Source organism: Devosia sp. (genome assembly GCF_028290625.1).
Lineage (GTDB): Bacteria > Pseudomonadota > Alphaproteobacteria > Rhizobiales > Devosiaceae > Devosia.
The window spans coordinates 112,147-169,817 of sequence record NZ_JAQGJM010000008.1 but is presented as its reverse complement, the minus strand read 5'-3'; the positions used below and the strand labels follow the sequence as shown (position 1 = coordinate 169,817).

Sequence of the window (57,671 nt, the reverse complement as noted above, 5' to 3'; positions counted from 1 at the left end):
CCCGAACAACGCCAAATCCTGCTTCGGCCGAATGCCCGCGCCCAGGCAGTGGAACACCCCGCCGGTCGCCATGTCGTCATTGGAAAACACCACCACGTCGAGGTCGCGCTTTTGCGTCAGGATTTGCGCCAGCATACCGCGGCCGGCGCCGATCGAACTCGGCCCGTCGAAACGGCAAGTTTCCAGCAGCTCCACCTTGGCCTCCGCAAGGGCAGCGACCAGCCCGTCATAGCGCAGCTTAGCGCGGTGGTCGCTCGTCCAATCGTGGCCCACATAGCCGAACCGACGATAGCCCCGGCCCAACAAGTATTGCCCCGTATCGAACCCCGCCTGCCGATGCGAAAGGCCCACGGCCAAGTCGATGGGCTGGCTGTCGATTTCCATCACCTCGGCGATGCGCACGCCGCTGCCCACCAGCATTGCACGCGCGATGTCGGTATGGTCCAGCCCCGCGATCACCATTGCCTCGGGCTTCCAGGCCAGCAGCGAGGCGATGAGTTCCTGCTCAGTCGCGAGATCATAATCGCTGACTGCGATGACGGCCTGAAAGCCGGTGCCCTGCAGCGCCGAACGAATACCGCCCAGCACTTCGGGGAAGACGATATTGGTCAGCGACGGCACGATGACGCCGACCAGCTTGGAGCCCGACGACGCCAACCCGCCCGCCAGCCGGTTGGGCACGTAGCCCGTCTCACGCACGGCTGCCATCACCCGCTCGCGCGTGTCCGCGCCGATCGGCCCATGATTGCGCAGGATGCGCGACACGGTGATTTCGCTGACCTGCGCCAGCAGCGCCACGTCGGCCAGCGTCACTCCCCGTTGTCGTCCCGACAGCCGTTTGGCACCCATGGGTTCAGTCTATCCTCGGCAAAATTGTTGACTTGGCGGGCTGAGCATGGTCATGATCGCCATCCAATGACAGCGCTAACATAATCGCCAAACCGATCGGCCGCAATCGCTTATCGGCTCCCGATCGCCACAAAGGACAACGGGCAATGACCACCACTATCGCCGTGATCGGCCTCGGCTCGATGGGTCTGGGCATGGCCAAATCGCTGCTCCGCGCCGGCCATACCGTCAGCGGCTATGATCCCTCGACACAAGCCGTAGCGGCCCTGTCCGTCGAAGGCGGCCGCGCCGCAACCCATCCCGCCGACGCCGCCAGCGATGCCAGCATCGCTGTGGTCGTCGTCGTCAACGCCGCCCAAACCGAAACCGTGCTGTTCGGCGACAACGGCATCGTCGCCGCCATGGCGTCTGGCAGCGTCATCATCTCCTGCGCCACCATGGCGCCTGCCGCCGCCAAGGCCTTCGGCGCCCGCTGCGCTGAGCACGGCCTACTCTATCTCGATGCCCCGATGAGCGGCGGCGCCGCGCGCGCCAATACCGGCGAACTTACATTCATGGCCTCCGGCACGCCCGAGGCTTTCGCCGCCGCGCGCCCCGCCCTCGATATCATGGCCGGCAAGGTCTATGAACTTGGCGACGAGGCCGGCATCGGTGCCTCCTTCAAGATCGTCAACCAACTGCTGGCCGGCGTGCATATCGCCGCCGCCTGCGAAGCCATCACCTTTGCCAGCAAGCTGGGGCTGGATATCGCCAAGGTCTATGAAGTGATCACCGCCTCGGCCGGCAATTCCTGGATGTTCGAAAACCGCGTGCCGCACATTTTGGATGGCGATTACGCGCCCAAAAGCGCGGTCAATATCTTCACCAAGGACCTTGGCATCGTCAGCGATATCGGCCGCGCCGAAACCTTCCCGCTGCCCATCGCCACCTCGGCGCTGCAATTGTTCCTCGCGACCGCCGCCGCCGGCATGGGGCGCGACGACGACGCCTCCCCGGCCCGCCTCATTGCCCAGATCACCGGCGTGGACTTGCCCGCCGCCAAAACCAACTGACTATCGGAGATCTTCATGACCAAGCGCATCGTCTTCACCGGCGGCAGCGGCAAAGCCGGCCGCCATGTCGTGCCCTACCTGCTCGACAAGGGCCACAAGGTACTCAATCTCGATCTGGTGCCGCTCAACCAGCCTGGCGTCAACACCGTCGTCACCGACCTCACCGATAGCGGCCAGACCTTCAACGCGCTCTCGATGCATTTCGATTTCGATGGCTTCACCACCGGCAATGGCCCGGCCCCCATCGACGCCGTGGTGCATTTCGCCGCCGTGCCGCGCGTGCTGCTGCGGCCCGATAACACCACCTTCACCGCCAATGTGAACTCGACCTACAACGTCATCGAAGCGGCTGTGAAGCTGGGCATCAAGAAGGTCATCATCGCTTCCAGTGAAACCACCTACGGCGTCTGCTTTGCCGAGGGCGACAAGGATTTTCACAGTTTTCCGCTCGAGGAAGACTATGACAGCGATCCGATGGACTCCTACGGCCTGAGCAAGGTCGTCAACGAAAAGACCGCCCGCGCCTTCGCCATGCGGAGCGGTATCGACATCTATGCGCTGCGCATCGGCAACGTCATCGAGCCGCACGAATACTCCATGTTCCCCGGCTTCCTCGCCAACCCCGCATCGCGCAAGCGCAATGCGTGGAGCTATATCGATGCCCGCGACCTCGGCCAGATTGTTGACCTCTGCATTGCCAAGGATGGCCTCGGCTATCAGGTATTCAACGCCGTCAACGACGAGATCACCACCAACGAAACGACCGCCGAGGCACTGCGGAAATATGCCCCGAACTCTCCGGTGACCCGGGCAATGGGCGAGCGCGAAGCGCCGATCTCCAACAAGAAAATCCGCGACGTGCTGGGCTTTAGGGAGCAGCACAACTGGCATAAATACGTCGGCTGATCGCAGCTTGCCGGCTGGACGGTCAGTGCATATAATAGCACCATGCTTGACCATTCGTCCGACCCCTATCTGCCGTCCGCCGTCCCCATGGATGCGCTGAGCGAGGTCCTGCAGGACTTTCGCCTCAGCGGCGTCAGCTATGGGCGCTGTGAGTTGCAGCATCCCTGGGGCATTGGCTTTGCCGAACAGCCGCTGCTGCGGTTCCACTTCGTCAGCAAGGGTCCATGCTGGATTCATACTGAAGAATATGGCTGGCAGGAGCTGAACGACGGCGATCTGGTACTGCTGCCGCAGGGTAATGCCCATCGCCTGGCCAGCGCCCCCGATGTCGCCGGCGATACGCTCAAGAGCTGCCAGGTGACGCGCTTCGGCGGCAATGTGTGCGAGATGGTGCAGGATGGCACCGGGGCGACCAGTACGCTGTTCGTCGGCTCGATGGCGCTGGGCGCCCGCGCATTGCATCCCTTGATCAGCCTGATGCCGTCGATCATCAAAAGCCGCGACATAGCCGCCAACGACCCCATGGTCGGCCCCCTCCTCGCCGCGATGACCGCCGAGGCCGCGCAGCCCCGCATGGGTGGTGCCACCATCCTGTCGCGCATGGCCGATCTGTTGACCGCGCGGCTGATCCGCTGCTGGGTCGATTGCACCAGTTCTTCGACCACCGGCTGGCTGGCTGCCATCCGCGACGTGCATGTGGGCCGCGCGCTCGCTGCCATGCACCGGGACCCCGGCAATAACTGGACGGTGGAGAGCCTAGCCGGCGTCGCCGGGCAGTCGCGTTCGGTCTTTGCCGAGCGCTTCAGCGCGCTGCTGGGCGAAGGCGCCGCCCATTACCTGACACGCTGGCGCATGCAACTGGCCCAGGAATGGCTCGGCCAGAGCGGCACGGCGGTCGCCGAAGTCGCCGCCCGGCTGGGCTATGAGTCCGAAGCCTCGTTCGCCCGCGCCTTCAAGCGCACCACCGGCGCCTCGCCCGGCGCGGTCCGGCGGGAACCTTCCGGACAAACGGTCATAGAATTCGGACTTTAGGATACATATCGTCCGGTGCGGCTCGTTTATGAAAGCCCTCCAAACTTTGGAGGCTCTTCAATGACTGACACGACATTACCGCTGGGCGGCGCCGCCTCTGCCGGCGACCGGTGGAGCACCAGCACCAAGCTCGCCGTCGTCTCCATGGCGGTCGCCACTTTCGCGCTGGTTTCGGCCGAGTTCCTGCCTGCCGGCCTGCTCACCCCGATGGCGGCTGACCTCGGCATCAGCGAAGGCACCGCCGGACAAGTGGTCACCGCCACCGCCAGCGTCGGTGCGGTCGCCGCGCTGTTCGCCAATGTCGCCATCGGCAAGCTGAACCGCAAGACCGTGCTGGTCGGCCTCAGCGCCCTCGCAATCATTTCCAATATCGTCGCCGCCATGGCGACCGACTTCTGGATACTGCTCCTTGGACGGGCTGGCCTCGGCATTGCGTTGAGCGGGTTCTGGTCACTCTCCGCCGCCGTCGTCGCCCGGCTAGTCGGCGTCAACGCACTCGGCCGCGGCATGTCCATCATCTTCGTCGGCGTATCGCTCGCCACTATCGCCGCCCCCTCGATCGGCGCCGTGGTCAGCGACTGGTTCGGCTGGCGCACCGCCATGGCGGCCACCGCGGGCGCGGCGGCCATCGCCATGCTGCTGCAACTGGTCAGCCTGCCCAGCCTGCCCGCCGGCAAAGGCACGACCCTCGGCGAAATCTTCCGCCTGATGAGCCGGCGCGGCGTCCAGCTCGGCATGCTCGCCGTGCTGCTGCTGGTCACTGGCCATTTCGCCGGCTTCGTCTATGTCCGCGCTTTCCTCGAGCAGGTCACCCAGCTTCCCGCTACATCGGTGGCTTGGGCGCTGCTGGGCTATGGCGTCGCCAGTGTCATCGGCAATGTCGTCGGCGGTCGCATGGCGGATACCAATGTCCGCGTTGGCCTCATCGTCACCGGCGTAACCCTGGCAGTCGCCACCCTGGCCCTGCTGCTCTGGGGCATGCATAGCGGCACCGCCTTCGGCTTCGTGGCCCTGTGGGGCTTCGCCTTCGGCACCGCGCCGATCGTGCTGCAAACCAACCTGTCGCGCGCCGCGCTCGATGCGCTCGAAGCCTCCGGCAGCTTGATGGTTGTCTGCTTCCAGGTCTCCATCGCGGTGGGCGCCTTTGTGGGCGGCGCTATCGTGGACGGCTACGGCGTCGTCGGCACGCTGGCCTTTGCCGCAGTCCTCGCCGCATCGACCATGGTTCTGGCCCTGCTCCAGCCCCGCAAATAACCAAAATGCCGGCAGCGTCACCGCTGCCGGCAATCTTGCTTCAGGCGGCCAACTTCAGCACCTGCGCCTCATTGTTGCGCAACCGCGCCAGATGCAGCTCCACGAAATTGTCTGGCACCGCTGCCTTGACACTCGGCCGCTCCGCCAGCGCCTGGCGCCACACCTGCAACTTGGGGAACCCGTCGAACAGCCCCGTATGCACCACCGTCTCCAGCGCATCGAGCTGGCGGAAGGCCGGCGCAAACACCGTATCCACATAGCTCAACTGCTCGCCCGCGAAGAACGGCCCGGTCACCGTATCCTCCAGCCGCTTGAACTTGGCCAGCACGCCCTGCCGCGCCGCATCCAGCTCGGTGACATCCTTGGCGCTGTTGAACTTGAAAATATCGCCCAGCAATTGCGAGCCATACTCCATCCACGACCGGTGCTGCGCCCGCTCCAGCGGATCCGCCGGATGCAACTTCACGCCCGCAGCGGTCTCTTCGAGATATTCCAGGATAACCGCGCTTTCGAACACGATAGCCGGCTCATGCCCGTCGCGCTCGACCTTGAGCACCGGCACCTTGCCCAGCGGCGACAGCGCCAGGAACCAATCGGGCTTGTTGGCCAGGTCAATATAGGTCACGTCGAAATCGACGCCCTTCTCTTTGAGAGCGATAACGGCGCGCTGCACGAACGGACAGGTCGGAAAGCTGATGAGAGTAAGTTTAGCCATGATAGCCCTTTGGGGACGAAGAGGGAGAGGAGGGCCGCAAGGCTAACAGTTCCGCCGCCCCGCCGGGAGGCATAGCCATGCGTTATTCGGTGCCTTTACGTAACCAACTTCCATTTCAGTACCACTTGGCAAAACGAATCTGCGCTCTCCCGCAGACGTCGCATGCACAACCGCCCCTTGCTTGTTCGCGCCACTCAGCCAGAATGCACGCGTGAACCAGCCCGACCTGTCCATACTCATCATCGACGACAATCGCATCCGTGCGTCGATCATCGAGGAAGGCCTGCGCGAGGCCGGCTATAACCGCGTTGCAGTGGTGGTGGACATCGACGCCGTCGCCCGCGTGGTGGAACAGGTGGCGCCTGATGTCGTTATGATCGACCTCGAAAATCCCAACCGCGACCGGCTGGAGCACTTCTTCTCCCTGTCGCGCGCGCTCGAACGCCCGATCGCGATGTTCGTCGATCGCTCCGATACCTCGTCCATCGAGGCGGCGGTCGCCGCGGGCGTTTCGGCCTATATCGTGGATGGCCTGCGCAAGGAGCGCGTCAAGCCGATCCTCGATATGGCGATCAGCCGCTTCAACGCCTTCTCGGCCCTCAAGCGCGAATTGCAGCAAGCCCGCAGCGAGCTGGAAGACCGCAAGGTGATCGAACAGGCCAAGGGCATCCTGATGCGCTCGCGCAATATCAGCGAGGCCGAGGCCCATGCCCTGCTGCGCAAGACGGCGATGAACCAGAACAAGCGCATGGCCGATATCGCCCAAAGCCTGATCACCGCCGCGGGCCTGCTGGAGCCATGAGATGAGCCAAACCATCATCGCCGCCGGCTTCATGCCGCTGACCGATAGCATGCTGCTGGTGGTCGCGGAGCAACAGGGGTTTGCCGCAGCCGAAGGCCTGTCGCTGCGGCTCGTGCGCGAAACCTCATGGGCCAATATCCGCGATCGTGTCGGCGTCGGCCATTTCGATGTCGCCCACATGCTGGCGCCCATGCCGATCGCCGCCAATCTCGGCCTGTCGCCGCTGCCAGTGCCCTTCATCGCCGCGATGGCGCTCGGCCATGGCGGCAACGCGGTCACGGTCAGCCTCGACCTCTGGGCGCAGATGATCGCCCACGGCGCCACCGACGATCTCGATCCCGCCACCACCGGCCTGGCCCTCGCCGCCGCCGTCCACGCCTCCCCCCGCCGCCTGCGCTTCGGCGTGGTGCATCAGGATTCCTCCCACAATCACGAACTGCGCTACTGGCTCGCCGCCAGCGGCGTCGTGCCCGATCGCGACGTCGAAATCGTCGTCCTGCCGCCACCTTTGCTGCCCGATGCGCTGGCCTCTGGCGCCATCGATGGCTACTGCGTCGGCGAGCCATGGGGCGGCGTCGCCGTCCGCGCCGGCCATGGCCGCATCGTCACCACCAAGTCGCGCATCTGGCGCTCCAGCCCCGATAAAGTCCTCGGCATGCGCGCCGCCTGGGCCGATGCCAACCCGGATACCCTCGCCGCGCTGATCCGCGCCCTGCACAACGCCGCCCTCTGGTGCAGCGCCCCCGCCAACCTGCCCGAAGCCGCGCGGATCATGGCGCAGCCGCAATTCCTCGACCAACCAGCCGACCTGGTCGGCGGTGCCCTCACCGGCCATCTCGCCATCGGTGCTGGTGCCACCCGCCAGGTCGAGCGCTTCTACGTGCCGTACGCCGGCGCCGCCAACTTCCCCTGGAAAAGCCATGCCGTCTGGTTCTACGCGCAGATGGTCCGCTGGGGCCAGGTGCAAGCCAGCCCACAAAACCTGGCGCTGGCCGCCGCATCGTTCCGCCCCGACCTCTATCGCGCTGCCCTCGCGCCGCTGGGCGTTCCAATGCCCCCGGACGACTACAAGATCGACGGCCTGATCACCAAACCCCTGGAACTGGCCACCCCCGCCGGCCCCCTGCTACAATTCCCCGACGGCTTCTTCGACGGCACCCGTTTCGACTGGTCCGCACCGCTCTAAACAACACCCGCGGCATAGCCGCCACCCACCGGGTCATCCCCGCGCAGGCGGGGACCTCCGTTCCTTCGCCAGCCATCCAAAACAGAGGTTCCCGCCTGCGCGGGAATGACCCGGATGATGGGTGGTTAAAATATAATCATATCGCCACACCGCTCAAATAATAACCAATATGCCGCCCATTTGTGCGCCCCTCTATCAATCCAGCACCGCGCCAAATCCCCTAACCCACTGATAATACTAACCCTCCCCAACTGGCACGCCCCTTGCAATATCCAGGTCGAAGCGAGCAATCGCATCGGTTTGGCGTCCAATGACGGGCGCCGCAGATAGGCAAGGCTGCCAACAGGATTCCCCCGGCTCGTCCGGGGGGTTGTCCCGTTGGCGGCCTTTTCGTTTTGGCTCACGCAAAAGGGGACGACAATGTATCAATCCAGCATCGACCAGTTCGCCGACACCGCCGCCGCAAAAGTCCGTGCTATTCGCGATAATCCAGTTGGTTTCATGATCGGCTCGGCCATGGCCGGCGCCTATGTGGGCCTCGCCATCATCCTGATTTTCAGCCTCGGCCAATTGGTCGATGCCTCGATCCGCCCGCTGGTGATGGGTGCCAGCTTCGGCATCGCCCTATCGTTGGTGATTTTCGCCGGCGCCGAACTGTTCACCGGCCACACCATGATCATGACCATCGGCGTCCTCCGCGGCACGGTGCCGATGTCGGGCCTCGGCCGTTCCTGGGTGATGACTTGGGCCGGCAACCTGATCGGCTCGGTCCTCGTGGCCGCCCTCTTCATCATGGGCGGCGGCGGCCAAATCCTCAAAACCGGCGCCGACATGATTTTCACCGTCGCCGCCGCCAAGATGCACGCCGCCCCGCTCGAACTGATCGCCCGCGGCATTCTCTGCAACTGGCTGGTGTGCCTCGCCATCTGGAGCGCCGCCCGCGCCAAGGATGATGCCGGTAAGGCCATCATGATTTTCTGGTGCCTGTTTGCCTTCATCGCCAGCGGCTACGAGCACTCCGTCGCCAATATGACGGTCTTCGCCATCGCCCTGCTGGCGCCCCATCCCGATACCGTCACCCTGGGCGGCGCGATCTACAATCTGGGCTACGTCACCCTGGGCAATGTGATTGCCGGCGTGGTGTTCATGGGCGGCGCCTATTTTCTGGCCAATGGCAAGCAGGCACGCCTCTCCGCCACCGTCCCCGCCACCACCGTTCCCGCGGAGTAATCCAGCATGGACAGCGATTTCAGCCCCGAACAGCGCCGTTATCTCGCAGGCCTCGTCGCGGGCATGAACGCGGCCCGCTCGGCCGGAGGTGGCTCTGCCGCCCCGGCCGAACCGGTCGGCCCCGATGCGCCCCACCTCAAGGCCATGGCGCGCACCGAGGCCGAGGGCCGCACGCTGGTCGATCAGGAAATCTTCAAGCGCGACGAACACCCCCACGATGCCTATGCCCGCATGAAGACGCAGGCCGAAAGCGGCCAATACCCCAAGCCGCAGGACAATTTCCGCTGGCGCTTCCACGGCCTGTTCTATGTGGCGCCCAATCAGAATTCCTATATGTGCCGCCTGCGCCTGCCCAATGGCATTTTGAACCATTGGCAATTGGCGGGCTTGGCCATGCTCGCCACCACCCATGGCGGCGGCTATTCCCACATCACCACCCGTGCCAATTTTCAGATCCGCGAAATCCCCGCCGAAAAGGCCGTCAGCCTGATCGAGGCGATCCAGGATCTGGGCCTCCACACCAAAGGCTCGGGCGCCGACAACATCCGCAATGTCACCGGCACCCCCACCGCCGGCATCGACCCGCAGGAATTGCTCGATACCCGCCCCTATGCCCGCGAGTGGCACTATCACGTGCTCAACAATCGCACGCTGCATGGCCTGCCGCGCAAGTTCAACGTCGCCTTCGACGGCGCCGGCAAGATAGCGGCGCTGGAAGACACCAATGATATCGGCTTCCAGGCCGTGGAAGTGGTCGAGGGCGGCGGGGTCGAGCCCGGCGTCTGGTTCCGCCTGGCCCTTGGCGGCATTACCGGCCACCAGGATTTCGCCCGCCCCACCGGCGTCTATCTCAGGCCGGCCGACGCCACCCGCGTTGCCGACGCCATCGTGCGCGTCTTCATCGACCACGGCGACCGCACCGACCGCACCAAGGCCCGCCTCAAATACCTGCTGGACGCCTGGGGCTTTGAAAAATTCCTCGCCGCCGTCGAGGAAACGCTGGGCACCCCGCTGACCCGCATCGCCGATGATCTGGTTAAGGATCGCGCACAGCCCGACCGCCTCGCCCATATCGGCGCGCATGCGCAGAAGCAGGCCGGCCTCAACTGGATCGGCGTCGTGCTGCCGAGCGGCAAGCTGACCGCCATCCAGATGCGCGGCCTCGCCGAAATCGCGGCGCAATTCGGCGACGGCGATATTCGCCTCACCGTCTGGCAGAACCTGCTGCTGTCAGGTGTCCCCGATGCCCGCGTCGCCGACGCCGTCGCCGCCATCGAGACCCTCGGCCTCGCCACCACCGCCACCCCGATCCGCGCCGGCCTCGTCTCCTGCACCGGCAATACCGGCTGCAAGTTCGCCGCCTCCGACACCAAGGGCGCCGCCGAGCTGATCGCCACCCAGGTCGAGGCGCGCCTCACCATGGACCAGCCGGTCAATATCCACCTCACCGGCTGCCACCATTCCTGTGCCCAGCACTATATCGGCGATATCGGCCTGGTCGCCTGCAAGATCACTCCCGGCGAAGACCAGGAGCCCGTCGAGGGCTTCCACATCTACGTCGGCGGCGGCAGTGGCGCCGATGCCAAGATCGGCCGCGAAATCTTCCGCGACATTCCCAGCGAGGACTGCCCCAGCGCCGTCGAAAGCCTGCTCGGCGCCTATCTCAGACACCGCGATCACGACGCCGAAAGCTTCTTCGCCTTTGCCAATCGCCACGATGTCGCCACCCTCAAAACTCTCGCCAGCGAGCCTGCCTGATGAGCATCCACGTCGCCGCCCCCATCGAGATCATCCCCGCCAATGCGCCGTTCAGCGAACAGCAGCGCAAATGGCTCAACGGCTTCTTCTTCGAGACGCTGCTGAAATCCCAGCCTCCGATCGCCGAAGTATCGGCCCCCAAGGAAGACACCAGCACGCCCTGGAAGGACCCGTCCCTGCCCATCGACGACCGCATGGCCATGGCCGCCGTGCGCCCGCTCAAGCAGCGCATGATGGCCGCCATGGCCCAGCAGGATTGCGGCCAATGCGGCTATAGCTGCGCCAACTATGCCAGTGCCATCACCGAACAGGCCGAACCGCGCCTCAATCTCTGCGTTCCCGGCGGCAAGGCCACCGCCCGCATGCTCAAGACCCTCGTCGAAGAAATGGGCGGCGGCGTGCTCGATCCCGAAGAGGTCAAGCCCGCCAAGCCAGAAACCACCAGCCTGCCCGGCCGCTCCCGCACCCATCCCGTCGCCGCCCGCCTGCTCTCGCGCCGCCGCCTCAATGGCGAAGGCTCGGAAAAGACCACCATGCATGTCGAAATCGACCTGTCCGCCTCTGCGCTCGATTACGAAGCCGGCGACAGCCTCGGCGTTTTCGCCAAAAATCCGCCCGAACTGGCCGACGCCATTCTCGCCGCGCTCGATATCCCCGCCGACTTTCCTATCGCTGACCGCAGCCTTCGCGACGTGCTGATCGAGGACACCTCGCTGGGCCTCGCCCCAGACTCGCTGTTCACCTTCATTTCCTACCTGACCGGCGGCGAGCGCCGCAAGAAAGCCCAGGCCCTGTCGCGCGGCGAAGACCCCGACGGCGATATCGCCACACTCGACGTCCTCGCCGCCCTGCAAAAGTTCCCCGGCATCCACCCCGATCCCGAAGCGCTGATCGAAGTGCTCGAACCAATGCAGCCACGCCTCTACTCGATCTCCTCATCCCCCAAGACGGTGCCCGGCCAAGTCACCCTCACCGTGGACGTCGTCCGCTACGACATCGCCGACCGCACCCGCCACGGGTGCGCCTCCACCTTCCTCGGCCACCGCGCCGATACCGGCGAAGATGTTTTGGTCTATGTGCAAAAGGCGCATAACTTCGCCCTGCCTGCCGATCCCGCCACTCCCATCATCATGGTCGGCCCCGGCACCGGCATCGCCCCCTTCCGTGCCTTCCTTGAGGAGCGTCAGGCGGTCGCTGCGCCGGGCAAAGCCTGGCTGTTTTACGGCCACCAGCGCGAAGCCACCGATTTCTTCTATTCCGACGAACTGGAAGCGATGAAGAAATCCAGCATGCTGGCAAATTTGTCCCTCGCCTGGTCCCGCGACGGCGCCCAGAAAACCTACGTCCAGCACAAGATGATCGAAGCCGGTGCCGAGCTGTACCAATGGTTAACCGAAGGTGCACACTTCTACATCTGCGGCGACGCCAAGCGCATGGCCAAAGACGTCGAATCCTCCCTGGTCTCCATCGTCGCAACGCATGGCAGCTTGGGCGAGGAACAAGCTAAAGCCTTCGTCGCCAACCTCAAGAAAACGCAGCGTTATCAAAGCGATGTCTATTGACTAGCCGAGTCACCAGCGTGTCGCTATCCTCCTCGGCGGAGGATAGCTCACATGAAAAAGATCGCATTCATCGGCACCGGCGGCACCATTGCCTCACTCGGCAAGACCCCGCTCGACATCCTCGACTACGGCGCCAATAACATGCTGATCCCGGGCGGCGACATCCTCGCCCGCATCCCCGAATTGGCCTCAATCGCCCACGTCTTCGCCGTCCCCTTCCCCTCCGTCCCCAGCCCCAGCATCTATTTTCCCCAATGGCAGGCGCTGGCAGCGCTGTGCAGCACGCTGGTCGCCGAGCATCCAGACCTGGCCGGCGTCGTCATCGGGCATGGCACGGCGACGCTGGAGGAGACCGCCTATGTGCTTGGTCTGACTATCAAAATCGACATTCCCGTCGTCCTCGTCGGCTCGCAACGCCCCCTCAGCGCGCTAGGCAGCGACGCCCATATGAACCTGCTCAACGCCGTCCGCGTCGCCGCCTCGCCGGACTCGCTCGGCCGCGGCGTGCTGGTCGTGCTCAACGACGAAATCCACGCCGCCCGCGAGGTGACAAAGACCGCCACCGTCCGCCTGCAAACCTTCCGCGCCCCCGATTTCGGCATGCTCGGCTATGTCGATGGCGAATTCGTCGCCTATTATCGCCGAACCGAGCGAACCATCGCACCCAATACCGAATTCGACCTGACGGCCCTCGCTGCCCTGCCCCGTGTCGACATCAGCTACTCCTATGCTGGCGCCGACGGGGCCGACATCGACGCCTTCGCCGCCGCCGGCGCCCAAGGCATCATCTCCGCCGGTTTCGCCCCCGGCATGTCGACCCCGGCCCAGGCCGACGCCATGGCCCGCGCCCATGCGGCCGGCGTCATCATCATGCAATCAAGCCGCGCCGGCAGCGGCGTCGTTCATCGCAGCACGCGACTGCGCGAACTGGGTTTCCTGACCACGGACAATCTCAACCCGCAAAAAGCGCGGCTGCTGCTGGCTTTAGCGCTGACCAAAACCCGCGATCCCGAAGAAATCGCCCGCATCTTCCGCACCTATTGAGCCTTCGCCCTAGCGGTGGATCGGCTCCTTGCGGTGCCAGTTGTCTAGCTTGCGCGCGCCGGTATGCGGACGCATCGCCCATTCGATGCCATTGCCGATGACCTTCTGCACCATCGGATTGTGGTAGATCGGGAACGTCTCGTGGCCGGGCGAGAAGTAGAAGATGCGCCCTAGCCCACGATAGAAGGTCAGGCCCGAGCGGAACACTTCGCCGCCCTTGTACCAGCTCATGAAAATGATCTCGTCGGCCGCCGGAATATCGAAGGGCTCGCCATACATTTCCGACTGCGGAATCTCGAAGAACGGCGGGATGCCGTCGGCGATCGGATGGGCCGGATTGGTCACCCACACGCGCTCCAGATCGCCCTCGGGCAGCTCGCGCCATGCCAGGTTGCAATTGGTGCCCATCATGCGGCGGAACATCTTGGAGTGGTGGCCGGAGTGGAGGACCACGAGGCCCATGCCCGCCAGCACGCGCTGCTGCACGCGGTCGATATATTTGTCCTCGACCTCGTCATGGGCGACATGGCCCCACCAGGTCAGAACGTCGGTACGGTCCAGCAATTCCTGGGTCAGCCCCTGCTCTTCGTCGTCGATAGTGCGGCGCTCGATGGTGAAGTCGCGATCGGTCAGCCCGGCGGCCAGCGCGCCGTCCATCCCATCGGGATAGATCTTGGCGACCGGCGCGTCGTTCTTTTCGTGGCGGCCTTCGTTCCACATGGTCAGGCGAATAGTCACGGGGAGTCTCCGTAGATGATAGCGGGATCAGGCCGCGATGACGTTGTTGGACTGATCGAACAGGTGAAAGGCTGCGTGGTTCATGGCGAGCTGCACGACTTCGCCGGGCTTCATGGCAAGATCGCCCTGGGCGCGGACCAGAAGCGTGTCTTCGCCGTTGCGCACATTGAGATAGGTCTCGGCGCCGAGCCGCTCGACGATGGCGATGCTGGCCTGCATATCGGCCTCGCCGGCGCTCGCGACCGGGCGGATATCTTCCGGGCGAATGCCCAGAGTGACCTGCTGCCCGACAACTCCGGCCAGTGAGCGACCATCCATGCTTACCATCCAGCCGGCATTGGCTTTGAAATGCTGCGTCGACGCATTGCCGACGATGTGGCCTGCAACCAGATTCATGCGCGGTGAGCCGATGAAGCCGGCCACGAATGTGTTGACGGGGTTATTGTAGAGCTCGATGGGCGTATCCCACTGCTCCACCCGGCCCTTGTTGAGCACGACGATGCGCGTGGCCATGGTCATGGCCTCGACCTGATCGTGGGTCACGTAGACGATGGTGGGGCGCAGTTCCTGATGCAGCTTCTGCAATTCGGCGCGCATCTGCACGCGCAGGGCGGCATCGAGATTGGACAGCGGCTCGTCGAACAGGATCACGCGCGGCCGCTTGATGATGGCGCGGCCGATGGCGACGCGCTGGCGCTGGCCGCCGGACAGTTCCGCCGGGCGCCGATTCAGCAGATCCGAGAGCTGCAGCAATTCCGAAACGCGGCCGACTTCCCTGGCGATTTCCGCCTTGGGCACTTTCTTGAGATCGAGCGAGAAGCCGATATTCTGCGCCACCGTCATATGCGGATAGAGCGCATAGGACTGGAACACCATGGCGATGCCGCGCTGGTCGGGCGGCACGTCGTTGATACGCTGGCCGTTGAGGACCAAATCGCCGCCGTCGATGGATTCGAGCCCCGCGATCATGCGCAGCAGGGTCGACTTGCCGCAGCCGCTGGGACCGACGAAGACGGAGAACTCGCCATCCTCGACCTCGATATCTACGCCTTGGATAACGCCGACCGCACCAAAGCTTTTGCGCACGCCGGACAGTTGAATCATGGGAGTGGTCATCACTTTAGCCTTTGACGCCGCCGGAGAAGGTTTGAACCAGGTACCGCCGCGCGAAGCTGAACGCGATGACGGCGGGGATGAGATAGATGGTGGCAATGGCTGCCAGGAGGCCATAGTCGATCTCGTTGACCCGCAGGAACGCGCGGAACAGGCCGATCGGCAGAGTCTGCAATTCAGGCGAGGACAACAGAATCAGCGGCAGCAGGAAATCGCCCCAGGCTGACATGAAGGCGAACAGCCCGGCCGCCGCCAGCCCCGGCAAAGCCAGCGGGATCAGCACGCGGTGGATGCGCTGCACCAGCGTGGCGCCATCGAGAATGGCAGCTTCCTCGTAGTCCTTGGGCACGCCGTCGAAGAACACCTTCATGATCCATAGCGCCAGCGGCAACTGCCCCGTGGCCAGCACGATGATCAGGCCCAGATAACCATCGATGAAACCGACCATCTGCATAATGGCGCGGTAGTTTTCGCCCGCCAACGGACGCACCAGCGAGCCCATGCCGTTATTGGCCGTCAGCAGGATTTTGTAGAGCGGTACCAGCAGCGCCGTGGACGGCAAGACCCGGATCAGCAGGATGCCGTAGAGAAAGGGCTGCTTCCACCAGGCCTTGGACCGCGACAGCGCATAGCCGCCGAGCCCGGAAATGATCACCACCAGAATAGTGGCGCTCAGCACGGTGAACAGCGAATTGGCGAACCAGCGCGTGCCGTTCTCCGTGGCGAACACCCGGATGTAATTGTCGAAGGTCCAGCTATCGGGCCATTTGAGAAACAGCTGCGCGTTGCTGTCCACCGAGGCCAGCGCCATCCAGACGAAGGGCAGCAGGCAGAAGATCGAAATGATGATCAGTGTGACATAGGCCAAGGCCGTATAGGCGCCTTGGCGCGGAGAGTTGACGCCGGCCATCAGACTTCCACCTTCAAGGATCGGACATAGGCGATGCCCAGGGCCAGTGACACGACGAGCGCCACCACAGCTCCAGCCGCGCCGTAGCCGAGCTGGAAGTTGGTGAAGGACTGGTTGTAAATGTAAACGCTGATTACCTCGGTCTTGCCGCCAGGACCGCCGCGGGTCAGCGCATAGACCAGGCCGAACACCGAAATGGTCGAAACGGTCGAGATCAGCATGTAGAGGAAAATCGTCGGCGCCATCAACGGCAGGGTGATGCGCATGAACATCTGGCGCGGATTGGCCCCATCCATGCGCGCCGCCTCATAGACTTCGGTGGGCACGGCGCTCAACCCGGCGGTGAGCAGGATCATGGCGGTGCCGATGCCGCGCCAGGTATTGACCATGGTGACCATGAATAGCGGGAAAGTCTGCAGCCAGTCGGCCCAGGGCAGGCCCAGCGCGATCATGATCTTGCTCAGCGTGGCGTGGTCGCCGCCGGCGAGCATGGAAATCCACATGAAGCCGGCAACCACTTCGGGCGCGGCGTTGGGCAACAGGATCGCGGCGCCGAACACCGAACTACCGACGATCTTTCGCTTCAGCGCCAGGGCCGCGATGAAGCCGATGACGAACTGGCCGATAATGGCCGAGCCGACCACGAAGACGAAGGTGACGAACAGCGAGTTCCAGAACCGCGCATCGGAGAACAGGCGGAGGTAGTTGCCTACGCCGACAAAGCGCGGTTTGGCGGCGGCAAGGCCGGTCAGCGCCTCATTGGTCATGCTCAGATAGACCGAATAGAGGGCGGGATAGATCACCAGCACGGCCAGCGGGATCAGCGCCGGCAATAACAGGCGCAGCAATTGCCGCTCTTTTCGCTTCTGGAACGCGTCGAAGGCCATCTCTTGCCGCCTATCGGTGGATCAGGTTGAGGGATAGCGACGCCACGGGCGCCACGCTTTGCGAAGAGGAGAGAGACGCGGCCACCGGCCGCGTCTCGAGGCATCGAGCAGGAGGAGCTATCGATGCTTATTTCACCGCTTCGTCGCCGAGCGTCTGCTTGACGTAGTCGACCAGGATGGCCTGGGCGCCGGCAGCGTCGGTTTCCTTGCGCAGCAGGGCTTCGGTGGCACGAGCCACGCCTTCAGATACGGCGGACATGCCGGTCGCCTGCTTGAGATAGGTGCCGTGGTTGGCGGCGGCCTGGATCGGAACCAGTTCCGTCAGTGCCTGGAAGCGCGGGTCCGCCTGCACGGCATTGCTGGATGGGATATTGCCGATGCGGGCAGCCGTTTCGATCTGGTTGTCGACCGAGCCGGTTTCGAGCAGGGCCTTCTTGGCCAGTTCGAGGTTGGCAGACTTGGCGTTGACGGCCCAGGGCGCACCCAGACCCGCCAGCACGAATTCGCCACTTTCCTGACCCGGATCAGCCCAGGTGCCCACGACCGTGGTCACATCGGGGATCGGGTTCTTGCTCTCGCGGCCCCAATCGAAAATGTAGCACCAGGAGCCGCAAGTGGTCGCAGCCAGCTCGCCCTTGGGGAACATTTCATACTTGGGGATCACCCAGGGCTCAGGTCCGAGCAGCGGGTCGACCGGCATCAGGTCGTTGTCGATCAGGTCCTTGTAGAACTGGAAGACGTCGAGAACGCCTTTTCCGTTCAGGTCGAACTTGCCGTCGTCGGTGACGATCTGGGGCGTCGATGAGCCGATGATCAGATGCGAGAAGCCTTCGGCGAAGGCGCCGCCGCCCCAGCTGGTGCCAGCTGGGAACAGCAGGCCATAAGCACCGGTCTTAGCCTTGATTTCCTTGGCACGATCGAGCAGGTCCGCCCAGCTCTTGGGCTGTTCGGTCGAGATGCCGGCCTTTTCGAGCACGTCGCGGCGGAAGTAGATCTGCTGGATGCCCAGGATATAGGGCATCACATAGGTCTCGCCATCGGGGCTGACAGCAAGCTGCTTGGCCACATCGACGAAATCTTTGTACCCCGGCCAAGCCGCAAGCTCGGCACCAACCGGAGCGAGATAGCCGGCGGCGACCATGTCGGCGACGTCAGAAGCGCCGGGGATCGAGAACAGGTCCGGCGCATTGCCGGCAGCCAGCTCGGTCAGCAGCTTGGTCATGTAGTCCTTGTCGGGCGCCGGGTATTCGACGATCTCGACGGTGACGCCGAGTTCCTTCTCGATGCGCTCGGCAGTGGGGGTAAAGGCATCGATACCAGCCTGGCCATGCAGCGCGACGCGCAAGGTCTCGGCGTTGGCTGTGCTGGCAAGCAAGCTCATGGCGATGGCCGCAAGGCCACCTGCGATCAATCTATTCATCTTTCCTCCCTGTGCAGCCCGTTTTGCTGCTGGCGTCTATCTGACACTGCAACAATGTACACGCTTACATTTTTGCGGCAAGAGAAAATCGAACACTTCTTCCATTTTGTGTGTGCTTCGCATTTTTCGGTCATTTTGCCGTTTACGAGGCTTTGTCGGGTGATGTACACGTGTCCGCAAACGGGAGGATTTGCGACATGGTTTTGCGTTTGGGTGTCATCGGAGCCGGCCTCAAGGCGGCCGATTATGCGCGTGGTTGGGCGGCGATGAGCGACGTCGATATCGTCGCCACCGCGGAGGTCAGTATCCTGTCGCGTCAACGCTTTGGCGATGTCGTCGAAGCCGCCGGCAAGGCCCGCCCGACCGAATACCCCGATGCCGAAGCCATGCTTAAAGCCCAGGCCGGCAAGATGGATGCGGTCTATGTATCCACCCCGCACGTGTTCCACGGCGCCAACGCGCTGGCTGTGATCGAGGCGGGTTTTGACCTGCTGCTGGAAAAGCCGATGGTCACCACCGTCGATGAAGCCCTGGCACTGGTCGAAGCCGAAAAGCGCACCGGCAAAACCGTGGTCATCGCCTTCCAGGGTGGTCTCTCGCCCCTCGTCCACGACACCAAGGATCGCGCCCGTCGCGGCGATTTCGGCGACCTGGTCAGCGTCAACGCCTCGATCTGGGAAGGCTGGGCCAAGAATTATGCCGGCCAGTGGAAGCAGAACCCGGCCATTTCCGGCGGCGGCTTCATGTTCGACACCGGCGCTCATATGATGAACACCGTCTGCGTGCTCGCCGACAGCGAGTTCGAGCGGTTGAGCGCCTTCACCAACAATCGCGGCCTCAAGGTCGACCTGGTCTGCGCCGTCGCCGCCCGCCTCGCCAATGGCGCGCTGGTCACCTTTAACGCTGCCGGCGATGGCCCTCCGGGCTGCGAATCCGCCATCACGTTCTTCTACACCAAGGCCATCATCCGCATCGATGCCTGGGGCAAGTGGCGCGAAGTCACGGTCGAGGGCGTCGCCGAGCTGCGCGAGGAAAGCGAGATCCGCGATACCCCGATGCACACCTTCCAGGCCGTACGCGACGGCCGCATGGCCAATCCATCCACCGTGGCAAATGGCCTGCGGTTCGCACGGCTGTGGGACGCCATCAAGGCATCCGCCGCTCGCGACGGCGAGGCAATTGCGATAGATACGGGCGCGGCCTGATCGGAGGTCGCCAGGGAACGCTCATGATTCGCCGTAAGGGGCTCACATCGGTCGAATTGGCCAAGCTTGCCGGCGTGTCATCCGCGACGATCTCGCGTGCCTTCTCCAACGATCCGCGCATCAAGCCGGAAACCCGCGAGCGCGTCCTGGCGCTCGCCGCCGAACATGGCTTTCGCCCCAATGCCATGGCCCGCTCGCTCAACAACAGCCGCTCGCGGCTGGTCGCGCTGGTGGTCAATACCGTCGCTAATCCGGCCGAGGCCGAGGGGCTGGATCTGCTGATCCACCGCCTGCAGGAGCGCGAGCTTATGCCGCTGCTGCTGTGCTGCGCCAATCACGAGGACCGCGGCCACTTGATGCGCATCGCCTCGACCTACCAGGTCGATCACGTGGTGCTCTATTCCGACGCGGTTTCGGTGGATGATGCGCTCGACATTTTCCGCTCCGCGACGCTGATCGTCGCCTCGTCGGAGCCACTGGAAGGCCGCGCCCTGTTCGACGTCAGGCTCGATGCGACGGCGGCTACGGCCCAGATCGTCGATCATCTGGTGGGCCAGGGCCGACGGCATTTCGTCTATCTGTCGGGCCGCGCCTCCAGCCATATCGACAAGCAGCGCATGCGCTGGTTCGCCGACGCTCTGGCGCGGCACGGCATGGCCTTCGAAATCGTCGAGCACGGCGATTACTCTTACGAGTCAGGCTACAAGGAGGCCGCCTTGCTGCTGCGGCGCCTGCGCCCGGACGTGCTGGTTTGCGCCAACGACCTGATGGCGATCGGCGCCAAGGACGCGGCGGCCCTGCTTGGCCTCAAGGTGGCGGACGACGTTGCCATCGTGGGTCATGACGGGGTGTCGCTATCCAATTGGGACAGCCATTCCATCACTACCATCCTGCCTCCGGCCGGCATCGTCAGCGATGCCCTGGCCCAATTCATCAGCCTTACCCCGGCCAGCGAACCCCAACAACGCGTCGTCGACTGCATGGTGCGCTGGGGCCGCAGCACCGGAGAATTCCCCAGGCACTAGGGTTGAGCCGCACCGGCTCGAGGCCCCAAAAAGCAGCAGTGGCGTTATCCCAGCGTCCGTCGATCGCGCAAATATTCGCCATTGACCAAATTGCGCAGCTTGCCGGTCTGCAGATACATCATTGCTGTCTGCACCGACAGGCGACGGGCGTCAGCGCGGCTTTCGGGGCTGGACCATGCCGCGTGCGGGGTGACGATGAAGCGGTCCTGCAGCTTGCTGGCGCCGAGGTCGCGATAGGCAATCGAAAAGGCATCGTCAGGTAGTGGCGGTTCGATGGGCAACACATCGATGCCCGCGCCGCCGATCTGCCGCGATGCCACCGCAGCGATGAGTGCGGGAATATCGACGATCGCGCCGCGGGCGGTGTTGATCAGGATGGCATCGCTCTTCATCAACCTGAGCGCCTCCGCGTCGATGAGATCGCGCGTTTCCAAGGTCAGCGGGCAGTGCAGGCTGACCACATCGCTCAAGGCGAGCAGGTCGGCGAGGCTATCGACCCGCTCCACGCCGGCGGCGATTTCCATGCCCGCGGGCGCATAAGGATCGTAGGCGATCGCCCGCATGCCGAAAGCCTTGGCCCGGATGGCGGTGGCAATGCCGATCCGGCCCAGCCCCACTACGCCAAAGATGCGTCCCCGGATGCGGCGAACCAGCGGTGCCCGACCCGAATCGAAATTGCCGATGGGGTCAGCTTGTAGCTGCTGGTGAAACGTCGTGATGCCGCGGCAGAGCGCCAACATCAGGCCGATGGCGTGATCGGCAACCTCGCTGGTGCCGTAATCGGGGGTATTGGCCACCGGAATACCGGCCTCGCCGGTCGCCTTGAGATCGATGTGATCGAAGCCGACGCCGGCGCGCACGATGATGCGGCAATTGGGGATGCGCCGGACCAACTCGGCGTCGATCGGCACCTCATGCCAGACGATGATCGCATCGGCCGCGGCAAACACCGCATCGGGCACTTTGCGGCTATCGACGCGCTCGCGGAAAATGTCCCAGCTCACGTCGCTGCCGGCGGTGTTGCGCTCGATTTCGGCGTCGTCGGCATATTGCGCATCCGGCGTCAGGATGCGGAAACGGCTTGCCATTTTGTCCCCCCATTGCGACGCGGACGCAACTTCCCCGCCTCCGCCTCCCGGCCGATTTTCCGGTCATGGAGGCTTTCAATGCTTACGTTCTCATTTGGCCTCCGTCAATAATTGTTCATTGGCGCCCCTAATTGCGGCTGCTTGTTCGGCTTTGCGGCGTATGGCGATCGACAATCGTAATCTTGGATGTTGACGTTTACATTATCGTTGGGCAGAGTTGGGACAACGAGACGCCAAAGAGTGTCCGAGACGAAGCCGGAGGGGGAAGAGATGCCGTTGACGCTGATTGCGCCGCAGCCACCAGTCGTAGATGCCGCGCCGAAAAACCTCGGCTGGCACCTGCCCACGGACTGGAGCGCGCAGCGTCAGATCGCCTATGAGCTGGAGGTCGCGACAACGTCGGACTTCGCCGCCGGCTCGATGGTCTGGACCACGGGGCGTGTTGTGAGCGACAGCTCGCAGCATGTCGACTACCAGGGGCCACTCTCCGCCCATCAGCGTTATTATTGGCGCGTCAGGATTTGGGGCGACGCCGGCGCCGAGGCCAGCAGCGAGCCAGCCTGGTTCGAAACCGCCAAACTGTCCGCCGCCGACTGCCGCGGCGAGATGATCGGCCCGCAGACCGATCCGGGCGCCGAGAAGCAGGCGCCGTCAGTGGCCAAGCGGTTCACGCTGGCCAGCAAACCGGCCAGCGCCCGCCTCTACATCACCAGTTTCGGGATATTTCGCTGCTTTATCAATGGGCTGCGCGTCGGGGCGGATGAGCTGACGCCCGGCTGGACCTCCTATCGCGAGCGCCTTGGCTATCTCACCTATGACATCGCCGAGCACTTGCAGGCGGGCGACAATTCCATCGAAGTCTGGCTTGGCGATGGCTGGTATAGGGGCGAAATCTGCTGGCCCGCTCATCGCATCGTCAACGCCTATGGCGATCGCGTCGGGTGCCTCGCCGAACTGCGCATGGTTGACGAGGCCGGCACAGCGCGATCGGTGGTGACCGACAGCAGTTGGACCAGCGGCCTGACGCCGGTGCTGATGTCGGGCATCTATCCCGGCGAGATCTATGATGCGCGCCTCGAGGGCGAGACCGGCCCGGTTGGCGGCGTCGATGTATTGCCACTAGATAAATCGACATTGGTGGCCCAGGAGGCTCCGCCCATTCGTGAGCTTCCGCATTTGCAACCGGTCGATCAGCGATCGATCGGGCCGGGCGTCACGCTGGTCGATTTCGGCCAGAATGTCGCCGGCGCGGTCAAGCTCACCCTCTCGGGCGAACGCGGCGCCACGGTGCGGGTCAATTTCGCCGAAATTCTCGATGCCGAGGGCAAGGACCTCAACAGCACCAGCTTTCGTGGCGCCAAGGTGCAGCTCGATTACACGCTCAAGGGCGGTGGCGAAGAAAGCTACCAGCCGGTTTTCACCTTCATGGGCTTTCGCCACGCCCGGGTGACGATCACCGGCCAGGCCCGGCTGGTGTCGATCGAGTCCGTGCCGTTCACTTCCGACCTCGTCGAAACCGGCAGCTTTTCCTGCAGCAATCCGCTGATCAACCGGCTGCATGAGAATGCCCGTTGGAGCCTGCGCGGCAATTTCCTCGACGTGCCGATGGATTGTCCGCAACGCGACGAGCGCCTGGGCTGGACCGGCGACGCGCAGATTTTCTCGCCCACTGCCTCTTACCTGCGTGATACCGCCCCGTTCTTCCGCAAGTGGCTGCGCGACATGGTGGCTGACCAGCGCGAGGACGGCGCCATCAGCCATGTCGTGCCGCATCCCAATCGCTACCACGAAGCCAATATGCCCAATTTCTATGGCAGCGCCTGTTGGGGCGACGCGATCTGCGCGGTGCCGTGGACGGTTTGGACCTTCACCGGCGACCGCGATATCCTGGCCGAGAACCTGCCCGCCATGGTGCGCTGGATCGGCTACCTCACCAGTATGTCACCCGACGGCGTGCGGCATCCACCAACGCGGATCGTCGAGCGCGGCTTCACCTTTGGCGACTGGGTCCAGCCGCAGGGCTCGACCGTCAAACCCAATCCCAATACCGGCGATGATTTCGTCGCCACGGCCTATTACTTCGCCTCGACCCGCACTGTGGCGCGCGCCGCCCGCATTCTGGGCGAAACGGCCATTGCCGAGCAACACGAGGCCCTGGCCGACAAGATCAAGGCTGCATTCCAGCGCGAATTCATCACCCCAACCGGCCGGCTGCTCTACAATTCACAGGGCGCCTATGTGTTTGCCTTCGCCAACGACCTGATCCCCGAGCAGTGGCACGACAAGGCGATCGAGGACTTCAAGAGGGCCATCTATCGCACCGGCGGCCTCAACGAGCCCGGCCTGCAACTGGGCACCGGCATCATCGCCACCGCGCAACTGCTGCCCACCCTCTCCAAGATCGGGCTGCACGATATCGCCATCAAGCTGCTGCTGGTCGAGACCAGCCCGGGCTGGCTCTATCAGGTCAAGCGCGGCGCCACGACGATCTGGGAGCGTTGGGACGGTATCGACCTCGAGGGCACGCCCGCAACCTCGATGAACTCCTACAATCACTATGCCTATGGGGCGGTGGTCTACTGGTTCTATCATCATCTGGCCGGCATCCAGGCTGACCCGCAGGCGCCGGGCTTCGGCTCCATCATTATCGCCCCCGAATTCCATGCCGAACTGGCGCCGCTCCAAGCGAGCCACGACACGCGCTACGGCCGCATCGAAGCCGGCTGGCAGGTCGATAATGAGGGTCGGGTCACCTATTCGTTCACCACCCCGCCCGGAACCAAAGCGCGGCTGAAGCTGCCGGCGGGCGCGGCCGATATCACCATGGACGACCGCGCATTGAGTCGCGAGGAGGCGGCGCGCAGCCTGAGCCAGGAAGGGCTGCCGGTCAGTCCCGGCCGCCGCACGGTCACCTTGCGCCTGGCCGCATGACGGGGAGTGCCTAAGACACGTTCAACTAGGGAGGAAGAGAATGCGACTGAGTATACTCGCCAAGGGCCTGACGATGGGCCTGCTGGGTCTCACTGCGCTGACAGGGGCCGCCTATGCCCAAACCACTGTCAAAATCTATATGGGCCAGCTTTACGCCCCTGACTCCGATCCGCGCTCCAAGGAAACTATGGACGCGATCATTGCCGACTACGAAAAGCTGCATCCCGATACCAAGATCGAGCCAGTGCCGTGGCTCGGCGGCGACCAGTCGACCTATTTCGCCTGGCTGTCGACCCGTTACGCGGCCGGCGATGAGCCCGATATCGGCTGGTCGCACTATTACACCCGCAATGCCGAGGCGGACCGCTGGACGGCCCTCAACGAGTACCTAGATGGCCCCAACGACTACATCCCCACCGGCCAGCCGGGCCACGATAAGTGGAACGACGAGTTCTTCGACAATGTGAAAGCCCAAATCCGCGCGCCGGACGGCAACTGGTACCAGGTCAACACCAATTGGGTGGAGACGGGCTTGTTCATCAACAACGACCTGATGAAGGCCAACGGCATCGATACCAACTGGGCGAGCTGGACCGACTTCATCAAGAGCTGCAAGGATTTGAAGGCCAAGGGCATCCAGCCGCTGGGCGTCTTCGCGACCCCGGGCTGGAGCACCGACCAGTGGCTCGATACGCTGCTGATCAGCGCTGCCTTCGCTGATCAGATTCCGAGCTGGCACCTGCCTGCCTACGAAAATCCGTTCATGAAGGACCGCCAGCTGACGCCCGAAGAAATGGCCAAGGCCACCCATGACGGCAAGTTCAGCACCACGGACCCACGCTTCGATACCTTCCTCGATCTTACCAAGGAAGTGACCGACAACTGCCTCGTCGAAGGCTTCGCGGGCATTACCAGCCTCGACCAGATCATGAACCTGTTCTTCAACGACAAGGTCGCCATGGCCTGGCTCGGCACCTGGAATGCCCCGACGGTACGCGATACGGCCAAGTTCTCGGTGACGACGACGTATTTCCCGCCCTTCACCAACGAGAACAGTAAGTACCTGACCCAGCCCACCATCTATCGGGTCGGTGGCCCGTCCTCGAGCGGCCAGTTCGGCATCTCCTCGGGCGCGGCCGATCGAGGCACGCTCGATGCGTCGGTCGATTTCCTCAAGTTCCTCACCGCGCCGGCGCAGGCTCAGCGCATTGCCGGATATGACGAAGGCAATCTGCCGGTCATCAAGGGGGTCGAGCCGGCCGAGGTCGCCAAGGGGTTCTCGGCCATCTCGCAACTGCCGGAACGTGGCATCACCGATGCCGTCAGCCGCTACAATGGCGAGCAGTATGGCACGCCGCACAACCGGCTGCTGCAGAGCTTCATGCTGGGCGAAATCTCGCGGGACGAGATGAAGACCCAGTACCAGGCCCTGCTCGACAAGGCCGTGGCCGATCAGTGCGAGGCCAATAGCTGGGATTGGTGCAACCAGTAACGGCTCCCGTGGAGCGCTTGTTCACAAGGCGAGCGCTCCGCATTATTGTGACATCGCTTAGTTCCCGAACCGGAGGCCCAGCATGACCAGCGTCGCGATCGAGCAGGCGAGCGTGTCGGTGCCCAGGAGCCGCCTGCGCCTCACCTCGCGCTGGGTACCATTCCTGTTCCTGCTGCCAGTCGCCGCAGAGCTGATCATCTTCCGCTATATCCCGACCTTCTCGGCTTTTTACCACTCCCTGACCAACTGGGACGGGCGCAAGAAGGACGCCTTTATCGGCTTCAAGAACTTCACCGACCTGTTCAATGACAACGTCTTTCGCGACGCCTTCGTCAACATGGCGAAATACACTTCGCTGCGCACCATCGCGGTCCTGCTGTTTGCCTTCATCGCCGCCGAATTGATCTTCAGCATTCGCAACGAACGGGTGCGCATGTTCTGGAAAATCGCCTTCGTCATCCCTTTGGTGGTGCCGCGCTCGGTGATCTACCTGATGTGGGCCTTCATCTATGACCCGCAGGTCGGGCTGATCAACGAAGCGCTCAATCTCATTGGCCTGGGTGCCTGGCAGCAGCCCTGGCTTGGGCAATCGTCAACGGCACTGGGCGCCCTGGCCTTTATCGGCTTTCCCTTCGTTTCCTCGCTCGCCTTCCTGATCTTCGTTGCCTCGCTCGAGGGCCTGCCGCGCGACATCATCGAAACGGCCCAGCTCGAGGGCTGCTCGATCTGGAAGCGGATCTGGAATGTCGATTTGCCGATGCTGCGCGGTGGCATCGTCTTCGTCGCCGTGCTGCTGATCCTGGAAGGACTACAGACCACCGAGCCGCAACTGATCCTGACCCGCGGCGGTCCCGGCACCTCGACCGAATTGCCGGCCTATTACCTATACCGAACCGCCTTTGACTACGGCAAGTTCGGCCAGGCCTGCGCGGTCGGCGTGGTCATGCTGGGCGTCGGGCTCATCTTCACCGCCATCTCGATGTGGTTGCGCTATCGGAGTGCCTACGATGTCGACTGAGTTCAGGGCGCTCAAGCGCTACGCCGTACCCCAACAGTTCGCACTGCTCATTCTGGCGGCGCTGACCTGGTATCCCTTCCTGTTCCTGCTGGCGACTTCGGTGAAATCGCCGAACCAGTTTTTCGAGAACTATTGGTGGTTCACCTTCCCGTTTGACTGGGCCAACTATGCCCAGGTCTGGCCCAAGGTTTCGGTCGCCATCCTCAATTCGGCTCAGTATTCCTTCGGCACGCTGGTCATCGTGCTCATCCTGTCGCTGCTGGGCGGTTACACCTTCGGGCGGATGAAATTTCCCGGCAAGAACGTGGCATTCCTGTGCGTCGTTGCCCTGCTGATGATCCCCGGCGTTTTGACGCTGGTGCCGCTGTTCGTGGAAGTCAAAGCCCTCAAATTGCTGGGCACGCCCTGGGCGCTGATCCTGCCTTTCGCCGGGTTCGAGATCGTCATCGGCATCTACATCATGCGCCTGTTCTTTGAACGGCTGCCGGGCGAGCTGTTCCAGGCAGCGCGGATCGAGGGCGCCAATGAAGTCCAGCTCCTGCTGTTTGTCGCCCTGCCGCTGGCATTGCCGGGACTGGGCACGGTCGCGATCCTCGATCTGCTGTTCACCTGGAACGAATTGCTCTGGCCGCTGATCACCGTGGGCGACGCCACCAAGATGCCCGTCGCCGTCGCCGCGCTAGGGTTCAAAGGCGAGCACCAGGTCGACTATGGCGCGCTGTTCGCCGCCTACGTTTCGGTGTCGATTCCATTAATGGTCATCTTCGTCGCCGTGGTGCGTAAATTCATCAAGGGCATCGAAGGCATCTGACACTGGAGACACCAAGTTGGCAACTGTATCGCTGCAAAATATCGACAAGTTCTACGGCCGCGTACAGGTGTTGCAGGACATCAATGTCGAGATCGACGACGGCGATTTCGCCGTGATCCTGGGACCATCCGGCTGCGGGAAGTCGACGCTGCTGCGTGTCATCGCGGGCCTTGAGGAACACCAGCGCGGCGACATCAGCATTGGCGGCGCGGTGATGAACACAACGCCCGCCGCCGAGCGCGGCGTCGGCATGCTGTTCCAGTCCTACGCGCTGTTTCCGCACTTGAGCGTCTCCAAGAACATCTCGTTCGGCATGCGCATGCGCGGGGAATCCAAGGCGCTGATCAAGGAGCGCGTCGCCAATGCCGCGCGCATTCTCAAGCTAGAGCCCTATCTCGATCGCCTGCCGAAGAACCTGTCGGGCGGGCAGCGCCAGCGCGTCGCCATCGGCCGTTCCATCGTGCGCGAGCCCAAGGTTTTCCTGTTCGACGAGCCACTGTCCAACCTCGATGCCGAACTGCGGGTGGAGATGCGTCTCGAGCTCGCCAAGCTGCACGATAGCCTGGCGGCCACCATGATCTACGTCACCCACGACCAGATCGAGGCCATGACGCTGGGCACCAAGATCATCGTCATGCATCTGGGCCAGGTACAGCAAGTGGGCACCCCGCTGCAGGTTTACTACCAGCCCGCCAACCGCTTCGTGGCCGGCTTTATCGGCTCGCCGCGCATGCAGTTCCTGCACGGCACGGTGCAGGGCGTCACCGCCGAAAGCGTCAGTGTCTCGGTGCCCGGCGTCGCCCCTGGCATCATCGAGGTGCCGTGCGAACCCGATGGCCTTAAGGCCGGCGACGAAATCGAAATCGGCATTCGCCCCGAGGACCTGCACTATCGCGGCTCCGAAGAGGTCAGGATCACCGGGCTGACCACGGTGGTCGAATATATGGGACACGCATCGTACTGGTACGGTCACATCGCCCAGCAGGAGCGAGAGCTCGTTGCGCACCTGCATCGGGCGCTGCGTGTCGATCGCGGTAGCGAAGCGACATTCACCCTTAACCGCGCTGATCTCTATCTTTTCGACACTGAGGGACGCGCCCGGCGCCGGCTGCAGGTTGATAACGAGAACCTGCAAACCCAGCTCGCCGCCGCCATCGCCTAGACCAGATCGGGGCGCGGCTTGGCGGTCGAGTTGCGCAGGATGACTTCGCTGGGCAGATGAACATGCACCGGTTCGCCCCCCTGCCCGTTCATGCGCCGGATCAGCATGTCTGCGGCCGTGTCGCCGACCTGCTCCATGTCCCGGTCGATGATGGTGATCATCGGCGTGACGACGTCGGACAGCATGCGGTTGTCGGCCCCCACGATCGACACGTCCCCCGGTATGGCGAGGTTGAGCTGCCGCGCCGCGCGGAGCACGCCGTAGAAAATCTCGTCGCCACCCGCGATGACGGCCGTGGGAGGCACCGGCCGCCGCAGCATTTCCAGCGCCTTGGAGAAGCCGTATTTGCTCGTCTGGTAGTCGTGGCCGATCAGCGTCTCGTCGATGCTCAAACCAGCATCGCGCAGCGCCGCGCGGTAGCCCAACACACGTTCGCGTCCAGGCCGGATACCCAGCGGCGCGGTGATCAGCGCGATCCTGCGATGCCCCAACTCGATAAGATGGGCGGTCACGCGCTGCATCGCCTCGGCATGCTCGGAGAACACCACATCGGCCCGGATCGGGGTATCGCGATCCAGCAGCACGATTGGACATTCCATCTTCGACAGCGCCTCCACGACCGACTGGTTGGTCTCGTCGGAGAGGCTAACGATCAGCCCGTCCATGCGATAGCGCGATGCCAGCTCGAGGAATTCGATTTCGCGCGTCGGCGAGCGTTCCGAGGAGTAGAGGAAGAGCGTGTAGCCCTCAGAGCCAAGCAACCGCTCGGCCGCCTTGGCCAGCAGCAGGAAAACCGTATTCGCCAGATCCGGCAGCAACAGGCCGACGATCTTGGTCCGGTTCGTGCGCATGGTCCGGGCGGCGATATTGGGCACATAGCCAAGCGTGCGCATTGCTTGCTCGACGCGATGGCGGGTTTCGGGGCTGACTGTGTTCAGTTTGGCCGCCACCCGCGACACGGTTCCCATCGATACGCCAGCGGCCGATGCCACATCCCTGATCGTCGGTCGCCGTCCCATGGCCTTCTTCAATTCCCCAAAATGAAAACGTCATCATTGTAGCATGGGGCACGATGATTGCTTGCCCGAAAAGCACTCGCGGCAACGTTTCCCCCGGGTCAATCTGGTCCCCGGATTTGCGATCCTACACCGTTTTATTTACCGCCGTGATGTTCGGAGGTCGGTACATTTCAGCACCACCTTGGCGAGATTGGACGACATGCACCGCAAGATAGCCCAAGCCCTGTCAATGGACCTCATTCGCACCTTTGCCTTGAGACTAGGACATCGCAACGGCCCAAAATTTCGGGTTTTTCACAATTCCAGAGTTTATGTCCGACCATCCGCCACATTGACCGGCTCCGGATCACTCAGCGTCGGGACCCGCTGGCCGGCATATTGCAGCTACCGGACGCTGCTGTCCGTGTGGGACAGAGCGACGCTGGAGGTAAGTGGCGACTTCTCAATGGCGACCGGTTCACGCATCGTCGTCGACAGCGGCGCGACCCTCAGGATCGGCAGCGGCTTTGCCAACAATTTCAGCTCGATCGCCTGCTTCCAAAGTATCACCATCGGCAACAACGTCGCCATCGCGGACGGCGTCGTCATTCGCGATAGCGACAGCCACACCATTCTCGGCGGCGATCACGTGCCGACAAGCCCCATCGTCATCGGCAACAATGTCTGGATCGGCACCAATTCGATCATCCTGAAGGGAGTTACGATCGGCGACGGCGCCATCGTGGCGGCCGGCTCGGTGGTCACCAAGAACGTGGCGCCCCGCACGCTTGTCGCCGGTGTCCCCGCCAAGATGATCCGCGAGAACGTCGCCTGGCAATGAGCAGCCAGGCTCCGCTAGTCTCTCAGGTTCGCCCATGTGGGCGCGTGGTCACTTGCGCCCTCCCGCCCTCGCACATCGCGATCGACGCCCGCATCGACCAGCCGTCTTGCCAATTTCTTGCTCAGAAACAGATGGTCCAGCCGGAGCCCAGCATCGCGCGGCCATCGGTTCCGCATGTAATCCCAGAACGTGTAGACCGTCTCGTCCGGGTGCTTTTTACGAATGGCGTCGGTCCAGCCTTGCTCAAGCAGCCGCGCGAATTGGGCACGAGGCTCCGGCTGGACCAGGGCATTGGTGTCGTAAGATGTCGTCGCGTAAATATCGCGCGGCTCGGGCACGATATTGTAGTCTCCAGCCAAGATGATCGGCAGGCCGGTGGTGAGGAGTTCGCCCGCATGGGCGATCAGGCGTTCGGTCCAGTCGAGCTTGTAGTTGAATTTGGGGCCCGGCTGTGGGTTGCCGTTGGGTGCATAGAGCGAGGCAATGAGCACGCCGTTGACCGCGGCCTCGATATAGCGGGCCTGGCCGTCATCGGGGTCGCCGGGAAGTCCGGTGCGGGTCAGCACCGGCTCCGTGCCGCGAGCCAAAATGGCGACACCATTCCACGCGGATTGACCGTGCCACACGGCGCCGTAGCCCGCATCGGCAATAGCGGTCGCGGGAAACTGCCGGTCGGTCGCCTTTAGCTCCTGCAGGCACACCACATCCGGAGCCGCGTCGGCCAACCAATCCATGAGATTGGGCAGGCGTCGATTGATGCCATTGATGTTGAACGTAGCGACTTTCACAGCGCCATCACGGCACGATGCGCCCGATCCATGCACCAACGGACGCCGCCATAGTCGCCAGATGATCGGCCGCGCTGAACCCCGAGATCGACTTGCGGGGCTTGAGGTCATGATCACCGTCTTCGAGCCACATAATCTCGATCGTCGGCGACAACTCGTACCGTGTCACCTCTTCGCGGGTGCCGAATTCGTCGCGAGTGCCCTGCACGATGAGGCTCGGCGTCTTCAGGTCCACCAGGTGCTTGGTGCGCAATTGCTCGGGCTGTCCCGGCGGATGAAACGGATAGCCAAGACACAGCAGGCCGGCGATCCGCCCAGCGTCATGGAGCGGGCCTGCCACCATGCTCGCCACGCGCCCACCCATCGATTTGCCGCCTATGATCAGCGGACCATTCGTCGGCCCCAGATCGTCCACTGCAGCGAGAAATTCGGGCATCACCTTGTCGGCTCGCGGAGGCGGCTTACGCCCGGCATCGGTCCGCCGGCTGGCCATATAGGCAAACTCGAACCGGGCAATGCGAAAGCCGGCCGCGGCGAGCGCCTTGGTGGTGGCGTTCATGGACCCGGAGTCCATCGGCGCCCCCGCCCCATGCGCCAGCAGGATGGTGACTTCGGCGTCTTCGGGGCCGTCGAAAATGAAACTGGTTACCATGCTATCCTGCTGTCCGAAGCTGTTGGTCGGCTACAGCGATACCCGCCCGCGCGCGCCGGGCCCAGTCCGATGTGGCGTCGAGTTCAAGATACCGCCGCCACCACCCGCGCGCTGCAACCAAGTCACCAGCCTCATAGTCCAGAGCGCCGATATTGTAGATCGCGTCAGCATAGTCGTGGTCCAGCTTGATCGCGTGCGCCAGATGATGGCGCGCGGCATCGACCTTGCCGAGCTCGCGCAGCAGGCCACCATAGTTGAACCAGGCCTCGATGAATTGCGGATCCCGCTTCAATGCGGTGACATAGGCGGTGGCCGCATCGCCGGTCGCGCCGATCGCCCGCAGGCAGTTGCCCAGATTGAACGCCGACGTCGCGTCGGTTGAATCGATGGCGGAGCAATGCGCATAAAGCGTCGCCGCCTCGGCATAGAGTTCGGCGGCCTCCGCCGTTTCCGCCAGGCCAAAATAGTCCTCGGCCTCCCCCTCGTCATCGGGCATGGGCAGCAAGCGCTGGCCGTCCAGCTCGGACGTGGATTGGGCATCGCGGGCCAAGATCTTGTCGCTGCCCTCGGAATGTAGGCTGAGCGACGTCAGTGATCCAACGGGCCCGATCTGGTGCACCGACCGTGCGATCGCGCTCCAACTCGCACCGCTGGCGATCAAGCCGGCATATTTCTTGGCAAGGATCAAATCCCGAAACGAAAACGGTTCGGCGTCATGCTCGAAGCCGTCGAACAATGCCAGCAAGTCGAACACATCGCCGCTCAGGCCCGACTGGTCGAGGATCGACTGCCGCAGCATGTTGGATGCGGCAACTGGAGGCAATGTGCCCAGGCTGCGCAGAAACCCGTTCTCGCTGAGCAGTCGCCGCGGCCGTGCTGCCACGACCCGTTGCTCGATCCCCGCCTCATCGCTCTTGGATAGCAGCGTGCGCCCGAACACGACGGTCGTGGTGCCCCGGGTGACGCTGCGATGCAGGCGCGCACCTAGGCTCTCGACCCGCCTGACTGCCAGACGCAGGGGAAAGGCTCGCAAGGCGCCAACAACGCCGAAACTTTCCCCCTTGAGGTGCATTCTGGCCTAGGCCTTCTTCTTGGGCGCCGCCTTCGGTGCTGCGGCCTTCGACGCGTCGAGCGCGGCCTTCAGCGATACCTTCGTGGGCGACTCCTTGGCAACGACGGGCGCCTTGGGCTGGCTTTTGGCAGCCGGCTTGGCTTCCCCGAGGCTGGCCTTGAGCGCATCCATCAGGTTGATAACGTTGCCGCGCTCCGGCGCCGATGCGATGATGGGGTTGTGGCCCTTGAGCTTCTCGCGGATCATCGCCATCAGGGCGACTTCGTAGCGGTCCTCGTATTCCTTGGGATTGAACGGTTTGACCTTCTGCTCGATCAGCTTCTGGGCCAGTTCGAGCATTTCCGGGTCGGGATCGCCGTAGGGAATATTGCCGAAATATTCGCCGGTGCCGCGCACTTCGCTCGGATTGCGCAGGGTGGTGAGCACCATGCCGTTCTCGCGCGCGCCGATGGTGACGACGCGCTCGCGGCTGGTCATCACCAAGCGGGCGACGGCGAGCTTGCCGCTCTTGATCATGGCTTCGCGGATGACGCCGAAGGTCTCCTCGGCCATGGCGCCATCGGGAACTAGGTAATACGGCGCGTCCTGATAGACCGCGTCGACATCGTCCTTGTCGACAAAGGCCTCAATGCTGATGGTGTGGTTGGACTCGATGCGCACCGCGTCGATGTCTTCATCGCTGATGATGATGTATTGCTTGGGCTCGTACTCGTAGCCACGCACCAGGTCGGATCGTTCGACCAAGCCGAGCTCGGGGTCAACCGCCTTCATGTTGATCCGGTTGTGCGTGTCCTTGTGCAACTGATTGAAGCTGATGCGCTCCGCCGTGCTTGTCGCCGGATACAATTTCACCGGGCAACTCACCAAACTCAGTCGAAGATGCCCCTTCCAACTCGCCCTTGCGGCCATGGTCGCCTCCTACGCGCGCACTACTGCTCCACCACAAGAAATCATGCAGGCAAGTCCCGTGCTGACTCGTTAATGTCGGCCCAGGGGTCGCCTGTTGTGGTTAATAGACCTGGAAGAGTAGAGTAATTCAGGTCCTCGGGAGAGTCGATGGACTCGAGGTCCCGCCAATCGACTGGCGTCGATGCTGGCAGGTGCGGCCTTGCGCGCAGCGAATAGGCGGCGACCGCGGTCGCGCTGCGGGCATTGCGGAAGTAATCGATGAAGATGCGGCGCTTTCGGTTTTCGGCGCCCATGATGGTCACGAAGGTATCAGGGCCAGTCGCCGCCAGCTTGCTGGCGATACCGGAACTGGCCTGGTGGGCCTGTTTCCAGTTCAGCTTGGGGTTGATGGGCACCACGATATGCAGCCCCTTGCCGCCAGAGGTCTTGACGAACGGCACCAAGCCCATTGCCTCCAGGCCGGCCCGCAGATGAACAGCCGCGTTGACGACCTCGCGCCACGCCACCCCTTCGCCGGGGTCGAGGTCGAAGATGATGCGATCGGGCTTGTCGAGGTGCCGCTCATGGGTGCCCCAGGCGTGGAATTCGACGATACCGAACTGCGCCAGCGCGAGGTAGCCCTTGGCATCCTCCACCGTCAGGAAGGATTTGAGCTCACCCTCGGAGTTCTTGGTCTCGAAGCTCTTGAGCGTCGCTGGCATCCCGGTGAACGGATGGCGCTGAAAGAAACAGTCATGCGGCTTACCGCTGGGGCAGCGGAACAGCGAGACCGGCCGATTGAACAGATGCGGCAGCATATAATCGCCCACCGCGGCGTAGTAGATGGCGATATCGAGCTTGGTCGGCCCGGACTTGCCGAACAGGCGCCGCGTCGGATTGGTCACCCAGATGCCGGCAAGGTCGGCGTCGGAGACGATACGCTTGCGCTGCGTCGTGACTGGCGTCGAAAGCTCGGCCTCGCGCAGGCCCTTGAACACAGCGTGGCGCAGCATGCCATCGGTGGTGATCGTTGCGTATTGGATGCGCGCCTTGAGCGTGGGGCGGACGGCCAGGATTTCCTTCGGTGCACCGTCGAGTTTGTCCGTAATGCGCAGCCTCTCGAGTCGGTCCACCAGATGGGCCATGTTCGTCGCGTCGAACCCCGTGCCGACCTTGCCCCGATAGATCAGGTCATCGCCCACCCATTCCGCCATGGCTAAAGCGCCTATGCCTCCATTGGCCGCGCTCTCGCTGTAGCCGGCGATAACGTAGTCGCCGGTCTTCAACGCCTTGACCTTGAGCCAGCTCGAGGACCGCCCGCCGACGTGCAGGCCGTCGGCACGCTTGGAGACGATACCTTCGAGGCCCCGGTTGGATGCCAGGCCGTAGATGCCTTCGCCATCGCCTTCGACATGGTCGCTATATTGGAGCGCCGAGCGCGCCGTCACGTGGCCTCCGAGCAGTTGCGCGAGTAGCGCCTTGCGCTTGAGCAGCGGAACCTGCTGCAAGTCCCAGCCATCCAGGTGGAGGAGATCGAAGGCGTAGAAGACCAGCTTGTTGCCGGCACCCTCCGACAGGGCATCCTGCAACTTGCCGAAACGGCTGATGCCATGCTCGTCCAGCACTACGATCTCGCCATCAACGACTGCCTCGCGGCAATCGAGCGCGGCAAACGCCTTGGGCAGATCGCCGTAGCGCCGGGTCCAGTCGAGTCCGCCTCGGGTAATGAGACGCACAACGCCGCGCTCAATAAAGGCCATGGTTCGATAGCCGTCGAACTTGATTTCATGGAGCCATGGCGTGCGGTTGTCGTGGCGCGGTGGCTTATCCGCCGCGCTGGCGAGCTGCAGCTCAATCGTCGCCGGCATCGGCGCCTTGACCGCACCACCGGCTTTACCCGGCGCCGGTTTGGTGATTTTTTGCCGTTGGGGCGGCACCGCGACCAGATCTTCGATCCGGCGGCCTGATTTGACGCTTTCCGGTCGCGCCACCAGGACATCGATCGCGATATCCATGGCCGTGTCGTGTTCCTTGAACAGCAACCATCCCACCTTGCCATTGTCCTCCGGCTTGGGCTTGAGGCGCGTCAGCATCCAACCGCCTTTCAGCTTCTGCCCGGCGAGGCGGAACTTGAAACTACCCTTGGCGATGTCCTTGACCGCGTCGCCCATAGGCGCCCATTCACCGGTGTCCCAGACGATCATCGGCCCGCCGCCATACTCCCCCTCGGGAATGACACCCTCGAAGTCGATATATTCAATCGGATGATCTTCCGTCGCCACCGCGAACCGCTTGTCGGCAGGGTTGAGCGATGGCCCTTTCGGCACCGCCCAACTCTTCAACACCCCATCCAGTTCGAGACGCAGATCATAGTGATCGGCCGTGGCGGAGTGTTTATGAACTACGAAACGGCTACTCCCACCTTCGCTCCCACCGCTTGGTTCGGTGGTTTTCGAGAAATCGCGCTTTGCGCGGTAGGTTTGAAGTTTTTGTCGGCCCATGAGGCGAGGCTACACCGCAAACTCAACGACAGGGAAGCTGCCACGTCGCGGAACATGGTAGTCTCGCGCCGGGCTTCCTATCCCGGGCAGAAGATGCTGCGTTCTGGGCGCGAAAGGCTCTGGCATCAAGACCGTTCGGCCCGCAGTGTCGCGCCCGTGCCGTAGGGGATATTGCGCCCGCCATAGCGGCGCACGCGCACATTGGCCTGCTCGGCATGGCCGACAAACCCTTCCAGCATGGAGAGGCGCGAGCCGTATTCGCCAATCATGGCGGATGCGGCGTCGGTGGTAACGGTCTGCCAGGTGCAGGTCTTGAGGAATTTGCCCACCCACAGCCCCCCCGTATAGCGGGCCGCCTTCATGGTGGGGAGCGTATGATTGGTGCCGATGACCTTGTCGCCATAGGCGACATTGGTGCGGGGCCCGAGGAACAGGGCGCCATAGTTGGTGATGTTGTCGCGGAACCACATATCGCGGTCGGTCATCACCTGCACATGCTCGGAGGCAATGCGATCGGCTTCGGCCAGCATTTCTTCGTAGCTGTCGCAAACGATGACTTCGCCGAAATCGGCCCAGGATTTGCGGGCAATCTCGCCGGTCGGCAAAATCTGCAGAATACGCTCGATCTCGGCCATTGTTTCGCGGGCCAGCTTTTCCGAATTGGTCAAGAGGATAGCTGGCGAGGTCGGGCCATGCTCGGCCTGACCGAGCAGATCGGTGGCGCACATTTCACCATCGACCGTCTCATCGGCGATCACCAGCGTCTCGGTCGGCCCGGCAAACAGGTCGATGCCGACGCGGCCATAGAGCTGGCGCTTGGCTTCGGCCACGAAGGCATTGCCGGGCCCGACCAGCATATCGACGGCGGCAATGGACTCGGTGCCGATGGCCATGGCGCCGATCGCCTGGATGCCGCCCAGCACGTAGATTTCGTCCGCACCGGCCATGGCCTGTGCAGCAACCACGGCCGGGGCCGGTTTGCCATGGAACGGCGGCGCGCAGGTGATGACCCGCTCGCAGCCGGCCACCTTGGCGGTGATCACCGACATATGCGCGGAAGCCAGTAGCGGATACTTGCCGCCGGGAACGTAGCAGCCCACGGCATTGATCGGCACGTGCTTGTGACCCAGCGTTACGCCGGGCAGCGTTTCGACTGTTAGGTCCGTCATGGTGGCGCGTTGCGCCTTGGCGAAGTTGCGAACCTGGGTTTGGGCGAATTCGATGTCGGTGAGATCTTGGTCCGTGAGTTGGGCCATGCATCCGTCGATTTCCTGCTGGCTGAGGCGGAAGTCGGTCCGCTCCCACTTATCGAACTTGAGCGACAGTTCACGCACCGCCGCGTCGCCGCGCTTTTCGATGTCGCCCAGAATGGCTTCGACAGTAGCCCGAACCTGGCGATCCGCCTCGGCCCGTTCCTCGACATCCTTACCGCGCTTCAGCCATGTCGGCATGAGACGTTCCTTCACATTCTTCTTGTTGGTCAGCAGGCACGAAGAGGCCGCCCTTGGCCGGCGGCCTCTCGACTTGAATTAGACCGGGTCGAGCCCGTCGCGGAAATCGTTGAGTTCGGCATCGACCGATGAGGGCGTATCGATCCACTGCTGCATGGGCTCCCCGGTCACCGGATCGCGCGACGGAATAGGGAGCATCATGATGCGCTTGGCGGCGGCGCGGCGGCCCTCCTCGGTGAGGTGGTCCTCCTGCATATTGTCCCAATCGCGCCCGTCCGGATAACCGCCGACCATCATGATGTCGTCGGACTGCCCCACCATCATATGCGAGACGCCGGCGGGCATGACGACAATGTCGCCCGCTTCCACCCGCACGCGGATGCCGCCGCGACCAAACAGTTCCAGCTCCATCCACCCCGTGGCTACCGCGAGGCATTCATGCGTCGTGGAATGGAAATGGGGGTAGGTATAGACGCCCGGATATTGCCAGTTGTTCAGCCAGGAATTGGCTCGCAGGCGTGTACGCACAGCCTCGACGCCACCGCCCGCCACCGCGCCGCGGTAAACCAGCAGCGGGAACCGGCTATTGGGCAGCATCCCCTTGGGCTTTGACCAATGTAGCTCGGGGTCGGTTTTGGACATGGTGTCTCCTCTCTTGTTTTGAGTGAACCATAGGTCGTTCCTCGGCTTTGCAAAGCCGGCAAGTCGCTTATCCAGTCCAGCATTTGAGCCATCGCGGTCGAAGTCGTTAAGCCTGTTCGTCGGCCAGCATCTGCTCGAGCCGATCCACCGCCTCGGCGGCCAATGTCCGGCAGGTCGCGTCCTCGATGCTCGCCTCGGTGCGGAACATTCGCAGGATCGCGACCTCCTTGCCGCCACGCCTGACGTTGAACAGCAATGGGGCGCCGCTGGGCTTTTCGCTCCCCGGCGATGCGGAGAACCGTGCCAGGGTTTGGTAGGTCGCTCCCTGGCAGGCTTGCAGCTCGACCCCCGCATTGGTCTGGTCCCGCAGCCATGTCAGGATCGGGACGGCACGGCCATGGAGCGGCGCCAGGTTGCTGGCCGCATAGGCGAAAGCCCCTGCCGCCGTCCCCGGGACCAGGCGTCCGTCGGGCTGCTTGCTGACGAGCCCCGCCTCCACCATGCGCTTGACCACCGCGAAGGCGGTGGAGCGGGCAACGCCCTCGTCGGCCACGAGAGCGTTTACGCTCAGGGGTTCTCCCGTCGCCATTCGCGACAGGATCAGGCCCAGGGTCGCCACCCCTGCCGACTGGTCACTGCTCATCGGGTCTCAGCCCCCAGGCTTGCGGCGGACCGATTATAGCTGTTGCCCGGATAGCTGACGCGGAAGGCGCGCGGATCGTAGGCGGGCCCCAGTCCGGCGCCGAATACAAGGTCGTCTGGCATGTCCCACCGGACGTGATCCTCGGCCCACAACTGGGCTCGCAGGGGATTGCTCGACGATGTCCGCGAGGCGACGAAGCGCGACGCCATGCTGATCTGCTTGGGCACCCATACCCCGTTGATCGCCGCCAACAGGACCTCGAAGGCCCGTATCCCCATGGCGGGCGGGTAGTCGATGGATGCCATGGGGATCTTTTGGCGCACCGCAAGCTTGTAGGACAGGTTGAGGTCGCCGCCAGTATGGGGCGGAATGTGTCCCGGCTCGAACCCGGCATCGAGGAAGGCCTGGATCGATCCGGCGCTGTTGAGCCCGCTATCGCACCACACGCCTGAAATGGCCTCGCCATGCCGCGCGATGGCATCTGCGGCCGTCGCGTAGGCCAGCTCGCGGTTGAAGCGGGTGGCGTCAGTGTCGACCACCCTGATGCCCGGGAAGCGGGCGAAAATGTCCATGGCGGTGGCCTGCCGGCTCTGGGTCATCTCGGCATCGGCGTGCCCGTACAGCATCAGGACCGTGCCTTTGCGACCGATCGTATCGGCCAGCCATTGCGCGGTAATCTGCCCGATCGCGGTATTGTCCGAGGTCACGAAGCTCGCGCAGGCCAGATCGGCATTGCCGCCGCGCTCGACGAAGACCACCGGCAGGCCAGCGGCATCCATACGTTTGGAGACGCCGATGAGGGCGCGCGGCGAGACGGCACTGATGAGAAGGCCATCAACACCGCCGCCGGCTAGATTCTCGATGTCGTCGACCTGCTTGCGGGCGTCCCCGTGCGCGTGCACCACCGTGACCGATTCCAGCTCGCCCTGCAGGCGTGAGGCGGCAAACTCGATGCTGTGAAGCATCGCGACTTGCCATGGGTTGTCCATGGCGCCGTTGGAAACGCCGATGCGAAAGCGGCGGCGTGGCGGCTTGACGAAAGGGCTGGTGAGTTCGGGCGGTCGCGCACGGCCGACGGTGTACGGATTAACGATCGGCCGCACCGCTTCGCCAAGCACCCGTTCGCGCTTGCGATCCTGCTCGTCGCCGGCTTTGGCCAGGGTAGTGGCCAGGCCTCCCGCGACCGGGCCGATGGCAATGCTGCCGCGCATGCGCGTCAGCACCCCCTGGTCGGCCAGCATGCCAACGATGCGGTGAAAGCTGGCGCGCGGAATGCCGAGTTCGCCGGCAAGTTCGACATTGCGGGCGCTGCCGCCCCGTCGCGTCAGCGCAATGATGAGGTCTATGGCGGCATCGACGCCGCTGCGCTGCGTTCCCGGCATCATTCTCCTCCCAGAGACTTCAGCTGAGAGCGACGAGATTCCCGAACGCCATCCAAGTCAACTCGTCCGTGTCAGATACAGAGCCACGCTCGCGAAATTGACCGGGTATCATCCTGACCTACACACCCGGACGCGGACGCAGCGATGCTCCGTCGGCGGCGAAGACCTGCAGCCGCTCCGGCCTGAAGGTCAGCCCGACATCCTGGCCGATCGCAACGGCGGAGTCGCGGGGCGCCCGCACCGTCACCGCATGTGCGCCGGGCACTGCCACATAGGCGAACGTATCCGAGCCGAGCCGCTCCACCACATCGACCTTGCCGTGGATCAGGCCTGTGCCATCGGGCGAAATCTCGATGTCGTCCGGCCGGATGCCGACATTGGCCACGTCGGTGCCGGTCATCTTGCCCGCCTCGATCCCCACGCCGCCATTGATGGAAATCCTGCCATCCTTGAACGCGGCAGGCAGCACGTTCATCTTGGGCGAGCCGATGAACTGGGCGACGAACAGGTTGGCGGGGTGCTCGTAGAGTTCAAGCGGCGAGCCGGTCTGCTGGATGATGCCCTTGTCGAGCACCACGATACGGTCGGCCAGAGTCATGGCCTCGACCTGATCGTGGGTGACGTAGATCATGGTGGCGCCGAGGCGCTGGTGCAGCTTGGTGATCTCGATGCGCATGTCGACGCGCAGCCCGGCGTCGAGATTGCTCAGCGGCTCATCGAACATGAAGGCGACTGGCTCGCGCACGATGGCGCGGCCGATGGCGACACGCTGGCGCTGCCCGCCTGACAGTTCGCGTGGCTTGCGCTCCAGGTAATCGGAGAGCTGGAGGAGGCGCGCCACCTCGTCGACGCGCTGGCGGATCTCGTCCTTGGGAAAGCCCGCGACTTCGAGCCCGAACGACATGTTGCCGCGAATGGTCTTGTGCGGATAGAGCGCATAAGACTGGAACACCATGGCCAGTTCACGCTCGGCGGGCCCCAGATTGGTCACGTCGCGCCCATCGATCAGGATGGTGCCGCCGCTGGTTTCTTCGAGGCCCGCGACCAGTCGCAGCAAGGTAGATTTGCCGCTACCGGAGGGGCCGACGAAGACGACGAATTCGCCATGCTCGACCTTGAGATCGACGCCGCGGATCACCTTGACCGAGCCGAAGCTCTTCTCGACGCCCTTGAGTTCGATTACCGCCATGATGGGCTCCAGATTGTCGTGTGCATCACGCCTTGACCCCGCCGGCGCCAAGGCCGCCTTGCCAATAGCGCTGCATGATGAGGAAGGCGGCGATCACCGGCACGATGGAAACCAGCGAGCCGGCCATGACGATGCTGAACAGCACCGCCCCGCCACTGCCCGAAGTGGCCAGCGCATACCATTGCGACAGGCCCACGGTGACGGGGAAATTGTCCGAGGAATTGAGCAGCACCAGCGGCAGGAAATAATTGTTCCAGGTGGCGACGAAGGCCAGGATCAGGACCGTCGCAAACCCCGGCGTGAGCAGGCGGAAAGCGATGTTGAAGAAGATGTGTACCTCCCCCGCGCCGTCGACGCGGCCGGCTTCGATCAGCTCGTTACTGAGCGCGTCGTCGGCATAGACCTTCATCAGGAACACGCCCGGCGGAAACACCAGCGAGGGCAGGATGACGGCCCAGGGCGTATTGACCAGCCCTACTTTGGACAGCAGCAGGAAAATCGGGATCACCAACGCCGTCTGCGGGATCATCACGGCACCCAGCACCAGGGCGAAGCTGAGCTTTTTGCCAACGAACTCGAACTTGGAGAAGGCATAGCCCGCAAAGGTGGCGAACAGCGCCGCGCCGACGCCCGAGACCACCGAATAGAGGATGGTATTCAGCAGCCAGCGCGAGAAAATGCCGTCCTGATAGGTGAACAGGTCCTGCAAGTTCTGCCAGAAATGGAAGTCGCCCGAGAACCACAGCCCGAAAGTGCCGAACAGGTCGGCATTGGACTTGGTGGAGGACACGATCACATAGAAGATCGGGATGAAAGTGTAGATGAAATACAGCGCCAGCGCGACGGTGAGCCAGCGGCGGCTGTTGCGGAACGAGGCCGAATTGGCGGTTTTGGAAACGATTGCCATTACGCGGCCCTGCGATTGGCGAGCAGCATGAACACATAGGACACCACCGCCACGACCCCGCCCAGCACGAAGGAAACGGCGGCCGAATAGTTATATTGCTGGTTGGTGAAGGCCAACGTGTAGGCATAGAAATTGGGCGTGTAGTGGCTGTTGATGATGCCCGGCGCCAGGTTGCGCATCAGATAGGGTTCGCTGAACAATTGCAGCGTGCCGATGATCGAGAAGATGATGGTGACGATCACCGTCGGCATGATCAGCGGCAGCTTGATGCGCAGGGCATATTGCAGCCCGGTCGCGCCATCGACGGACGAGGCCTCTTCCAGGTCCTGCGGAATGGCCTGCAACGCGGCGAAATAGATGATCAAATTGTAGCCCATGAACTCCCAAACCGCGATATTGGCGATGGAGCCCAGAATGGTGCCGTCGAGCAGAAATTGCGGCTTGGGCAGGTGGAAAAATTCGGCCAATTGCCCGAACGGGCCGAAGGACGGGCCATAGAGATAACCCCAGAGCAGTGCCGCAATAACCGAGGGCACCGCATAGGGAATGAAAAACGCGATGCGGAAGAAATTGCGTCCGTAGACGCGGCCGCTATCGAGGATCAGCGCATAGAGCAGCGCCAAGCCGAGCATGATGGGGATTTGCATCAGGCCGAATTTGAACAGCAGCACGACCCCGTCCCAGAATGAGGGATCGGTGAACACCTTGAGGTAATTGGCGGCGCCGACGAACTGGGTGCCAGCCACCATGGTGGTCTTGAACAGGCTGAGGCCGAAGGCATAGCACAGCGGCGCGATCAGGAACGCGACGAACAAGGCCATGAAGGGCAGCAGAAACAGATAAGGGGCAACGGACTTGGTCACATAGACCCGTCCGCGCCGCCTGGTCGCGACGGCATCCGGCATGAGCGATCCTTGGGCGTGGCTTCACGAAAACAAAGGTTGATCCGGCGCGCCCGGGAGGGTTACGCGCCGGATCAATGGGGTCAGGAGACCGTGTAGCCCTGGTCGGTTGCGTAGGCGACGACCTTGTCCTGCAGGCGATCGAACGCATCTCCAAGAGTGCCGGAGCCGGCGATCGAAGCCGACATTTCGTCCTGCATCGTCTGGTTGACGAAGTCCTGGAACGGGGCGAACTCGAAGCTCGGATCGACCTGGTTTTCGGACACGACGAAAATTTCGTTGACCGCCTGGCCGCCGTAGAAGGCGTTCGGCGCGCCCATCAGGGCCTTGTCGTCGATCAGGCTCTTGAGCACCGGGAACAGGAACTGTTTGGAGTTCCACAGCGCCGCCGCTTCCGGATCGCTGCCCATGAAGGTGGCGAACAAGGCGGCTTCTTCCGGGTGCGGCGTGGTGGTCATCGCCGCGAAGGTCGAGCCACCCCAGTTGGACGTGACGGTGCCGCCGGCAGTCCATTGCGGCATCGGCGCGGCGCGCCACAGCCCGACGCTCTTCTTCATCGAGTTCTGCATTAGCACAGGTGCCCAGGCCGCGGTGACCCAGGACGCATGCACGCCGTCATCGAGCGCCGCGAACCATTCGGTGGTCCACATCGGCTTGGTATCGACGGCCTTGGCATCGACCAGTTTCTGCCAATAGGCAGCCCACTTCTTGGCGATGTCGTCGTTGAGCTTGATGGTGATATTGGTGCCTTCGGTGTGGAACGGGCGCCAGCCCGCCTGCCACAGTACCGCCGCCACCCAGCCCGCATCGGAGACGCCGAAGTTGGACATGTAGGTGCCGGGCGCATCGGTCGCCAGCTTCAGCGAGGCTTCCGAATAAGCATCCCAGGTGCCGGGAACCTCGATCTTGTTCTTCTCGAACACGTCATTGCGATAGAGCAGGCCCATCGGGCCGCTATCCCACGGAATGCCATAGACCTTGTCGCCGTCGCTGACGGCCTTCCAGGTCCAATCGATGAACTGGTCCTTGACCGGGTTGGCGGCCGCGCCCAGATCGGCGAGCACGCCCAACTGCTTGAAGCTGGGGATGGAGTTGAATTCCATCTGCGCCAGATCAGGCAGGCCGGTGCCGGCCTGAATGGCGTTGCGCAGCTTGACGTAATGCGGGCCGCCCTGCCCGACATTCTCGACCTTGACCGAGATGTTGGGATATTTCTTGGTGAACATGTCGGCCTGCACCTGGGTATCGGGGGTCCAGGCCCAGAGCAGCAGTTCAACCTTGTCCTGCGCCGCCGCCGCGAATGGCAGGCCGGCAACGGCCGTGGCCGCAAGACCAGCGCCGGCCGCCTGCATGAACTGCCGGCGATCGAGCGTCATGCGCTTACTATCTTTTTCCAATCTTTCCTCCTCAGGGGCGTCGGCCCGGCGCAGTCTTCAAGGACTGCTATTGTTGCCATGGCCAGATGACGACACCGCCTAGGCCAACAGAGAAGCGCCTTAGTGTCAAAGGGGCAAATGCAGGAGCCGGTTGCTTTGTCCCATAGGCTGGACTCGCCACGGCAAATCTTCGTGTTCAATCGTTTGTCGGGCCGGTATCGCTCAAGCAAGGCCAAAGGCCATGCGAGGAGCAGCCGGACATGAGCAAGCAGTGGAACGTGGGCGTAATCGGCTGCGGGCATATTTTTGACGCCTATGCGCGGTTGTCGAAGGTGTTCGCGCCGATCAGGCTGGTGGCCTGCGCCGATATCGACATGGCGGCGGCGCAGCGCCGGGGCGCGGAATACGGCCTCGATGCGCTGAGCATGGAGGCGCTCCTTGCACGGGCGGATATCGACGCGGTGATCAACCTGACCAATCCCGCCAGCCACGCTGCGGTGACCGGGGCGATCCTGGCTGCAGGCAAGCATGCCTATTCGGAAAAGCCGCTGGCACTGAGCCTTGAGGATGCAAATGCGCTATTGGCGCAGGCCGACAAAGCGGGCCTGCTGATCGGCTGCGCGCCCGACACATTCCTCGGCGGCGCACACCAGATGGCCCGGCGGCTGATCGACGAGGGTCGCATCGGCACGATCAAGAGCGGCAGTGCCCATTTCATGAATCACGGCATGGAGGACTGGCACCCCAATCCGTCCCCTTATTACCAGGTCGGTGCCGGCCCGGTACTGGACATGGGCCCTTATTACATTTCGGCGCTGGTGAACCTGCTGGGGCCGGTCAAGCGCGTGGTCGCACTGGCGTCCAAGTTCTTCGAGGAGCGTGAGGTCACGGCTGCGGGGCCGAACCAGGGCACCGTTGTAAAGGTCGGTACGCCGACCACCAGCCAGGCGCTGCTGGAATTCGCCTCGGGCGCTCAAATCCATTTCTCCGTGAGCTACGACAATTGGGGCCATGGGCATTCCAATCCGATCGAGCTACACGGCACTAAGGCCTCATTGATGGTGCCCGATCCCAACTTCTTCGGCGGCCAGTTGCAGATCATCGATGCGGCGGGCAGTCATGTGTCGACGGTTGAGGACACTGCGTTCGGGCGGCAGAACTGGACCTGGCCATCGGGCAACGTGGTCGGCAATTATCGCGGCCTGGGCCTGGTCGATCTGCTGGACGCCGCCGACAAGGGCCGCCAACCGCGCGCCTCGGGCCTATTCGCCCGCCATGTGCTGGAGATCCTGCTGGGCATTATCCGCTCGGCCGATGAGCGCCGCTTCGTCGATATCGTCAGCACCGTCGAGCGCCCCGCCCCTTTGGCCGAAATTGATGCCGCGCGGTTCAAGGCCGCCGATGCCCCCCTCGCATTTGCCGGCTAAGGAGGCCAGCCATGTCGCGCTACGATGTTTCATTCCAGATGTATTCCTCGCGCCTGTTTCCCGCCGAGGGGCAATTGGCCTACCTCGCCGAAGTCGGCTACGACGCGGTGGAACTGTTCCTGCCCAACTACGAGCACGATGCCGCCGGATTCAAGCGACAAGCCGACGCGGTGGGGTTGAAAGTCTCGGGCATTCATATGCCACTTGCCGGCCTCGACAAGGAGCCCAAGCGGTTCTTCGACTATGCCCATACGCTGGGCACCACGACGCTGATCCCGCCCTATGTGCCGCAGACGGAGCGACGGCCGACCGCCGCGTTCTGGCAGTCCGTGGGCGAAATCCTCGGGAGGGGCGCCGAGGGCGCCAAGGCCGAAGGGCTGCGCGTCGAGTGGCACAACCATGACTTCGAATATGTAAAACTCGAGGACCGGACGCGGCCGATCGATCACATCATGGCAGCGTCCGGCCCCGACGTGACGCTGGAGCTCGATATCGGCTGGGTGGTGCGCGGCTGGGCCGATCCGGCGCAGGAGCTCATGAAATATGCAGATCGCATCACCACGATCCAGCTCAAGGACACCGCCCCGGCCGGGACCGCACTGGACGAAGGCTGGGTGACAACCGGAGACGGCATCATCGATTGGAAAGCACTGTATCCGCTATTCGGGAATACCAAGGCGACGACTCTGGTCGTCGAACACGACAACCCGTCCGACTGGAAAGTGCTGGCCAAGCGCTCGATAAATTACATCCGCACGCTCATCGCCTGACCAATATCCTAGGGACCACACGCAGTACGCGGGAAATTGCGCTACCAACCGAGCCCCCGGACCGACGAGCGGATACCTCAAGGCTTCGACTAGATCGGGATTAGCCACGGCCCGCCCGGGTGGAGGCGTGACCTATCTCTCCCCGAACTGACCGCGCCTTCAGGCCCATGTGGCATGCGAGGGATGCAGCTAGGGCCAAGGCGCGGCGGACGATCAGTGGTCATTTTGCAGCATTGCCGATGGCTCCATACAATTGCCTGTTCGGCGAGACTACGACATTAGCGGAAAAAATCGCTCCCAGAGGGTGCGCAAGCCCAGACTGGCCGGCTAGGCGTCGAGGCGATGAGCGGCAGCGAGGTGCTCGGAGAGTGAGTGGCAGGCCTCATCTGGGACTTTTGTCGGATGTGACTGCATCAATGCTGAAGCCGTCCATTGGGGCCCTAGGGCAGCGAGGGGTTGGACTTAATCCGCGCCATCTGACGCTCGATATCGGCGAGCAGGCCGGGCAATTCGCCGGGGGAGCGAATGGTGTAGCGGGGCACTTCGAGCGCTTCGGCGGGAATGTGACTGCGCTTTTTGGACCAGCTCTGCCAGATGCTGATGATGCCGAGCCGATTGGCGCCGCCGATATCGCGTTCGAGGTGATTGCCCACCATGACGATGGCCGGAGCGTCGGCACTGTCCAGCCCCAGGTAGGTCATGGCCTTCTGGAACATGCGCTGGTCGGGCTTTTCGCAGCCTTCGGACTCGGAAATCACCTGGGCGTGGAAATGCGGGCTGATGCCGTGGCCGCCGAGCACGGTGGCAAAGCTGCGCACGCGGCCGTCCGCCACCAGCGCCAGGCGATAGCCATCATCGGCCAGCGACCGGACCATCTCCAGCGCGCCGGGAATAAGGCCGGCCTCGATGACATAGCCTTCGGCGTCGAACCTCTCGCTCGCCTCATCGACCAGCGTGTCGCCGCTGTCGAGAAAGACGGCCTTGAGCAGGGGTTGCTCCTGGCGCACCTGGGCGAGCACGGTTTTGACGCGTCCGGGGATCCAGGCCACCAGGTCGTCCCAGCTTCCGAACTCCACCTGCGCGAGATCGAAGCGCTGGTTGAAATTGAACGTGGGCAGGAATGCCCGTGCCTGCAGGTAGCGCTTGACGGCGCGATGGTCCTCCGAAGTGACCTCGGCCAGCGCGGCGCGGAACATGTCGTTGATCAGGATGCCGCCGCGGCCGGCCAATTCCTGGCACGAGAGCGTGGTGAGTTCGGCCGTCGGCAATTGTGCATCCACACTGGCGGTGAAGGCATGTTTGCCCGGCGTCGAGACCAGGGTCACCCGTCCGGCCTCAAGGGGCAGCGCGCCGTCGGGCAGGCGCATGGCGAACCGGCCGCCATGGGCGCTGGCTTCGACCGCCACTATGGCGTCGCCGGCGTCGAGCTTGAGCCAGATGTGTTCGAGTTCGTAGAGGTGCTGAATGTCCCAGTCCCACCAGATGGCGTATTCGATCACCTTGGCCACGCCGGGCTCAAAACTGATGTCGAGCGCCGCCGACGGTGAGGAGCCGGGCGCCGTCAGCACCGAAACGCCCACCCGCGAGGGCAGAAACGGCTCGTTGTCGCAGAACCGGATGACGGGCGCCAGGCGGCGCGCCAGTTCGATTGCCGCATCCGCAGCGGCTCGCGATGATGACGACATGGAGGCTTCCCCGAGACCCATAATGGGCGTTTGGTTTCTTGTAATCGTTTTCAACTTTATACGGCAAGCCACGTCCGAGGTAAATTTTCGACGCGCCACCAGTCCTTGATTTCAAGGCAGGGGGATGGTGGAGGCGCGCTGGATGAGGGTGTTCTCCAGCACCACCTGGCGGGGCGACTTGCTGACACCACGCATATGGTCAATCAACGTCGTGGCGGCGATCTGGCCCATTTCGTGGATCGGCTGGGCGATGGTCGAGAGCATGGGGAAGGTCAGACTGGACTCCAGCACGCCATCATAGCCCAGGATTGACAGGTCTCGCGGCAGGTCGAGATCGAGGGCGTGGGCGGCGTGCATGACGCCAATGGCCAGCATGTCGGTGGTGGCAAAAATAGCGGTAATGCCAGACTTTGCGGTGATCATGGCGGCGCCGACTTCGCGGCCGATCTCGAAACTGGCAGTCTCGAAGGAGGGCGAATAGACGATCTCCACACCAACCGCCAGATCCTCTGCGGCCTGCCTTATGCCGCGCACGCGCTCGCTACCGACGTCGAAGCTGCCGCCCTTTTGCGCTACGCGACCGGCGACGATGCCGATCTTGCGGTGCCCCAGTTCGATCAGGTGCCGCATGCCCTGGTAGCCGCCAGAATAGTTGTCGCACACCACAGAACTGATCGCCGGCAGCTTGGGCTTCATATCGACAAAAGCCACCGCGATGCCCCGCTCGCGCAGGGTATTGACCTGCTTGATGGTTCGCGCATTGGCCCCCGACGGCCGGATAATGACGCCCTGTACCCGCATGTCCAGCATGGTCTCGAGATAGGCTTCCTCGCGATCGGCATCGCCATTGGTCGAGCACAGCAAAACGCGGTAGCCCTGGTCGAACATGGTCATTTCGATCGCATAGGCCAGGGCGCTGCTGAATGGTGTGCGCTGCTGGCGCAGCAGGACACCCACGATATTGGATTGCTGGGTGCGAAATGAACTGGCCAACCCGTTTGGCCGGTAGCCCAGTTCTGCAATCGCCTTGGTCACCGCCTCGCGCACCGCAGGGCGGACATGAGCATAGTTGTTGACCACCCTAGAGACGGTCGCAATGGACACATTTGCGAGGCGCGCGACGTCCTTGATTGTTACCACGCCGTCAACCTCGAATGTTACCTAGGGTCCTGTTTGCCAATGGTCTTTTAGGCGCCCGAACCATGGAAGCTTCATATCTTGTTTTGAAAACGTTTACAAGATATCGTCACTCTACCGATAAGCGCGGGTACTAATGACGAGGTGCACAAGCACCCTGGAAGGTGAGGCTTCCGGCGCAACCCAGCCGCCGGACCTCGGAGGATGCGAAGTTTTCATGTCGTGGGAGGAAAGCAAATGCACAAGGATCGTTTCGGCGTAGCGCGGTTGCTGGCGGTGACGTCTGCAATGCTCGGTACCGCCGTGTTGCCCGGTGCCATCGTACTGCCGGTGCTGGCGCAGGATGCCGCCAATACATGCGCCAGCGGATATACCGAGGCGCCGCAGCTCAAGGCCATGGTCGATGCAGGCACTCTGCCCCCGGTCGCCGATCGGCTGCCGCTCGAACCGTTGGTGATCGAGCCGGCTGAGGAAATCGGCGTCTATGGTGGCCAGTTCATCGACAGCTGGGGCGGTGGCAACATTGCCGACATCCGCCAGTTCGGTTACGAGCCGCTGGTGCGTTGGAGCGTCGATGGCTCCGAGGTCGTGCCCGGCATCGCCAAAAGCTGGGACATCAGCGAAGACGCCAAGACCTACACCTTCCACCTGCGCGACGGCATGAAGTGGTCCGACGGCCAGCCCTTCACCGCCGACGACATCCTGTTCTGGTGGGACCGGGTCGAGAATAACATTAAGGTGACGCCGGGCGGCCCGCGCGCCGAGCTCAAGAACAACGGCGCCGTCCCGACCGTCACCAAGGTCGATGACTACACCGTCAGCTTCGCCTATGCCCAGCCGAACGGCCTGTTCCTGCAGAACATGGCCGGTCCCTATGGCCAGCGCGCCGTGCAGTTCCCCAAGCACTATCTGGAACAGTTCGACATCGACCTGAACCCCAAGGGCGTCGCCACTCTGATGACCGATGCCGGCGCGACCGATTATGCCGCCTGGTGGAAGGGCAATGTCGGCTCCTACAACGACGCGGCCCAGTTCAACGACCCCAAGCGCCCGTCCGTGCATGCCTGGATCGGCACCGATAGCCTGTTGGGCAAGGAACGCGTGACCTACGTCCGCAACCCCTATTACTTCGCGGTCGATCCCTCGTGCCAGCAGCTCCCCTATATCGACGAACGCGTCTGGACGGTGGCCGCCGATCCGGAAGTGACGCTGCTGCAGTCCATCCAGGGCCAGATCACCATGTCGCCGCGTAATGTTTCGACGCCGCAGAACCGCGCCGTGTTCTTCGACAGCCAGACTGCCGGCGATTATCACCTCGTGCCGGCAACCAGCTGCGACTACAACACCGCCGTGCTCGGCTTCTCGGTCAACCATCCCGATCCGATCAAGGCGCAGGTGTTCGGTTCCAAGGATTTCCGGGCCGGTGTGTCCCTGGCTATCAATCGCCAGGAAATCATCGACACCATTTATTTGGGGCAAGGTGAACCCTTCCAGCCCGCACCGCTGCCGAACTCGCCGTTCTACAACGAGACGCTGGCCAAGGAATTCACCGAGTTCGATCTGACCACGGCCGCCGAGCACCTCGACAAGATCATTCCGATGGGTCCCGATGGCGTCCGGGTCGGGCCGGACGGCAAGCCGTTCAAGTTCTCGGTCGAGATCAACGCCGACTTCAAGCCGGATACGGTCGACGCCTTCCAGCTCATCGAACGCACCTGGAAGCAGGCCGGGCTCGACGTGACTCTCAACTTCCACTCCGACGAACTGTTCGGCAATGCCCGCGCCAAGCCGGACTCCGACGCTGCCGTATGGGTGGGCGAGAATGGCTGCGGCCAGCTGCCGCTGCTCAATCTGGGTCGCTTCATGAACGACTACGGCTATTGGTCGCTCGGCAATTGGAGCGGTTGGGCGGCCTGGGATATGCTGCGGCTCAATCCGAAGGCCGAGCTGCCCGAAGGCTGGGCACCGATCGAGCCGCCGGCCGAGGTCCAGCGCCTCTATGAGCTGCGCTCGACCATCCCCACCACCGTGGGCGACGAGCAGGCAAGCCTGATGAAGGAATTCACCGACTTGCTGGCCGACCAGTTCCTGACCATCGGCATCGCTAATCCGGCCGGCTACTACCGCTCGGTCAAGAACAACCTACACAACGTGCCGGCAGAGCTGATCGAAGGCTGGCTCTATCCCGGCCCGGCGCCCGCCAACTTCGCCACCTTCTTCTTCAAGTAACAAGTTCCTCCACGAGCAGGACGGCCCCGGCAACCCGGGGCCGTCCAACTTCGGGCCGGCTTCGTTCAATCCCTTTGCGGAGCTGGCCTGTTTTCCAGCATGCGCTGGACCATACCGCCACGACCTCGCAGTTCTGCCAGAGAGGAGATCAAATGGGTTCGTTCATGCTGCGCCGGATCATCTACGTGATCCCCGCCCTGATCGCGGTCTCGCTGATTTCGTTCCTCGTCATCGCCATTCCGCCGGGCGACTATGTTACCCGCCTGGCCGAAACGTCTGCCGCCGCTGGCGACGTCATGCCGATGGCCGAGCAGGATGCCATGCGGCGTGCCTATGGCCTCGATTTGCCGATCATGGTGCAATACTGGCACTGGATCAGTGGCGTCGTGCTGCGCGGCGATTTCGGCTATTCGTTCTCCTTCAATCTGCCGGTCAAGGATGTGATCTGGCCTCGCCTGGGCCTGACGCTGGTCCTGTCGGTAGCGAGCCTCCTCTTCATCTGGGTCATCGCCATACCCATCGGCATCTATTCGGCAGTCCGCCGCTATTCGGCCGGCGATTACCTCGCGACGTTTCTGGGGTTCCTCGGGCTGGCCATTCCCAATTTCCTCCTGGCGCTGGCAGTGATGTATCTCGCCTTTGCCTGGTTCGGCATGAATGTTGGCGGGCTGTTTTCACCGCAATATCTTGAGGCGCCGTGGAGCTGGGATCGCGTAGTCGACCTGCTCAACCACCTCTGGTTGCCGATGATCGTTCTCGGTACCGCCGGCACGGCCAGCGTCATCCGCATCATCCGCGCCAATCTGATGGATGAATTGCACAAACCCTACGTCACCGCCGCCCGCGCCAAGGGCAAGGGTGAATTCGGGCTGCTGATGAAATATCCACTGCGCCACGCGCTGAACCCGTTCGTCTCCGGCCAGAATGACATCTTCGTCGAGATCGTTTCCGGCGGCACCATCGTGGCTATCGTCATGGGCCTGCAGACCACCGGGCCGTTGCTGCTCGACGCGTTGCGGACGCAGGACATGTATATGGCGGCCAGCTTCATCTTGATGCTGAGCGTGCTGGTGGTGATCGGCACGTTGCTGAGCGACCTGCTGCTCGCCTGGCTCGATCCACGCATTCGCTATCAGCAGGGGTAGGGATGAGCACCTCAAACGAAACCGCCGGGCTCGTCGCCGCTGTCACCGTCAAGCATCAGAAGGGCCGCGGCTATGATGGCCACTGGGCGCTGGTTTGGCAGAAATTCCTGCGCCACAAGCTGGGCGTGGCCGGTGGCGTGGTCGTCACCCTGGCCTACGTTGTGGCGCTGATCCCCGAGTTCCTCGCGCCGGTGACTCTGGAAGCTTATAACCCGGCCTATAGCTACGCGCCGCCCCAGTCGATCCAATGGGGCCGCGACGACGGCAATGGCTGGTACTTTGCGCCCCATGTCGACGCCTATGCGTCCAAGATCGACTACAATTCCGGCCGCCGTACCTTCGTGCCCGATCCGGAACAGCCCATCGATATTAGCCTGTTCGTGCAGGGTGAACCCTACCGGCTGCTCGGCCTGATCCCGACCGATCGGCATCTGTTCGGTCCGGTGCAGGCGGGGCAACCGTTTTTCATCGCCGGGGCCGACCGTCTCGGCCGCGATATTCTGAGCCGCACCATCTACGGCACGCGCATTTCCATGACCATCGGGCTGATCGGGGTGGCGCTGAGCCTAGTGTTCGGCATCCTCATCGGCGGTATTTCGGGCCTGTTCGGCGGCGTCACCGACAACATTATCCAGCGCCTCATCGAGTTCGTGCAGTCGGTGCCCGCCATTCCGCTATGGATCGGCCTGGCGGCCGCCATTCCCCCATCGGTGCCGCCGCTCCAGGTCTATTTCCTCATCACCATCATCCTGTCGGTGCTGGGCTGGACCAGCCTGGCGCGCGTGGTGCGGGGCCGGTTCCTGGCCATGCGCAGCGAGGATTTCGTCAAGGCGGCGCGGCTCGATGGCTGCGGACCGGTGCGCGTCATCTTCCGCCACATGCTGCCCAGCTTCTTGAGCCACATCATCGCCACTGTGTCGCTGGCTATTCCCGGAATGATCCTGGCGGAAACTGCGCTGAGCTACCTCGGCATCGGCCTGCGCACGCCCATCGTCAGTTGGGGCGTGCTGCTGCAGGAGGCGCAGAATGTGCGCACCATCGCCTCGGCGCCCTGGCTGCTGTTGCCGGGCGGCGCGGTGGTGATCGCAGTGCTAGCGCTCAATTTTCTCGGCGATGGCCTGCGCGACGCCGCCGACCCCTATTCGGATTGAGGCCGCCGATGGACAATCTCATAGAAATCCGCGACCTCAGGATTACCTTCGCGCAATCGGTGGAGGTCGTTGCCGGGCTCGATCTGGATATTCCGGCCGGCAAGACACTGTGCCTAGTGGGCGAGAGCGGTTGCGGCAAGTCGGTGACCGCCAAGGCAATCCTGCAGGTCATCGATCACCCCGGCCGCATCACGGGTGGCGCGATCAAGCTGCGCCAACCCGACGGCAAAGTGCTCGATATCGCCGCGACCAAGTCGTCCAGCCCGATCATGCGGGACGTACGGGGCGCCGATATCGCGATGATCCATCAGGAGCCGATGACGTTCCTGTCCCCGCTCTACACCATCGGTAACCAGATCAGCGAAGCGCTGACGCTGCACCGCAAGGTGAGCCGGGCCGATGCCCGCGCCGAGGGCATTAGGATGCTCGAACAGGTCGGCATGCCCGATCCGGCCCGGCGCTATGACAGCTATACCTTCCAGTTGTCCGGTGGGCAGCGGCAGCGCGCCATGATCGCCATGGCGCTGATCAACCGGCCCCGCCTGTTGATCGCAGATGAGCCGACCACGGCGCTCGACGTCACCACGCAGGCCAATATTCTCGACCTGCTGGCGCAATTGCAGCGCGATACCGGCATGGCGGTGTTGTTCATCACCCATGATCTGGGCGTGGTGGCGGAAATCGCCGATGAGATCGCCGTGATGTATCTCGGTAAGATCGTCGAGCGCGGGCCGGTCAATGAGGTGCTGAGGAACCCCAAGCACCCGTATACGCGCGGGCTGCTGGCCTCGATGCCGCGGCTGGACGGCGACTTCAAGGCGCCGCTCAAGGCTATCCCCGGCATGGTGCCGCCGCCGGCCTTGCGGCCCACGGGCTGCTCATTCCATCCACGCTGCGAGTGGGCGTTGGCGGGTCTTTGCAACACTATTCCAGTGCTCGAAACCCAGTTGGGCACCGACCACATGGTCGCCTGCCACGCCTATGGATCCGAAGCCGGCAAGTTCAGCCGAACCCCGCTTCGCGCCGCCGCCATAAGTGCTACGCCCGTCCGTAAAGCCGCCGGCACGGAACCACTGCTCAGCGTGCGCGATCTGCACAAGCATTTTCCCATCCGCGCCGGCTTCTTCCAGCGCAAGGTGGGGGCGTTGCGGGCGGTCAACGATGTCTCGCTCGATATCTATCCGGGCGAAACGCTCGGCCTGGTCGGCGAAAGCGGCTGCGGCAAGTCGACCCTGGGTCAGACCATTGTCGGGCTGCATCAGGCCGATAGCGGCGCGATCCGCTTTGCCGACGGGGTGCGTGAGCCGGTCGATCTCCTGACCGCGCGCGGCGCCGAGGCCAGGCGCATGCGCACCGATATCCGGATGATCTTCCAGGATCCCACCGGCTCGCTCAATCCGCGCATGCGGGTGCGCGATATCATCGGGGAGGTGCTGCAGGTCAACGGCCGGCACAGCGCAGCCGACATCGAGGCCAGGGTGCAGACGCTGCTCAAGCGGGTGGGGCTGAGCCCGGACTATGCCGAGCGCTATCCGCATGCCTTTTCCGGCGGCCAGCGGCAACGCATCGCTATCGCCCGGGCCTTGGCATCGGAGCCGCGGTTGGTGATTGCCGATGAGGCGGTGTCGGCACTCGACGTATCGGTGCAGACCCAGATCATCAACATGATGAAAGACCTGCAGGCCGAGATGGGGCTGACCTATCTGTTCGTCAGCCACGATCTCGGCGTCATCGCCAATATCAGCGATCGGGTGGCGGTGATGTATGCCGGGCGGATCGTCGAGATCGGCACGACGGAGGCCATTTTCCGCAATCCGCGCCATCCCTATACCGAAGCGCTGCTCGCCGCCATTCCGGGGCGCGGCGTGACCAGGAACGACAATCGCGTCCGTCTGGGCGGCCATGTGCCAGATGCCAGCCAGCAACTGAGCGGTTGCGCCTTCGCCGACCGCTGCCGATATGCCCTACCTGCCTGCCGCGCCATCGAGCCGCAGCTGCAAGGCGCGCTTGACCATCGCTACGCTTGCATCCGCGCCGACGAACTTCACCTACGCGCCGTCACCGGCAAGCCGGAGTTAGTGGGGGCGTGACCTCGAAATCAAACGGGATTTACTGACCGGCGTAACTCCCTGACTGTTCACCAACCGGCGAACGCTTGTGCCAGATTGATGGATATAAGGGGTCGATCGGAGTCACCCTTTTTCAATGACGGCTATCCTACCGCGGCAAAAAAGGCTTGCGACGGCCAACGGTGGTCTGGCCGCCCCTACTATGTCAGGTCGCGTTGGGTCCTGTGGACGTCACCGCTTGGCGTCAGGCTTTGGTCGCGATCAGCGCCACCGGGCCGCCGCCGTCCGGCCCCTGGTGTTCGGCGCCGCCCGAGACAAAGATTTCCGAGCTGCCGACCAGTCCTGCAAGCACGCCGCCGACAAAGGCGCGGGCGTGACGGGTCGCCGAGATGTCGCTGTCGTCCAGCATGGTGTGCCTAGCCCCGCGCAGGAGGCCGGTGGTTCCCGGTTCCGCCTTTGCCAACAATGCGACCAGTCGCCCCTCGGCGCGAACGTCATGGCCGAAACCGAGCCTGTCCAGCGCATCGCGCACCGGGCGGGTGTCGATCGCATCCGCCATGACGGCATGGTCCACGCTCAACGGCCCACTCCATTGATCGCTCATCCCCAGCACGACAATTTCGTGGTTGCGCAATT

General features: G+C 63.3%; 49 protein-coding genes (2 of these 49 only partly in view). 24 read left to right on the top strand and 25 right to left on the bottom strand.

The window, feature by feature from the left end; genetic code table 11:
• A protein-coding gene (locus tag JWR51_RS02975; protein ID WP_299743443.1) for a LacI family DNA-binding transcriptional regulator crosses the window boundary here: on the bottom strand, positions 1–849 show its 5' portion. The gene continues 174 nt to the left of window position 1, outside the view; 849 of the gene's 1,023 nt are visible here — the first part of the coding sequence; the start codon lies at positions 847–849; its stop codon lies off the left edge, out of view.
• A gap of 95 nt (positions 850–944) precedes the next feature.
• Here JWR51_RS02975 and ltnD point away from each other — a divergent pair, with 95 nt between their 5' ends.
• From ltnD to JWR51_RS02955, 4 genes are read left to right on the top strand one after another with little or no spacing between them, the layout of a single operon-like run.
• Positions 945–1,901: an L-threonate dehydrogenase gene (ltnD, locus tag JWR51_RS02970; RefSeq protein WP_299743827.1), complete on the top strand. Its 957-nt coding sequence runs from the start codon at positions 945–947 to the stop codon at positions 1,899–1,901.
• Between the two features lie 15 nt (positions 1,902–1,916).
• On the top strand, positions 1,917–2,807 hold the full coding sequence (locus tag JWR51_RS02965) for an NAD(P)-dependent oxidoreductase (RefSeq protein WP_299743440.1): 891 nt from the start codon (positions 1,917–1,919) through the stop codon (positions 2,805–2,807).
• A 42-nt stretch (positions 2,808–2,849) separates the two neighbouring features.
• The gene (locus JWR51_RS02960; protein WP_299743437.1) at positions 2,850–3,839 is read left to right on the top strand and encodes an AraC family transcriptional regulator; all 990 of its coding nucleotides are present in this window, start codon (positions 2,850–2,852) and stop codon (positions 3,837–3,839) included.
• A gap of 60 nt (positions 3,840–3,899) precedes the next feature.
• Positions 3,900–5,093: an MFS transporter gene (locus tag JWR51_RS02955; RefSeq protein ID WP_299743434.1), complete on the top strand. Its 1,194-nt coding sequence runs from the start codon at positions 3,900–3,902 to the stop codon at positions 5,091–5,093.
• A 40-nt stretch (positions 5,094–5,133) separates the two neighbouring features.
• On the opposite strand, the gene JWR51_RS02950 is transcribed toward JWR51_RS02955, so the two are convergent.
• Positions 5,134–5,811, bottom strand: a complete 678-nt coding sequence (locus tag JWR51_RS02950) for a glutathione S-transferase family protein (RefSeq protein WP_299743824.1) — start codon at positions 5,809–5,811, stop codon at positions 5,134–5,136.
• 208 nt (positions 5,812–6,019) lie between these two features.
• Here JWR51_RS02950 and JWR51_RS02945 point away from each other — a divergent pair, with 208 nt between their 5' ends.
• The 6 genes from JWR51_RS02945 (at position 6,020) to JWR51_RS02920 (ending at position 13,390) form a co-directional block, all read left to right on the top strand.
• Complete coding sequence (locus tag JWR51_RS02945; RefSeq protein ID WP_299743431.1) at positions 6,020–6,610, top strand: ANTAR domain-containing response regulator; 591 nt, start codon at positions 6,020–6,022, stop codon at positions 6,608–6,610.
• 1 nt (position 6,611) lies between these two features.
• Positions 6,612–7,796 carry a CmpA/NrtA family ABC transporter substrate-binding protein gene (locus tag JWR51_RS02940; protein ID WP_299743428.1) on the top strand — a complete coding sequence of 395 codons (1,185 nt, stop codon included), beginning with the start codon at positions 6,612–6,614 and terminating at the stop codon, positions 7,794–7,796.
• A 420-nt stretch (positions 7,797–8,216) separates the two neighbouring features.
• A complete protein-coding gene (gene nirC / locus JWR51_RS02935) occupies positions 8,217–9,026 on the top strand; it encodes a nitrite transporter NirC (RefSeq protein ID WP_299743425.1) in 810 nt (269 codons plus the stop codon).
• Between the two features lie 6 nt (positions 9,027–9,032).
• Positions 9,033–10,784 carry a NirA family protein gene (locus JWR51_RS02930; RefSeq protein ID WP_299743423.1) on the top strand — a complete coding sequence of 584 codons (1,752 nt, stop codon included), beginning with the start codon at positions 9,033–9,035 and terminating at the stop codon, positions 10,782–10,784.
• Positions 10,784–12,346: a sulfite reductase subunit alpha gene (locus JWR51_RS02925; RefSeq protein WP_299743420.1), complete on the top strand. Its 1,563-nt coding sequence runs from the start codon at positions 10,784–10,786 to the stop codon at positions 12,344–12,346. The genes JWR51_RS02930 and JWR51_RS02925 overlap by 1 nt, the downstream gene beginning before the upstream one ends.
• A 51-nt stretch (positions 12,347–12,397) precedes the next feature.
• A complete protein-coding gene (locus tag JWR51_RS02920; protein ID WP_299743417.1) occupies positions 12,398–13,390 on the top strand; it encodes an asparaginase in 993 nt (330 codons plus the stop codon).
• A gap of 9 nt (positions 13,391–13,399) precedes the next feature.
• Here JWR51_RS02920 and JWR51_RS02915 read toward each other — a convergent pair whose 3' ends face one another.
• The 5 genes from JWR51_RS02915 to JWR51_RS02895 form a co-directional block, all read right to left on the bottom strand.
• Complete coding sequence (locus tag JWR51_RS02915) at positions 13,400–14,128, bottom strand: ThuA domain-containing protein (RefSeq protein WP_299743415.1); 729 nt, start codon at positions 14,126–14,128, stop codon at positions 13,400–13,402.
• 27 nt (positions 14,129–14,155) lie between these two features.
• Positions 14,156–15,232: an ABC transporter ATP-binding protein gene (locus tag JWR51_RS02910; RefSeq protein WP_299743821.1), complete on the bottom strand. Its 1,077-nt coding sequence runs from the start codon at positions 15,230–15,232 to the stop codon at positions 14,156–14,158.
• Positions 15,233–15,248: 16 nt separating this feature from the next.
• Positions 15,249–16,151, bottom strand: a complete 903-nt coding sequence (locus JWR51_RS02905) for a carbohydrate ABC transporter permease (protein ID WP_299743413.1) — start codon at positions 16,149–16,151, stop codon at positions 15,249–15,251.
• Positions 16,151–17,038 carry a sugar ABC transporter permease gene (locus JWR51_RS02900; protein WP_299743411.1) on the bottom strand — a complete coding sequence of 296 codons (888 nt, stop codon included), beginning with the start codon at positions 17,036–17,038 and terminating at the stop codon, positions 16,151–16,153. The genes JWR51_RS02905 and JWR51_RS02900 overlap by 1 nt, the downstream gene beginning before the upstream one ends.
• Before the next feature lie 127 nt (positions 17,039–17,165).
• A complete protein-coding gene (locus JWR51_RS02895; RefSeq protein WP_299743409.1) occupies positions 17,166–18,458 on the bottom strand; it encodes an extracellular solute-binding protein in 1,293 nt (430 codons plus the stop codon).
• Between the two features lie 197 nt (positions 18,459–18,655).
• Here JWR51_RS02895 and JWR51_RS02890 point away from each other — a divergent pair, with 197 nt between their 5' ends.
• Together JWR51_RS02890 and JWR51_RS02885 are read left to right on the top strand one after the other, a co-directional pair.
• On the top strand, positions 18,656–19,663 hold the full coding sequence (locus tag JWR51_RS02890; RefSeq protein ID WP_299743407.1) for a Gfo/Idh/MocA family oxidoreductase: 1,008 nt from the start codon (positions 18,656–18,658) through the stop codon (positions 19,661–19,663).
• A 23-nt stretch (positions 19,664–19,686) separates the two neighbouring features.
• Positions 19,687–20,688: a LacI family DNA-binding transcriptional regulator gene (locus JWR51_RS02885; protein WP_299743405.1), complete on the top strand. Its 1,002-nt coding sequence runs from the start codon at positions 19,687–19,689 to the stop codon at positions 20,686–20,688.
• A 44-nt stretch (positions 20,689–20,732) separates the two neighbouring features.
• Here the strand turns inward: JWR51_RS02885 and JWR51_RS02880 are convergent, their stop codons facing one another.
• A complete protein-coding gene (locus tag JWR51_RS02880) occupies positions 20,733–21,776 on the bottom strand; it encodes a C-terminal binding protein (RefSeq protein ID WP_299743404.1) in 1,044 nt (347 codons plus the stop codon).
• Between the two features lie 240 nt (positions 21,777–22,016).
• On the opposite strand from JWR51_RS02880, the gene JWR51_RS02875 reads away from it, so the two are divergent.
• From JWR51_RS02875 to JWR51_RS02855, 5 genes are all read left to right on the top strand, one after another.
• The gene (locus tag JWR51_RS02875) at positions 22,017–24,707 is read left to right on the top strand and encodes an alpha-L-rhamnosidase (RefSeq protein WP_299743402.1); all 2,691 of its coding nucleotides are present in this window, start codon (positions 22,017–22,019) and stop codon (positions 24,705–24,707) included.
• A 40-nt stretch (positions 24,708–24,747) separates the two neighbouring features.
• Complete coding sequence (locus JWR51_RS02870; protein ID WP_299743400.1) at positions 24,748–26,199, top strand: ABC transporter substrate-binding protein; 1,452 nt, start codon at positions 24,748–24,750, stop codon at positions 26,197–26,199.
• Positions 26,200–26,281: 82 nt separating this feature from the next.
• A complete protein-coding gene (locus tag JWR51_RS02865) occupies positions 26,282–27,217 on the top strand; it encodes a sugar ABC transporter permease (RefSeq protein WP_299743398.1) in 936 nt (311 codons plus the stop codon).
• Positions 27,207–28,028: a carbohydrate ABC transporter permease gene (locus JWR51_RS02860; RefSeq protein ID WP_299743396.1), complete on the top strand. Its 822-nt coding sequence runs from the start codon at positions 27,207–27,209 to the stop codon at positions 28,026–28,028. The genes JWR51_RS02865 and JWR51_RS02860 overlap by 11 nt, the downstream gene beginning before the upstream one ends.
• A 16-nt stretch (positions 28,029–28,044) precedes the next feature.
• Positions 28,045–29,190, top strand: a complete 1,146-nt coding sequence (locus JWR51_RS02855) for an ATP-binding cassette domain-containing protein (RefSeq protein WP_299743394.1) — start codon at positions 28,045–28,047, stop codon at positions 29,188–29,190.
• Here the strand turns inward: JWR51_RS02855 and JWR51_RS02850 are convergent.
• On the bottom strand, positions 29,187–30,209 hold the full coding sequence (locus tag JWR51_RS02850) for a LacI family DNA-binding transcriptional regulator (RefSeq protein WP_299743392.1): 1,023 nt from the start codon (positions 30,207–30,209) through the stop codon (positions 29,187–29,189). The genes JWR51_RS02855 and JWR51_RS02850 overlap by 4 nt on opposite strands.
• 445 nt (positions 30,210–30,654) lie before the next feature.
• On the opposite strand from JWR51_RS02850, the gene JWR51_RS02845 reads away from it, so the two are divergent.
• The gene (locus tag JWR51_RS02845) at positions 30,655–31,029 is read left to right on the top strand and encodes an acyltransferase (protein WP_299743390.1); all 375 of its coding nucleotides are present in this window, start codon (positions 30,655–30,657) and stop codon (positions 31,027–31,029) included.
• A gap of 14 nt (positions 31,030–31,043) precedes the next feature.
• Here the strand turns inward: JWR51_RS02845 and JWR51_RS02840 are convergent, their stop codons facing one another.
• The 13 genes from JWR51_RS02840 to JWR51_RS02780 form a co-directional block, all read right to left on the bottom strand.
• Positions 31,044–31,817, bottom strand: coding sequence for an exodeoxyribonuclease III (locus tag JWR51_RS02840; protein WP_299743818.1), 774 nt, complete (start codon positions 31,815–31,817; stop codon positions 31,044–31,046).
• Between the two features lie 7 nt (positions 31,818–31,824).
• Entirely contained in the window at positions 31,825–32,469 is a 645-nt protein-coding gene (locus JWR51_RS02835; protein WP_299743388.1) for an alpha/beta family hydrolase, read from the bottom strand.
• Position 32,470: 1 nt separating this feature from the next.
• Entirely contained in the window at positions 32,471–33,541 is a 1,071-nt protein-coding gene (locus tag JWR51_RS02830) for a tetratricopeptide repeat protein (protein WP_299743386.1), read from the bottom strand.
• 6 nt (positions 33,542–33,547) lie between these two features.
• Positions 33,548–34,450 carry a Ku protein gene (locus JWR51_RS02825; protein ID WP_299743384.1) on the bottom strand — a complete coding sequence of 301 codons (903 nt, stop codon included), beginning with the start codon at positions 34,448–34,450 and terminating at the stop codon, positions 33,548–33,550.
• A 41-nt stretch (positions 34,451–34,491) separates the two neighbouring features.
• Entirely contained in the window at positions 34,492–36,930 is a 2,439-nt protein-coding gene (gene ligD / locus JWR51_RS02820) for a DNA ligase D (protein WP_299743382.1), read from the bottom strand.
• Between the two features lie 125 nt (positions 36,931–37,055).
• Positions 37,056–38,381: a histidinol dehydrogenase gene (gene hisD, locus JWR51_RS02815; protein ID WP_299743380.1), complete on the bottom strand. Its 1,326-nt coding sequence runs from the start codon at positions 38,379–38,381 to the stop codon at positions 37,056–37,058.
• 78 nt (positions 38,382–38,459) lie between these two features.
• Entirely contained in the window at positions 38,460–39,023 is a 564-nt protein-coding gene (locus tag JWR51_RS02810; RefSeq protein WP_299743379.1) for a cupin domain-containing protein, read from the bottom strand.
• A gap of 106 nt (positions 39,024–39,129) precedes the next feature.
• Positions 39,130–39,666: a helix-turn-helix domain-containing protein gene (locus JWR51_RS02805; protein ID WP_299743377.1), complete on the bottom strand. Its 537-nt coding sequence runs from the start codon at positions 39,664–39,666 to the stop codon at positions 39,130–39,132.
• Positions 39,663–41,048, bottom strand: a complete 1,386-nt coding sequence (locus JWR51_RS02800) for a substrate-binding domain-containing protein (protein WP_299743375.1) — start codon at positions 41,046–41,048, stop codon at positions 39,663–39,665. The genes JWR51_RS02805 and JWR51_RS02800 overlap by 4 nt, the downstream gene beginning before the upstream one ends.
• Positions 41,049–41,166: 118 nt before the next feature.
• On the bottom strand, positions 41,167–42,237 hold the full coding sequence (locus JWR51_RS02795) for an ABC transporter ATP-binding protein (protein ID WP_299743373.1): 1,071 nt from the start codon (positions 42,235–42,237) through the stop codon (positions 41,167–41,169).
• Positions 42,238–42,262: 25 nt separating this feature from the next.
• Entirely contained in the window at positions 42,263–43,144 is an 882-nt protein-coding gene (locus tag JWR51_RS02790; RefSeq protein WP_299724465.1) for a carbohydrate ABC transporter permease, read from the bottom strand.
• Positions 43,144–44,049 (bottom strand): sugar ABC transporter permease, encoded by a 906-nt coding sequence (locus JWR51_RS02785; RefSeq protein ID WP_299743371.1) that lies wholly within the window; start codon positions 44,047–44,049, stop codon positions 43,144–43,146. The genes JWR51_RS02790 and JWR51_RS02785 overlap by 1 nt, the downstream gene beginning before the upstream one ends.
• Positions 44,050–44,129: 80 nt before the next feature.
• Entirely contained in the window at positions 44,130–45,443 is a 1,314-nt protein-coding gene (locus tag JWR51_RS02780; RefSeq protein ID WP_299743368.1) for an extracellular solute-binding protein, read from the bottom strand.
• Positions 45,444–45,682: 239 nt separating this feature from the next.
• Here JWR51_RS02780 and JWR51_RS02775 point away from each other — a divergent pair, with 239 nt between their 5' ends.
• Positions 45,683–46,849, top strand: a complete 1,167-nt coding sequence (locus tag JWR51_RS02775) for a Gfo/Idh/MocA family oxidoreductase (RefSeq protein WP_299743366.1) — start codon at positions 45,683–45,685, stop codon at positions 46,847–46,849.
• Between the two features lie 11 nt (positions 46,850–46,860).
• Entirely contained in the window at positions 46,861–47,619 is a 759-nt protein-coding gene (locus tag JWR51_RS02770; protein WP_299743363.1) for a sugar phosphate isomerase/epimerase, read from the top strand.
• 440 nt (positions 47,620–48,059) lie between these two features.
• Here JWR51_RS02770 and JWR51_RS02765 read toward each other — a convergent pair whose 3' ends face one another.
• Together JWR51_RS02765 and JWR51_RS02760 are read right to left on the bottom strand one after the other, a co-directional pair.
• Positions 48,060–49,304 carry an HAD family hydrolase gene (locus JWR51_RS02765; RefSeq protein ID WP_299743361.1) on the bottom strand — a complete coding sequence of 415 codons (1,245 nt, stop codon included), beginning with the start codon at positions 49,302–49,304 and terminating at the stop codon, positions 48,060–48,062.
• A 111-nt stretch (positions 49,305–49,415) separates the two neighbouring features.
• Positions 49,416–50,444 (bottom strand): LacI family DNA-binding transcriptional regulator, encoded by a 1,029-nt coding sequence (locus JWR51_RS02760; protein ID WP_299743358.1) that lies wholly within the window; start codon positions 50,442–50,444, stop codon positions 49,416–49,418.
• Positions 50,445–50,678: 234 nt separating this feature from the next.
• Here JWR51_RS02760 and JWR51_RS02755 point away from each other — a divergent pair, with 234 nt between their 5' ends.
• The 4 genes from JWR51_RS02755 to JWR51_RS02740 all read left to right on the top strand — a co-directional run bounded on the left by JWR51_RS02755 (position 50,679) and on the right by JWR51_RS02740 (position 57,056).
• Positions 50,679–52,670 carry an ABC transporter substrate-binding protein gene (locus JWR51_RS02755; RefSeq protein ID WP_299743355.1) on the top strand — a complete coding sequence of 664 codons (1,992 nt, stop codon included), beginning with the start codon at positions 50,679–50,681 and terminating at the stop codon, positions 52,668–52,670.
• A 152-nt stretch (positions 52,671–52,822) separates the two neighbouring features.
• Complete coding sequence (locus JWR51_RS02750) at positions 52,823–53,815, top strand: ABC transporter permease (RefSeq protein WP_299743352.1); 993 nt, start codon at positions 52,823–52,825, stop codon at positions 53,813–53,815.
• 2 nt (positions 53,816–53,817) lie between these two features.
• Positions 53,818–54,966: an ABC transporter permease gene (locus JWR51_RS02745; RefSeq protein ID WP_299743349.1), complete on the top strand. Its 1,149-nt coding sequence runs from the start codon at positions 53,818–53,820 to the stop codon at positions 54,964–54,966.
• An 8-nt stretch (positions 54,967–54,974) separates the two neighbouring features.
• Positions 54,975–57,056 carry an ABC transporter ATP-binding protein gene (locus JWR51_RS02740; protein ID WP_299743346.1) on the top strand — a complete coding sequence of 694 codons (2,082 nt, stop codon included), beginning with the start codon at positions 54,975–54,977 and terminating at the stop codon, positions 57,054–57,056.
• A 223-nt stretch (positions 57,057–57,279) separates the two neighbouring features.
• Here JWR51_RS02740 and JWR51_RS02735 read toward each other — a convergent pair whose 3' ends face one another.
• Positions 57,280–57,671: the 3' portion of a ring-opening amidohydrolase gene (locus tag JWR51_RS02735; RefSeq protein ID WP_299743344.1), read on the bottom strand. The gene runs 688 nt beyond the window's last position; the window shows 392 of its 1,080 coding nt (coding positions 689–1,080); the start codon falls outside the window, past its right edge; it ends in the stop codon at positions 57,280–57,282.

Bases quoted from the DNA above. Each gene is read 5' to 3' on its own strand.
- JWR51_RS02965 (WP_299743440.1), top strand. From the start codon at position 1,917: ATGACCAAGCGCATCGTCTTCACCGGCGGCAGCGGCAAAGCCGGCCGC.
- JWR51_RS02960 (WP_299743437.1), top strand. From the start codon at position 2,850: ATGCTTGACCATTCGTCCGACCCCTATCTGCCGTCCGCCGTCCCCATG.
- JWR51_RS02955 (WP_299743434.1), top strand. From the start codon at position 3,900: ATGACTGACACGACATTACCGCTGGGCGGCGCCGCCTCTGCCGGCGAC.
- JWR51_RS02940 (WP_299743428.1), top strand. From the start codon at position 6,612: ATGAGCCAAACCATCATCGCCGCCGGCTTCATGCCGCTGACCGATAGC.
- nirC (WP_299743425.1), top strand. From the start codon at position 8,217: ATGTATCAATCCAGCATCGACCAGTTCGCCGACACCGCCGCCGCAAAA.
- JWR51_RS02930 (WP_299743423.1), top strand. From the start codon at position 9,033: ATGGACAGCGATTTCAGCCCCGAACAGCGCCGTTATCTCGCAGGCCTC.
- JWR51_RS02925 (WP_299743420.1), top strand. From the start codon at position 10,784: ATGAGCATCCACGTCGCCGCCCCCATCGAGATCATCCCCGCCAATGCG.
- JWR51_RS02920 (WP_299743417.1), top strand. From the start codon at position 12,398: ATGAAAAAGATCGCATTCATCGGCACCGGCGGCACCATTGCCTCACTC.
- JWR51_RS02910 (WP_299743821.1), bottom strand. From the start codon at position 15,232: ATGATTCAACTGTCCGGCGTGCGCAAAAGCTTTGGTGCGGTCGGCGTT.
- JWR51_RS02905 (WP_299743413.1), bottom strand. From the start codon at position 16,151: ATGGCCGGCGTCAACTCTCCGCGCCAAGGCGCCTATACGGCCTTGGCC.
- JWR51_RS02900 (WP_299743411.1), bottom strand. From the start codon at position 17,038: ATGGCCTTCGACGCGTTCCAGAAGCGAAAAGAGCGGCAATTGCTGCGC.
- JWR51_RS02895 (WP_299743409.1), bottom strand. From the start codon at position 18,458: ATGAATAGATTGATCGCAGGTGGCCTTGCGGCCATCGCCATGAGCTTG.
- JWR51_RS02890 (WP_299743407.1), top strand. From the start codon at position 18,656: ATGGTTTTGCGTTTGGGTGTCATCGGAGCCGGCCTCAAGGCGGCCGAT.
- JWR51_RS02885 (WP_299743405.1), top strand. From the start codon at position 19,687: ATGATTCGCCGTAAGGGGCTCACATCGGTCGAATTGGCCAAGCTTGCC.
- JWR51_RS02880 (WP_299743404.1), bottom strand. From the start codon at position 21,776: ATGGCAAGCCGTTTCCGCATCCTGACGCCGGATGCGCAATATGCCGAC.
- JWR51_RS02870 (WP_299743400.1), top strand. From the start codon at position 24,748: ATGCGACTGAGTATACTCGCCAAGGGCCTGACGATGGGCCTGCTGGGT.
- JWR51_RS02865 (WP_299743398.1), top strand. From the start codon at position 26,282: ATGACCAGCGTCGCGATCGAGCAGGCGAGCGTGTCGGTGCCCAGGAGC.
- JWR51_RS02860 (WP_299743396.1), top strand. From the start codon at position 27,207: ATGTCGACTGAGTTCAGGGCGCTCAAGCGCTACGCCGTACCCCAACAG.
- JWR51_RS02850 (WP_299743392.1), bottom strand. From the start codon at position 30,209: ATGGGACGGCGACCGACGATCAGGGATGTGGCATCGGCCGCTGGCGTA.
- JWR51_RS02845 (WP_299743390.1), top strand. From the start codon at position 30,655: ATGGCGACCGGTTCACGCATCGTCGTCGACAGCGGCGCGACCCTCAGG.
- JWR51_RS02835 (WP_299743388.1), bottom strand. From the start codon at position 32,469: ATGGTAACCAGTTTCATTTTCGACGGCCCCGAAGACGCCGAAGTCACC.
- JWR51_RS02830 (WP_299743386.1), bottom strand. From the start codon at position 33,541: ATGCACCTCAAGGGGGAAAGTTTCGGCGTTGTTGGCGCCTTGCGAGCC.
- JWR51_RS02825 (WP_299743384.1), bottom strand. From the start codon at position 34,450: ATGGCCGCAAGGGCGAGTTGGAAGGGGCATCTTCGACTGAGTTTGGTG.
- ligD (WP_299743382.1), bottom strand. From the start codon at position 36,930: ATGGGCCGACAAAAACTTCAAACCTACCGCGCAAAGCGCGATTTCTCG.
- hisD (WP_299743380.1), bottom strand. From the start codon at position 38,381: ATGCCGACATGGCTGAAGCGCGGTAAGGATGTCGAGGAACGGGCCGAG.
- JWR51_RS02810 (WP_299743379.1), bottom strand. From the start codon at position 39,023: ATGTCCAAAACCGACCCCGAGCTACATTGGTCAAAGCCCAAGGGGATG.
- JWR51_RS02805 (WP_299743377.1), bottom strand. From the start codon at position 39,666: ATGAGCAGTGACCAGTCGGCAGGGGTGGCGACCCTGGGCCTGATCCTG.
- JWR51_RS02800 (WP_299743375.1), bottom strand. From the start codon at position 41,048: ATGCCGGGAACGCAGCGCAGCGGCGTCGATGCCGCCATAGACCTCATC.
- JWR51_RS02795 (WP_299743373.1), bottom strand. From the start codon at position 42,237: ATGGCGGTAATCGAACTCAAGGGCGTCGAGAAGAGCTTCGGCTCGGTC.
- JWR51_RS02790 (WP_299724465.1), bottom strand. From the start codon at position 43,144: ATGGCAATCGTTTCCAAAACCGCCAATTCGGCCTCGTTCCGCAACAGC.
- JWR51_RS02785 (WP_299743371.1), bottom strand. From the start codon at position 44,049: ATGCCGGATGCCGTCGCGACCAGGCGGCGCGGACGGGTCTATGTGACC.
- JWR51_RS02775 (WP_299743366.1), top strand. From the start codon at position 45,683: ATGAGCAAGCAGTGGAACGTGGGCGTAATCGGCTGCGGGCATATTTTT.
- JWR51_RS02770 (WP_299743363.1), top strand. From the start codon at position 46,861: ATGTCGCGCTACGATGTTTCATTCCAGATGTATTCCTCGCGCCTGTTT.
- JWR51_RS02765 (WP_299743361.1), bottom strand. From the start codon at position 49,304: ATGTCGTCATCATCGCGAGCCGCTGCGGATGCGGCAATCGAACTGGCG.
- JWR51_RS02755 (WP_299743355.1), top strand. From the start codon at position 50,679: ATGCACAAGGATCGTTTCGGCGTAGCGCGGTTGCTGGCGGTGACGTCT.
- JWR51_RS02750 (WP_299743352.1), top strand. From the start codon at position 52,823: ATGGGTTCGTTCATGCTGCGCCGGATCATCTACGTGATCCCCGCCCTG.
- JWR51_RS02745 (WP_299743349.1), top strand. From the start codon at position 53,818: ATGAGCACCTCAAACGAAACCGCCGGGCTCGTCGCCGCTGTCACCGTC.
- JWR51_RS02740 (WP_299743346.1), top strand. From the start codon at position 54,975: ATGGACAATCTCATAGAAATCCGCGACCTCAGGATTACCTTCGCGCAA.